Origin of the sequence: Micromonospora sp. CV4 (genome assembly GCF_003667455.1) — a bacterium.
Lineage (GTDB): Bacteria > Actinomycetota > Actinomycetes > Mycobacteriales > Micromonosporaceae > Micromonospora.
Map to the genome: position 1 here is coordinate 1 of NZ_RCVI01000295.1, position 45,177 is coordinate 45,177.

Below are 45,177 nucleotides of genomic sequence, written 5' to 3' on the forward strand. Positions count from 1 at the left end.
GGCGGTGGGGGCACCACCCGAGGGATGGTCCCCGGGTCGACCCCGTTCGAGCCCGCGTCCGTCCGGTCCTGGTCACGCCCGGGAGCCGTGGGCAGCCAGCCGGCGGTGGCCGTCGGGCCGACGTTGGGCGTGGCGGGTGGCGGGAGCGGCGGCTGGCTGGTCGCCGGCACCGGGATCACCACCGGACCGACCGACGGGGTCGGGATGAACGGGGTGCTGCTGTCCGGAAGCGCGGTGCTGCCCGGAGTGGCGGAGCCCGCGCTGATGGCGGCGAGGATGGGCATCGACGCGGTGCCGGCCAGCAGTGCGACGGTGAGCAGGTAACCGCGGGAGGGGCCGCCCGCGCCAGGAGCGCGGTGCGCGCCGACCACCCGGCGGTAGCCGCCGACCGAGCGGTGCCGGCCGAGCGCGGGTGTGCCGGGACCGTCACCTGGCTCGTGCACCGCACACACCCCTTGTCGTCAGCTGTCGGAGGACACGGCAGAACGTCGCCGGCTGGAGAACCCCGGCAAATCACTCGATCGGCGCGATCCTGCGGTAAACAGCCTCGCCCAGTCACCCTCCGTCAGCCAACCTCCACTGCGTGTCGACACGCGGAGATGGCCCGAACGGTGACGAACCATCGCCGGTAGGTCTGGTGGGCGCGGTCGGGCACGATGGCGACAAAGAGTCGCAAACAGGGGACGGTCGGAATGCGGGGCGGGCGTACTGTGGGCGCGCTCACCTGCTCTGCGAATATGGAGCACGACGGCAACGCAGCCGTGACCTCCGCGCACCCTCGCGGCAGGCGCGGTTGAGCGCCGGCGCTCCCGAACCGGGTTCGGCCAGAATCCGGCTCACGCCGCGCGGCAACCCCCACCGGGGCTAGGCGCGGCCGCCAGGAACCGGTCCGGCAGCAGCCGGGCAGGCGCACGAGTTGCGCGGCCGGGTGACCCCCCGGTGCCGACGCAGACACGACAGGGAGAGACGGATGGCAAAGGGCGACCCCGGGGGCACCACCCGCGGCAGGCGGGCAGCACCCCGCTCCAGGAAGAGGGCGGCCGGCGATCCCGAGCTGGTGCAGCTGCTCACCCCCGAAGGCGAGCGGATCGACAGCGTCACCGGGCCGGACGGCATCGAGTATCGCGTCGACTTCACCGACGAGGAGTACCGCGGGCTCTACCGCGACCTCGTGCTGGTCCGCAAGCTCGACGCCGAGGCGACCGCGCTCCAGCGGCAGGGCGAGCTGGGCATCTGGGCCAGCCTGCTCGGGCAGGAGGCGGCGCAGGTCGGCTCCGGTCGGGCGCTGCGCACCCAGGACATGGCCTTCCCGACCTACCGGGAGCACGGCGTCCTCTACTGCCGCGGCATCGACCCGATCATGCCGCTCGGCCTGTTCCGCGGCGTCGACCAGGGCGGCTGGGACCCGAACGAGTTCAAGTTCAACATGTACACGATCGTGATCGGGGCGCAGACCCTGCACGCGACCGGCTACGCCATGGGCATCACCATGGACGGCAAGACCGGCACCGACGACGGCGAGGCGGTGATCGCCTACTTCGGCGACGGCGCCACCAGCCAGGGTGACGTCAACGAGGCGTTCGTCTGGGCCGGCGTGTTCAACGCCCCGATGGTCTTCTTCTGCCAGAACAACCAGTACGCGATCTCCGAGCCGCTGGAGCGGCAGACCCGCATCCCGCTCTATCAGCGGGCCGCCGGCTTCGGCTTCCCCGGCATCCGGGTGGACGGCAACGACGTGCTGGCCACGTACGCGGTCACCCGCACCGCGCTGGACAACGCCCGGCACGGGCAGGGCCCGAGCCTGATCGAGGCGTACACCTACCGGATGGGCGCGCACACCACCTCCGACGACCCGACCCGCTACCGGATCGCCAGCGAGGTCGAGGCGTGGCAGGCCAAGGACCCGATCGCCCGGGTCAAGGCATTCCTGGAGAAGCAGCAGATCGCCGACGCGGACTTCTTCGCCGAGGTCGACGAGCAGGCCCGCCGTGAGTCGGTGCACCTGCGCGAGCGGGTGCTCGCCATGCCCAACCCCGAGCCGGTGACGATGTTCGACCACGTCTACCCGAACGGGTCTCCGCTGCTCGACGAGCAGCGCGCGCAGTTCAGCCGCTACATGGAGTCGTTCGAGGGGAGCGCCCACTGATGGCCACGGAGACGCTCACCCTCGGCAAGGCCCTCAACACCGGTCTGCGCCGCGCCCTGGAGAACGACCCCAAGGTCATCATCATGGGCGAGGACGTCGGCAAGCTCGGCGGCGTGTTCCGGATCACCGACGGGCTCCAGAAGGACTTCGGCGACCAGCGGGTCATCGACACGCCGCTGGCCGAGTCCGGCATCATCGGCACCGCGGTCGGTTTGGCCATCCGCGGCTTCCGGCCGGTCTGCGAGATCCAGTTCGACGGCTTCGTCTACCCCGCGTACGACCAGATCGTGTCGCAGGTGGCGAAGATGCACTACCGCTCGCGCGGCAAGCTCAGCATCCCGATGGTGATCCGGATTCCGTTCGGTGGCGGCATCGGCGCTGTCGAGCACCACTCCGAGTCGCCGGAGGCGTACTTCGCGCACACCGCCGGCCTCAAGGTGGTGTCCTGCGCCAACCCGCAGGACGCGTACGTGATGATCCAGCAGGCCATCGCCTCGGACGACCCGATCGTCTTCCTGGAGCCCAAGCGGCGCTACTGGGAGAAGGGGCAGGTCGACCTGGAAGCGCCGCTGTCCGACGCGTACCCGCTGCACTCGGCCCGCGTGGTCCGGCCCGGCACCGACGTGACCCTGCTGGCGTACGGGCCGATGGTCCGGACGTGCCTGGACGCGGCGACCGCCGCCGCCGAGGACGGCCGGGAGCTGGAGGTCATCGACCTGCGCTCGCTCTCCCCGCTGGACCTGGCCGCGGCCTACGAGTCGGTGAAGCGCACCGGCCGCGCGGTGGTGGTGCACGAGGCGCCGTCCAACATCGGCCTCGGCGCCGAGCTGGCCGCGCGGATCACCGAGGAGTGCTTCTACTCCCTGGAGTCGCCGGTGCTGCGCGTGACCGGCTTCGACACCCCCTACCCGGCCGCCCGGGTGGAGGAGGAGTACCTGCCCGACCTGGACCGGGTGCTCGACGCCGTCGACCGCACCTTCGGCTGGTGAGCGGCATGTCCCGGATCAAGGAGTTCAACCTTCCCGACCTGGGTGAGGGGTTGACCGAGGGCGAGATCCTGTCCTGGCTGGTGAAGGTCGGCGACACCATCGAGCTGAACCAGCCGATCGTCGAGGTGGAGACGGCGAAGGCGGCCGTGGAGATCCCGGCGAAGTGGGCCGGCCAGGTGCAGGCGATCTTCCACCCGGAGGGCACCACGGTCGAGGTCGGTACGCCGATCATCGCGATCGACACCGACCCGGGCGCCGGCCCGCTGGACGTGCCGTCGACCACGGCCACGCCCGGCGGTGACCTGCCCACCCCGTCGGCGGCCTCGCTGGCCGCCGTCGAGGTGGCGCCGGCCGAGGGCATGGTCGAGCCGGGCCTGATCGGCGGCCCCGCCCCGGGTGGGCGAACCGCGGTGCTGGTCGGCTACGGCCCGCGTACCACCGCTGCGAAGCGCCGGCCGCGCAAGGGTGGCGTCCCGGCGCAGGCCGCGGCGACGCCAGCTCCGGCGCCGGTCGCGCCGGCTCCGCAGCCGGTGGCCGAGGCGACTCCGGTCGCTGCGGCGACCGGTGGGCTGGTGCTGGCCAAGCCGCCGGTGCGCAAGCTCGCCAAGGACCTCGGGGTCGACCTGGGCACGCTGACCGGTTCGGGTCCACTGGGCTCGATCACGCGGGAGGACGTGCAGCAGGCGGCGAACGGCGCCGTGGTGGCGGCCGAGCCGATCAGGGCGACGTCGGTGGCGACGAGCGCCGCCAGCTTCGGCGCGGACCGCGAGCAGCGCATCCCGGTCAAGGGGGTACGCAAGCTCACCGCCGAGAACATGTCCCGCTCGGCGTTCACCGCCCCGCACGTCACGGAGTTCCTGACCGTCGACGTGACCCGGGCGATGAAGGCGCTGGACCGGCTGCGCGGCCGGCGGGAGTGGCGCGACGTCCGGGTTTCACCGCTGCTGCTGGTGGCGAAGGCCGTGCTCCTGGCGGTCAAGCGGCACCCGATGGTCAACTCGACCTGGGCCGGCGACGAGATCGTGGTCAAGGAGTACGTCAACCTCGGCATCGCGGCGGCCACCGAGCGCGGCCTCATCGTGCCGAACGTCAAGGACGCCGGCCGGCTCTCGCTGCGTGAGCTGGCGGACGCGCTGAACGACCTGGTCCAGACGGCGAAGTCGGGCCGCACCTCGCCGGCGGACATGTCCGGCGGCACCCTGACCATCACCAACGTGGGGGTGTTCGGGGTGGACACCGGGACGCCGATCCTGCCGCCGGGCGAGTCGGCGATCCTGGCCTTCGGCGCGGTGCGGGAGATGCCCTGGGTGCACAAGGGCAAGGTCAAGCCGCGTCAGGTCACCACGCTGGGGTTGAGCTTCGACCACCGGATCATCGACGGTGAGCTGGGCTCGAAGTTCCTGCGCGACATCGGCGACTTCCTCGCCGACCCGGAGGCGGCGCTGCTCGCCTGGACCTGACCGTCCGAACGCCAGCCACGGCCGGTGTGCCACGGGTTAACGCCCGGCACACCGGCCGTGTCCGTTGGACGACGAAACCGTCGGCGAACAGGCTCCCTGACCTTTGATTGTTAGGCAGGTGTCTCAGCTCACCTAATAATCGATGGAAGTTGGCCGGGTTCTGCGGTTGAATAGATGCATCAGGGGCCAACAACCGAATAGCCAGGAGGACCCACCAAATGAGCATGATCGAGCGAATCCGCAGCCACCGCGATGCCACCCGCCGCGCCCGTGCCATCGAGCACGCGCTGCGCTCGGCGAACTCGCCGGCAGTCCGCGAGGAACTCCTCATCATCGCCCAGCGTCACATGGGCTGACGCTCCACGACATTCCTCACCTCCTCCAGATCGATGGCCCGCCCGGCCGACCGGGCGGGCCATCGGCGTCTCCACGCCCCACGGCACCGGGATTCCGCCGTGCCGCAGCGCCCGGTACGGTGAGCTTCGGTCTACGCCCGTCGGACGGGCACCGGCGAAGCCGATAGAAGCTGCTCGACACCAACCGGCAACGGGGAGTGACGACCGGTGCTCCTTGGACGCCCCGTGTGGCCACCGGATACCGTGCGGGGAGCCGGCACGGCGGTACGCCGGTGACGCCGGCAGCCATGCCGAGGAGACCGATCGGCACCGGCGGCCGACATGTGATGGAGGAGGCGCACCGATGACGTCCGAGGGCCCGCACCGCCCCGGCCAGGAGCCGGACGAGGTGTCACCGGGCGCCGGCGGACCGGCGCCGTACGGCGACCGCCCGGCGCAGCCGGACAACGGCTACAACGGCACCGGCCCCGACCTGGGCTGGGCACCCCCGCCGCCGGCGCGGCCGAACCCGTCGGCCCCGGCATGGGCCGCCCAGTCGGAGCAGCAGCAGCCGAACCCCGCCTGGGGTGCCGCCGCCGCGCCGCAGCCCACCGAGCCGACACAGCCCGCCTGGGCCACCGGCGGTGGCGCGAACGAACCTCCGCAGCAGCCCGGCGCCTGGACCGGCGCCGGTGGCGCACCCGAGCACACGCAGCCCGCCCCGTGGGCCGCCCAGCAGGGCTGGCCGCCAGCGGAGCAGGGCGCACCCGGGTGGACCCCCGGGGCCGGCGAGCAACCCGACTGGGTCCCGGCTCAGCCGGCGGCCCGGGGTGCCGCGCAGGTGCCGCCCGCCACCGCCGCCTGGCCGGCACAGGACGACCCGGCCCGCTCCGGCGGCTGGAACGCCGACGCCCAGCAGAACGACCCCGCGCGCTCCGGCGGCTGGGGCGGAGCGGCGCAGGATGACCCGCCCGCCGGTGACTGGCGCGGCGCCGAGTCGCAGCAGTCCGAGCCGGCGCAGGCCACCGGCTGGTCCGGCAACGGCTCCGGTCAGCAGGACGACCCGGCCGGCTCCGCCGGTTGGGCCAACGGCACCGCCGGCCGGGACGACCAGCCGGTGTGGACGCCGGCCGAGCAGTCCCCCCAGACCTGGGGTCAGGCCGCCGAGTCGACCGAGCAGCCGGCCCCCGGGTGGGGCCAGGCCGATCCGGCCGCGGCCCGCGGCGCGGCTCAGGTGCCGGCGCCGAACTGGCCCGGCCAGGACGACCCGTCCCGCTCCGGCGGCTGGGCCGGACAGCAGCAGCAGCCGGCACAGCCCGGCGGGTGGGGCGACGGCGCCGACGTGAAGCAGGACGAGGCCGCGCAGCCCGCCGCCTGGGGTGGCGCCGAGGGCCGTCCGCAGCAGCCCGACTGGGTGCTCGCTCAGCAGGACCAGCCGGCCGAGCGGCCCGAAACGGCGGAATGGACCCCGGAGGCGACCGGCAACCCGGCCCGGGCCAGCGCCAGCGTGCCCGGCAACGACGGGACGCCCGCCTGGGCCGCCGCCCCCGACAACGCCGCCCAGGCCAACGCCGCGCAGGGCAACGCCGCCGCGCCGGAGGCCCAGCCGTGGGCGCCCGGCGAGGTGTGGGGCCGCGCGGAGGCGGAGGCCTCCCAGTCCCGCGGTGACTGGGAAGCGGGCCGGAGCGACGAGTCGCCGGTCTACCAGCCCGCTCCCGCGCCGGGCATCTCGCCCGCCAACGCGGTGCCACTGCCCCCGCAGGAGCAGCGCGTGCCGGGTGCCAGCCTGGCTGCCGCCCCGCCCGCCAACTACGTGCCGCCGGCCCAGTACGCCCCGGCCACCGAGCAGCCCGCGTACGCCGAGCGGGAGAGCCCGGACGCCGCCGCGCAGTACGAGGCGGAGCCGACGGGTTGGGGTCGGGCCGAGGAGGCTCCGGCGGCTGGTGCCGTGGTGCCGTCCCCGCGTACCTCTCCGGAGGCCGGCGCGGGCCGCGCGGTCGTACCGGCGGCGGAGGCCGACTCGGCGGCGGGCCGGGCGTCGGCGAGCGCCTCGGTGCCGCTGGCCAGCCGGGTGATGCCCCCCACCGACCAGGCCGCACGACCGGCCGGCGCGCCCGCGCCGCAGCCTCGGGTGTACGGCCGCCCGTCCCGTCCCGAGCCGGAGAACGAGCCGGAGCAGGCGGCCCCGGAGGCGTTCCAGGCCGAGCCGGGTCCCGAGCGCCAGGGCGCCCCGGACTGGCAGAACGGCCCGGAACGACAGGCCGCACTCGACTGGCCGAACGGCCCGGAACGACAGGCCGCACCCGACTGGCAGAACGGCCCGGAACGACAGGCCGCACCCGACTGGCAGAACGGCCCGGAACGGCAGAGCGCACCGGAGTGGCCGAACAGCCCCGACCGGCAGGGCGGGCCGGACCGGCAGGGCGGCCCCGCCTGGGGTGGTGAGCCCCCGGCCGAGCCGCGCTTCGACGACCGGGACCGGCCGGCGGCGCCGAACGCGTTCGGTGCGGCGGCGTCCGCGCCCCCGGCGTTCCCGCCGGGTGTGCCGTCGTTCGTCGACACGCCGGGCAGCAACCGGCCGGTGAACGGGGTCCGGCCGCAGGCCGGCGCCGAGCGCCCGGCCGACCCGTTCAGCGCCCCCGGGTCACCGGTCGCCGGCTCCGCCGCGGTGAACAGCACGCCGGGCTTCGGCGGCCCGGGCTTCGGCGGCGAGCCCGCACCGGGCGGCGGCTTCCCGCCGGCCTTCCCGTCGGTGCCCCAGCAGCCCGCACCCTGGGGCCAGGAACCCACCGAGTCCGACCAGGGCCGGTTCGAGGCGTTCAAGCCGGACGCCGACGAGCCGAAGGCGGAGCCACCGACGCCGAAGGTGCGCAACGGCCGGGTGCTGGCGGCGGTGCTAATCGCCGCGGTGCTCATCCTGGCGGTGCCGCTCGGCCTGCTGATGCTGCTGGGCAAGTTCGGCGGGGACGACACGCCGGCCTTCGACCCGGCGGTCGGCACCTGCGTCAAGCAGTCCGGCCAGGGCGCCTCGGCGGTGGACTGTGGCGCGGAGGGCGCGTTCACCATCGTTTCCAAGGTGGATGCGAACGACAAGTGCGCCGACCCGGCCCAGCCGCACGTGGTGCTGCCCGGTGACGGCATCAACCGGGTGCTCTGCCTCAAGCCGGCCACCAAGTAGCGCGAACCGACGGCGGGGCCACGGGCGACCGTGGGCCCGCCGTCGTCGTCCTCCCATCCCGGATCCCGGTGGCTCGCCCCCTCCGGCCGGCGGCGGGCCGGTGATCAGGCACGATGGGGACATGAGCGCACGAGTACGGGCCCCCGAGCTGCGCGGTCGGGGATGGCTGAACACCGGTGGACGCGATCTGAAGCTCGCCGACCTGCGCGGCAAGATTGTCCTGGCGGATTTCTGGACCTTCTGCTGCATCAACTGTCTGCACGTGCTCGACGAGCTGCGCCCGTTGGAGGAGAAGTACGGCGACGTGCTCGTCGTGATCGGTGTGCACTCGCCGAAGTTCGAGCATGAGAAGGACGCCGACGCGCTGGCCGCCGCCGTGGAGCGGTACGGGGTGCACCACCCCGTGCTCGACGATCCCGAGATGGACATGTGGCAGCAGTACGCGGCCCGGGCCTGGCCGACCCTGTCGGTGATCGACCCCGAGGGGTACGTGGTGGCCACCATGGCGGGCGAGGGGCACGCCGAAGGGCTGGCCCGGTTGATCGACGAGCTCATCGCCACCCACGAGGCCAAGGGCACCCTGCACCGGGGCGACGGCCCGTACGTCCCGCCGCCGGCACCGGAAACCGCGCTGCGTTTCCCCGGCAAGGCGGTGCTGCTGCCGGACGGCAATCTGCTGGTCTCCGATTCGGCCCGGCACTCCCTGGTCGAGTTGGCCCCGGACGGTGAGACGCCGGTGCGCCGGATCGGCTCGGGTGAGCGGGGCCGGGCCGACGGGCCGGCCGGCGCGGCGGCCTTCTCGGAGCCGCAGGGGCTCTGCGTGCTGCCGCGGCAGGTCGCCGAGGTGGCGGGCTACGACGTGGTGGTCGCCGACACGGTCAATCACCTGCTGCGCGGCGTACGCCTGGCGTCCGGCGAGGTGGTCACGGTGGCTGGCAGCGGCCGGCAGTGGCGCGCCTCGGTCGACGACCACGCGCACGACGCGCTCGCCGTGGACTTCTCCTCGCCGTGGGACCTGGCCTGGTACGACGACAAGCTGATCATCGCGATGGCCGGCATCCACCAGCTCTGGTGGTTCGATCCGATCAAGCGGACCGCCGGCATGTACGCCGGCACCACGGTCGAGGCGCTGCGCGACGGCCCGCTCGCCGAGGCGTGGATGGCGCAGCCGTCCGGGCTCTCCGTCTCCGCCGACGGCACCCGGCTCTGGATCGCCGACAGCGAGACCAGCGCCGTCCGGTACGTCGAGAACGGTGTGCTGGGCACCGCCGTCGGGCAGGGCCTGTTCGACTTCGGTCACGTGGACGGGCCGGCGGAGTCGGCGCTGCTCCAGCACCCGCTGGGCGTGTGCGCGCTGCCGGACGGCTCGGTGCTGATCGCCGACACCTACAACGGCGCGGTGCGGCGCTTCGACCCGTCGACCAACGAGGTGTCCACGGTCGCCGACGGGCTGGCCGAGCCGAGTGATCTGGTGCTCACCCCGGCCGGTGAGGTGCTGGTCGTGGAGTCGGCCGCGCACCGGCTGACCCGGTTGGCCCCGGGTTCACTGTCGGCGGCCGGCGCCAGCACGGTGGACGGCCCCCGGCACCGTACCGAGCGCAAGCCGACCGACGTGGCGGCCGGTGAGGTCACCCTCGACATCGTCTTCACGCCCGCGCCGGGACAGAAGCTGGACGAGACGTTCGGGCCGTCGACCCGGCTGGTGGTCTCCGCGTCCCCGCCGGAGCTGCTGGTGGAGGGCGCCGGCACGGGCACCGAGCTGTCCCGCCGGCTGGTGCTCAACGGCGAGGTCACCGGTGGGGTGCTCCAGGTGACCGCCCAGGCGGCGACCTGCGACGCGGACGTCGAGCACGCGGCCTGCCACCTGACCCGACAGGACTGGGGCGTCCCGGTCCGGGTGGTCGACGGCGCCGCGACCCGCCTTCCGCTGGTGCTGCGCGGCCTCGACGCCTAGCTGAGAGGGAGGGCCCCCGAGGGCCCTCCCTCTCACGCGAACGGGGCCAGTGGGACGTCGGCGTCGATCAGCGTGGCGCGGACCAGCTCCGTGGCGGAGACCGCGCCGGGTGTGTCGCCGTGCACGCAGATCGAGTCCGCCGGGCAGGGGATGACGGTGCCGTCCACCGCCACCACGGTCCGTTCGGTGGCGATCCGTACCGCCCGGGTGGCCACCTCGTCCGGGTCGGTGATCAGCGCGCCGGGGGTGCCGCGGGGCACCAGCGCCCCGTTGGGCAGGTAGCCGCGGTCGGCGAAGGCCTCGGCGACAACCGGCAGGCCGGCGCCGACGGCGAGCTGGGCGAGGGTCGAGCCGGGCATGCAGAGCACGGGCAGCTCGGGGTCGTGGCCGGTCACCGCGGCGACGACCGCGGCCGCCTGGGACTCGTCGTTGGCGGCCGCGTGGTAGAGCGCCCCGTGCGGCTTGAGGTAGCGGACCCGGGTGTTGAACAGCTGACAGAACGCGTTGAGGGCCCCGAGCTGGTAGGTCACCTCGTCGCGCAGCTCGGCGAAGTCGTACGCGATGTGCCGCCGGCCGAAGCCGGCCAGGTCGCGGTAGCCAACCTGCGCGCCCACCGCCACCCCGCGCCGCGCCGCGCTCTCGCAGACCCGCCGCATGGTGGACGGGTCGCCGCCGTGGAAGCCGCAGGCGACGTTGGCGGACGTGACCAGGTGCAGCAGCGCCTCGTCGTCGCCGAGTCGCCAGATGCCGAATCCCTCGCCCAGGTCAGCGTTGAGGTCCATGGAATCTGACGGTAGTACCTGGCCGGGCCTGCGCGAGCGGGGTCACGTCGCTGACCACCCCGATGACCGGGTATCCGCCGGTGGTCGGGTGGTCGGCGAGGAAGATCAGGGGTTGCCCGTCCGCCGGCACCTGCACCGCGCCGAGCACGATGCCCTCGCTGGGCAGTTCGCCGGCGACCGCGCGGGGCAGCGGCGCGCCGGCGAGCCGCGCGCCGACCCGGTTGCTCACCGGGCTGACGGTGTACGCGGTGCCGAACAGGCGGTCGAACGCGGCCGGGGTGAACCAGCCGTCGCGGGGGCCACGGTGCAGGATCAGGCGCAGTTCCGGCGAGGGTACGGGGGCGACGGTCACGTCCACCGGGGCGGGCTCGCCGAACGGCGCACCGAGCGGCAGCCGGTCACCGTCCCGCAGCGGGGACGGGCCCAGCCCGGAGAGCGTGTCGGTGGCCCTGCTGCCGAGCACGGCCGGCACGTCGATCCCGCCCGCGACGGCCAGCCAGCTCCGTACGCCCCGGCGCGCCGGGCCGATCCGCAGCACCGTTCCGGCCGGCACGGTGAGCGGGCGCCCGGTGTCGCCTGGACGATCGCCGGCACGGATCGGCACCTCGGCTCCGGTGACCGCCACGGTGGTGGCCCGGGTCAGGCGCAGCGTGCAGCCGGTCAGGGTGAGCTCCAGGCCGGCGGCCTGCTCCGGGTTGCCGACCAGCCGGTTGGCCAGCGCCAGGGCGGCCGGGTCGAGCGCACCTGACCGGGGTACGCCGAGGTGCGCCCAGCCGGGTCGGCCCAGGTCCTGCACGGTGGTGAGCGCGCCGGCGCGGAGCACCTCGATCTCGCCAGGACGGGTCACGCCGCCGCCATCCGGACCCGGGTGCCCGGGCCGAGCCGGGCGGGCGGGTCGGCGTCCACGTCGAAGAGGACCAGCTCGGTCCGGCCGACCAGCAGCCACCCGCCGGGGGAGGCGCTCGGGTAGATGCCGGCGTACGGGCCGGCCAGGGCGACCGAGCCGGCCGGTACGCGAGGTCGGGGGGTGGCCAACCGGGGCAGCGCCAACGCGACGGGCAGACCGGTCAGGTAGGGGAACCCGGGGGCGAAGCCGCAGAAGGCGACCCGGAACGGGGTGCTGGTCAACCGGCGCGGTACGGCCGCCACGTCGACCCCCCAGTGCTGGGCGACCGTCGACAGGTCGGGCCCGTCGAAGTCCACCGGGACGATGACCTCGCCGGGTTCCCGCTCGCTCGTCCGGTCCGCCGCGCCGTCGGCGTCGTTGGCGGCGGCGGCGACCGCTGGTGCCCAACGGGACAGCAGGTCGGCGGTGGCGGCCGGGTCGGGCAGGCCGTCGAGCAGGACGGTGCTGGCGGCCGGCACGATCTCGACGGCGGTCAGCTCGCCCCGGTCGCGGCGGCGCCACAGCTCGGCCCGCCACGCGTCGACCAGGGCGGCCTGGGCCGCGTCGGCGGGCTCGGAGCAGTCGAGCAGCAGGGCGTGCGCCCCGGCGGGTCGGATCCGCATCCGCTCATCTTCGCCGATGTCGTGCCGGCGGAGGTGTTCACGGGGACGGTGCCGGGCGTCACCAGCGCGACTACTTGCAAGTAACCTACGGTGCCGTAACCTGATGTCGTGACCACCTCCGCTCCGCTTCGACTGAAGCCGGTCGACATCGGTAAGCCCCGGATGCGCGGCTGGCTGCACACGTACGCCTTCTTCGTCGCCCTGGTCTCCGGCATCGTGCTGTGCTCGATCGCCGCCACCCGGCCGGGGTGGGCGCCCCTGGTCAGCTGCGTCATCTACAGCCTGACCGTCTGTGGGCTCTTCGGCACCAGCGCGCTGTACCACCGTCGCGTGTGGTCGGAGCGCGGCTATCAGGTGATGCGCCGGATGGACCACTCGATGATCTTCATCTTCATCGCCGGCACGTACACACCGTTCTGCGCGCTGCTGCTCGCGCCGCGACCGGCCACCGTGATGCTGGCCCTGGTCTGGGGTGGCGCGCTGGCCGGCGTGGCGCTCAAGATGGTCTGGCCGCACGCCCCACGCTGGGTTTCCGCGCCGCTCTACCTGGCGCTCGGCTGGGTGTCGGTCGCCATGCTGCCGGAGATCCTGCACGGCGGTGGCGTCGCGGCACTGGTGCTGCTGAGCGTCGGGGGTGCGATCTACAGCGTCGGCGCCGTCTTCTACGCGTTGCGCCGGCCCAATCCGTGGCCGACCGTCTTCGGCCACCACGAGTTCTTCCACGCCTGCACCCTGCTGGCCGCGCTCTGCCACCACATCGCGATCTACTTCGCCCTGTTCGCCTGACCCCCACCGGCACGGTACGAGTCGGTGCAGGGCGCGAGCGAGCCACCGGTGGGCGGACGCGAGCCGGGGCCCCGCGACGCTGCGGGACCCCGGAGTGCGCGAGCGGGAGTCAGACCGGACGGCCCGGCCGGCGCACCTCGCGGTACTCCCGCATGACCCGGTCGTCCTGGACCGGCACCACACGATCGGTCACCACGCGGTCCTCCCGGACCGGTGCGGCCACCACCGTGCGGCGGCGGCTGTTCCAGAAGTAGAGGGTGACGAGCAGGCCGGCGACACCGGCCAGCATCAGCACCCAGCCGACCACGGCCAGGTTCAGCCAGCCCAGGTCGGCCTCCACGGCGAATGCGAAGATCGCGCCCAACGCGATCAGGAAGATGCTGCCACCAATGCCCATGTCTCGCTCCTCGGCTCTAACCTGGCGTACGTCCCGCCGCGGCCGTCGGTAGGGGTGCGGCACCCATCGACTTACCCCGGCACGGAGATCGCCAATCGGGCAAGCTGGGGGCATGACGGACGCCCATCCCGAGACACGGAATCTGGTGCTGCTCCGGCACGCGAAGGCCGAGCAGGGCGGCGAGGGCACGGACGACGCCCACCGGCCGCTCTGCGCGCGGGGGCACGCCGACGCGGCCGCGGCCGGTGCCTGGCTGGCCCACCACGGGCTGCTGCCCGACGTGGTGCTCTGCTCGACGGCGCTGCGCACCCGGCAGACCTGGCACGGCGTGGCGATGGGGATGACCGGTTCGCCGCCGGAGGGCGGCCCGGCCGGACCCCGCCCGACCGTCCGCTACGAGCCCGGCGCGTACGACGCCCATCCGGAGGAGTTGCTGGCGCTGGTCCGCACCATCGACGCGACCGCACGGACGGCGTTGGTGATCGCCCACAATCCGGGCATCTCGCTGCTCTCCGCGCTTCTCGACCCGGAGGGGGCGGACGCGGAGGGGTTACGGACCACCGAACTGGCGGTGCACCGCGGCACGCTCAGCTGGACGGAGCTGGCCCCGACTCGGGCGCCGATCACCGCACGGCACGTCGCACGCGGCTGAGCCACCCGCCGATGGTCGACGGGTGGCCCGGGCGTACGCGGCTCAGGAGGGTGGCGCGGTCGGCGGCGGCGGGTCGGGCGGCGGCGGCATCATCGCCGTCGGATGCGAGAGCCGGTTCTCCTCGACGATGAGGGTCCGGGCCCGCTTACGCCGGTCCTGCCAGAACCAGAGCGTGGTCAGCAGCACGGCCAGCCCGGCCAGGATGAACACCCAGCCGACCGCGCGCAGGTCTATCCACCAGACGTTGGCTCGAATCGCGAAGGTCAGGATGGCGCCGATCGCGATGAGAAAGATGCCGCTTCCTACACCCATGTGCGCTGCACTCCCCCGTGCGGTGGCTCTGGGCGTTCCCTGTCGTGACCACGCGACGGTTACCCGCCCCGCCGCCGGCCTACCGGGGTCGGGCAACCGAATAGCAGGAGTGGTGCGGGCAGCGCGACGGCCGGCGGGGCAGTTGCCCCGCCGGCCGTCGGTGTCGGATGGCGCTCGGAACCTTCAGGCGTGCCGTGGCACGCTCAGAAGGCCTCCTCCGGCAGGTCCATGATGTCGAGGTCCGCGCCCTCGATGATGCGCCGGTCCGCGCCGATGCGCGGCAGCACCTCGCGGGCGAAGAACCGGGCGGCGGCCACCTTGCCGGTGTAGAACGCCTTGTCGGTGGCGGAGACCTCACCGGCGAGCGCCGTCAGCGCCACGTCGGCCTGCTTCTGGAGCAGCCAGCCGACCACCAGGTCGCCGATGGCCAGCAGGAACCGCCGGCTGCTGAGCCCGACCTTGTACAGGGCGCGGGTGTCGCCGCCCTGGGCCTCGCCCAGCCAGCCGGTCAGCACGCCGAGCATGTTCTGGATCTCGGCGAGCGCTTTGCCGAGCGCCTGCCGCTCCTCCTTGAGCTGGCCGTTGCCCGCCTCGGAGGAGATGAACTCCTGGATCTCGCCGGCGACTGCCATCAGCGCCTTGCCGTTGTCCCGGACGATCTTGCGGAAGATCAGGTCCAGGCTCTGGATGGCGGTGGTGCCCTCGTACAGGGTGTCGATCTTGGCGTCCCGGACGTACTGCTCCAGCGGGTAGTCCTGGAGGAAGCCGGAGCCGCCGAAGGTCTGCAGCGCCTCGTGCCCGAGCAGCTCGTACGCCCGCTCCGAACCGACGCCCTTGACCAGCGGCAGCAGCAGGTCGTTGACCCGCTTGGCCAGCTTGGTGGCCTTCTCGTCGCCGGCCGCCTCGGCGATGGCGACCCGGTCCTGCCAGGTGGCGGTGTAGAGAACCAGGGCGCGCAGGCCCTCGGAGTACGACTTCTGCAGCAGCAGCGAGCGGCGCACGTCCGGGTGGTGCGTGATGGTGACGCGCGGCGCGGTCTTGTCGGTCTGCTGGATCAGGTCGGCGCCCTGCACCCGGTTCTTCGCGTACTCCAGGGCGTTGAGGTAGCCGGTGGAGAGGGTGGCGATCGCCTTGGTGCCGACCATCATCCGGGCGTACTCAATGATCATGAACATCTGGCGGATGCCGTCGTGCTTGTCGCCCAGCAGCCAGCCCTTGGCCGGGACGCCGTGCTCGCCGAAGGTCACCTCGCAGGTGTTGGAGACCTTCAGGCCCATCTTGTGCTCGACGTTCGTGGCGTAGACGCCGTTGCGCTCGCCCAGCTCGCCCGTCTCCTCGTCGAAGTGGTACTTCGGCACGACGAAGAGCGAGAGACCCTTGGTGCCCGGGCCACCGACGCCCTCGACGCCCACCGGGCGGGCGAGCACGTAGTGGACGATGTTGTCGGTCAGGTCGTGCTCGCCCGAGGTGATGAAGCGCTTCACGCCCTCGATGTGCCACGTGCCGTCCGGCTGCTGGACGGCGCGGGTGCGGCCGGCGCCCACGTCCGAGCCGGCGTCCGGCTCGGTGAGGACCATCGTCGAGCCCCACTGCTTGTCGATGAAGAGCTTGGCCCACTTCTTCTGCCGCTCGGTGCCCTCGACGTGCAGCACGTGCGCGAAGGACGGGCCGGAGGCGTACATCCAGACCGGGGCGTTCGAGCCGAGCACCAGCTCGGCGAGGGCCCACCAGAGGGCGCGCGGCGCGTTGGTGCCGCCCAGCTCGGGCGGCAGGTCCAGCCGCCAGAACTCGGAGTCCATGAACGCCTGGTACGACTTCTTGAACGACTCCGGCAGCGGCGCGGTGTGCGTGGCCGGGTCGAAGACCGGCGGATTGCGATCACTGTCCGTGTAGCTGGCGGCCAGATCCTCGCGGGCGAGGCGGTCGACCTCGGCCAGGAAGCTGCGGGCGGTGTCGGTGTCGAGTTCCGAGTACGGCTCCTGGCCGAACGCCCGGTCCGCCCCGAAGACCTCGAACAGGTTGAACTCGAGGTCCCGGAGGTTGCTCTTGTAGTGGGTCATGCTCACTGGCCCCGCTTCCGGACAGGTGTTACCGATCAGTAACCCCGACTCTATTACTCGCGGGTAGCCACCGACAAGCCGATCACCCAAGTGACGGCCATTACACACTTGCGGTACCGCACCGCTGCGGGCCGACCGGTCAGCTCTCGGCGGCGCCGACTTCCCAACTCGGCACTGCCGCCGCCGCGCCGGTCCGCGTGCCGGCGTACTCCATCAGGACCAGGGCGATGTCGTCGTCGAGCCGGCCGTGCACCCACTCGACCAGGGCCGTCTCCAGCGAGGCCAGCCCGTCGGCGACCGTGCCGTGCCCGAGCAGCCGCCAGGCCCGGTCCGCCGTGGGGAAGAACTCGCCGTCCCGCCGAGCCTCACCGAGACCGTCGGTGAACAGCAGCAGCCGGTCGCCGGGCTCCAGACGTTCCACCCGGGGACGGACCACCGGCATGAACCCGAGCGGAGGCGCCGGCGCGGGCGGCTCCAGCGGGATCACCGCGCCCCGCCGCAACAGCAGCGGCGGCGGATGCCCGCAGTTGACGATCGTGAGCGTGCCGCCACGCTCCTCCACCAGTGCCGCGGTCACGAAGTCCTCGTCACCGACGTTGCGGGCGACCGCGCGGTCCAGGTCGGCCACCACGGCGCGCAGGTCGGCCCGCTCGTAGGCCACGTGCCGGTACGAGCCGAGGACGATGCTGGCCAGCCGGACCGCGTCCAGCCCCTTGCCGCGCACGTCACCGATGATCATGCGAACCCCGTACGGCGTGTCGATCGCCTCGTACAGGTCCCCACCGATCTCGGCCGTCGCCGTGGAGGAGATGTAGCGGCCGGCCACCGACAGCGTGCCGACCTGTGGACCGAGCGAACGCAGCACCGCCTGCTGGGCCACCGAGGCGAGCTTGGTCAACTCGGCGATCTTCACCGCCTGCCGCTGCCGTACCCACGTCACCGCCACCGCCAGCGCGGTGGCGAGCGCGACCGCGACCACGTTGACCGAGGTGACCAGCGACATCTCCGGCTCGATCACGGCGAAGCCGGCCCCGATCAGGGTCGCCGCGACGCCCACCCCCAGCACCACCTGCCACGCCGCCACCGCGGCGGCCAGGAACGGGGCCGCGGCCAGCAGAGCGACGTAGTGCGCGGGGCGGCCGTCCGCCACCTCCACCGCCGAGACGATCGCGAGCAGGACGAAGGCCGCGCCGAGGCCGGCGCGGGATCCGGGGCTCAGCGGGCGACGGCCCGACTGGAGGAGTCGCGTGGGTACGAGGGACAGCATGCCTGATCCGCGTGAGCGGGTGAATGAACCTGGCCCGTCGTCCGAGGAGGTTCTGTCCGGCTGGCGTGGGTGTCCGGCCGGAACGGCATCGCCCGCTCCGCTCAGCCGAGCACCTCGTACCGGACGGTGAGCGCGCCCACGTCGACCGAGGCGATGGTGGCGAACGCGGCGCGGGAGAGATCCAGGCAGCGGCCGTCGATGAACGGGCCACGGTCGTTGATCCGTACCACGACCGACTTGCCACTGGCCGGGTTGGTGACCCGGACCTTGGTGTTGAACGGCAGGGTCTTGTGCGCCGCGGTCAGCTCGTTCGGGTTGAACGACTCGCCGTTGGCGGTGAGCTGCCCGTCGGAGTAGAAGGAGGCGCCGCACGAGCCGCTCTCCAGCACCTTCGCCGCCGGCGTCTTCTTCTTCGCGGTCGGGCTCGGCTTCGGCGCCGCCGTGCGGGTCTTGTTCCGCGAGGCTGCCTGTGGCGACCGGCTGGCCGACGGACTGGCCGTCGCGCTCGGCGAGGCGCTGACACTCGGCGCGGCGGCCGGGGAACTGGCGGCGGGGCTGCTGGCGGCGATGGTCGGGGCGAGCTCGATGGTGGCCTGCTCCGGCTGCGCGGACCCCGAGGTCAGCTGCACGGCGCCCACGGTTCCCCCGACGGCGAGGGCGACGGCGGCCGCCGCGGTGGCCGCGATGCCCGCCGGGGAGGAGAAGATGCGGGTACGGGAGTGCCTACCTGCCACCGGCCCGGTCCTTTCGTCGACTGAACAAACCGGGTCGGACCGTAACGAGAGAAGCACTTCCGAAGTCAACGTGATCATTGTGGTATGCCCGTATTTGCACTGGTACGTGTAGCCGATCATCCGAGCCGGTATGGGCCGGCCGGCCCGGGTGCCCGCACGCCGGCCGCGCGTGCCGCAGGATGGACCGATGCCCGCCGAGCTGACCGAACGCCTCGCCACCCTGTTCCGGTGGATCGACCCCGGGCCGGGCACCAGCCACCTGGTCAGCGACATCTCCGGTTGGTGGCGGGATCCGACGGTGCTGGCCGAGCTGGGCCCGGCCCTCGTGGCGCCCTACCGATCCGCCCGGCCGACCGTGGTGCTCGCCCCCGCGGTCACCGGGCTGCTGCTCGGGCCGCTGGCCGCCACCGCCCTCGGAGTCGGCTTCGTGGCCGCGCACAAGCCCGGCGACGGGCGCTTGCCGGCCGGGCCGCTCACCTGGGCGCAGAGCCCGCCGGACTACCGGGGTCGGCAGGTCGACCTGGCCGTGCGGGACCGGCACCTCGGCCCCGGCGACCGGGTCCTGATCGTGGACGACTGGGTACGCACCGGAGCGCAGATCCACGCCCTCTACGACATCTGCGCGGCCCGGGGCGCCGAGGTGCTGGGCAGCGCCGTGGTGGCCGTCGACTGTCCGCCCGACGTCGCGACCCGACTCCGGATCACCGGCCTGATCAGCGGCGCGGATCTGCCTGCTTGACCTGAACCTCGGTTCATCTTCGACGATCGACGTATGAGCGACGGGATCCTCGACGAGGCGTACGAACGGCTGCACCGCACCGGCCCCGAATACGACGGCTGGCTGACCAACCACGGGCCGATGGCCGTCGAGGCGCTGGCCCGGCACGGCCACCAGCAGCGGGTGCACCGCTGGCTCGACGACTACCTCGGTCGCCTCGACGACCTGCCCCGTGGGCTGCGCCCGATCGACGACTGGCGGACGGCGCTGGGCGATCCGAAGCGGGCCGGTGACTGGTTGGCGTACTTCGACCGGGAGCTGCGCGAACGCCCTTGGCGGGAGGTCCTCGGCACCTGGTGGCCCCGGCTGTTGCCCGGCATCGCCGCCGGCGCCACCCACGGCGTGATCCGGGTCGGGCACGCCGTGCGCGCACTGGACCCGGGCGGCGCGAACCCGCAACGGGTCGCCGAGCTGGGCCAGGCCCTCGGCTACTGGGCCGCCCGCTGGCAGCCGGTCCCCGGGGCCGACCGACTGCTCGACCCGGCCGCCCCGGTCGGCCCCACCGCCGCCGAGGCGGGAGGGCCGGGCACCGACGGGATGGACGTGGACGCCGCCCTGGCCGGGCTGCCCCGGATCGACGACCAGTCCGGGGGCATCCTGGCCCGGCTGGTTCGGCTGCCGGGCGTACCGCGATGGGAGCCGGCGCTCGCGGCGCTGCGCCCCGCGCGGACCCCGGCCGAGGCGGAGCGGGGTCTGACCGCGCTGGTGCACCGCGCCGGCCTCGACTACCTGCGCTTCGGGCACGCGGCGCCGGTCATGCTGGTGCACGCGGTCACCGCGCCGACCGCGGTGCTGCGTACCCTGCCGGCACTCGATCGGGCGCTCTGGGCGCCGAGCCTCGCCGCGGCCTGGGCCGCGACGGCGGCCGTGACCTCGGTGTACGCCCCGACCGCCGGGACGCCGCCGCCGACCGTGCCGGCCGCGGCCCCGGCGGAGGTCTTCGCCCGGGCGGCCCGTCACGGTGACGAGCACGTGGTCAAACTGGCCGACGCGGTGCTCGACGCGCACGCGGCCACCGGCGACGAGCGGCTGCTCGCCGCCGCCGGCTACGCCGGTCAGCTGATCTGACCGGGCCGGGAAATTGCGGCGGCGGTACGGGTCGCGCTGGCCTAGCCTCGGCAGGATGTGGCCTCGGATCGGTGAACTGCGCACCCTCGCCCTCGGCACACCCGGCGAGCTGCGGGCGACCCTGAACACCCTGGTGCTGGCCGGCGTGAAGACCGCCACGGCCGGCCGGCTCGCCGAGTACGCGGAGGAGGGCGAAGAGCTGGAACGGGTCGGCGAACGGCTGGCGCTCGTCGACGACGACGACGCGCTGGCCGGCGTCGTGGAGATCACCGGCGTCGAGGTGGTCCGTTTCGCCGACGTGCCCTGGGATTTCGCCCGCGCCGAGGGTGAGGGCGACCGCTCGATCGAGGAATGGCGGGCCGGACACTCGGCCTACTGGGCCCGGCTCGGCACCCCGGTCGACGACGACACCCCGATCGTCTGCCTCCGCCTACGGCTCGTCTCCGGCGGCGAGGGCGGCGTGGCCAGCGGCGACCTCGGCACCTGACCCGATCGTCCCTGGCGGCGCGGTCTCAGCCGCTGGCGCTGTCGCCCCTTTCGCTGGCGCTGTGGCCCCGCCGCTGGCGCTCGCGGCTCAGCCGCGCAGCTCCGGCAGCAGTCGGGTCGCCACGTCCGCCAGGACGGCCTCGTCGCCGGCGTACCAACTGCTGGCGCGCGGCCAGTGCGTCACCACATCGGTGAAACCGAGGTCGGCGGCCCGGCCGACCTGATCGGCGAAGAACTGCGCGCTGTTGAGCGAGAAGACCGGCGCCGCGTCCAGCGACAGATAGCGGTCCAGGGTGGCCGGATCGCGGTCGGCCTCCTCCAGCGTCCGGTCCATCCGCGCGGACAGCGCCGACACGGTGTCCCACCAGCCCTGCACGTCGTCGGCCTCGGTGCCGGTGGTCACCCAACCCTGGCCGAACCGGGCCACCAGCCGCATCGACCGCGGCCCGTTGGCGGCGACCACGAACGGCACCCGGGGCTGCTGCACGCAGCCCGGATTGTTGCGGGCGTCCACCGCGGCGAACCAGTCACCACGCCAGGTGGTGCCGTCCTCCCGCAGGATCAGGTCCAGCAGCTCGGTGAACTCGGCGAACCGGTCGACCCGCTGACGCGGCGGCAGCGTCTCGCCGCCCAGCACCGCCGAGTCGAAGCCGATACCGCCCGCGCCCAGGCCGAGCAGCAGCCGGCCGTCGGAGACGTCGTCCACGGTGGTGATCTGCCGGGCGAACGCGGCCGGGTGCCGGAAATTCGGCGACGCGACCAGCGTGCCCAGCCGGATCCGGGAGGTGACCGTGGCGGCGGCGGTCAGCGTGGTCATCGAGTCGAACCACGGACCGTCCACCAGGTCCCGCCAACCGAGGTGGTCGTACGTCCAGGCGTGGTCGAAGCCCCACTCGTCGGCCTGCCGCCAGCGACGCTGCGACTCACCCCAGCGCTGGTCCGGGAGGATCACGATGCCAATCCGCATGATCGCCAGCCTAGCCGGGGGCACCACGGACACCCGGCTTTCGCTACCGTTCTCCAATGGACCTACGGTCGAGTCGGGCCGACACGGTACGAGCATTCGGCACCCTGTCGCTGGGGGCCGGCTTCCTGACCTCGCTGCTCACCATGCCGTCCAGCTCCGACGGGCTCAAGCCGCAGATCCTTGCCGCCTTCCTCATCCTGACCGGAATCGGTCTGCGGATCGAGGCGGCGATCATCGACCGTAAGTCGTAGTTCCGGCGATGCTGGCGGCCCCTACCCTCCGTTCATGGTCGTCGAACGAGCCGTCGCCCGGGCACCGCTGGGTCGCCGGCCGCGCATGCTCTTCGCGGTGGCGATCGTGCTCGCGGTGCTCGTTCCTTCCCTGGTCGTTCGCGAACTGGTCGAGGCACGGTTCGGCCGCGGACCGCTGGCCGACGTCGGCGCGATCGCGGTGCCCGTCGTGGTGACCGCCTGGCTGGCGCCGCGCGCCTCCTACCGCCGGCGCGACGCCCTGCTGTGGCTGGTCGGCCCGGGCATCTACATCTTCGCGGTGATCGCCTGGCGGCTGGCCCTGGCGCCGTACCGCGACTGGAGGCCCCGCCCGGAGGAGCTGCCCCGCATGCGCTGGCTGCGCGGCCCCGAGCACGCTGGGATGTGGTACCTGCCCACGAATGACCGGCAACCGGACGGCGGTCCCGCGCACTAGCCTGACCCGGTGCCGACGATCGAGCAGCTCGAGCGGGAGGTGTGGCCGGATCCGGGCCCGGATGCCACCTTCCTCGTCACTCGTTGCACCGAACTCCGTCGTAAGCCGCTGGCCGACTTCACGGCCGAGGACCTCCGCATCATGCTCGGGCAGGCGATCGGCGTGCCGGCTCTGCTGCCTCTCGCGGTGGGCATTCTGCGCGACGATCCCCTGGTCGAGGGCGACCACCACCCGGGAGACCTGCTCCTGCAGGTGCTGCGGCTGCCCCACTCGGCGTGGTCGGGCCTGGCGGCGGAGCGGGAGCACCTCAAGGCTGTGCTGGCCCACCTCCTCGCCGGTCCCGCCCTCTCCGACCCCGATCTCCCGCCTCGTGAGGTGAAGCGGTTTCGCGAGGCCATCGAGCAGTTTCTCGCTAGACCGGCGTGACGTAGGTCACACGCTAGCCCGGTAGGGAGCGAGCGGTCGGCTCCGACTCATCGGTGAGCGGCACCCGAGCCGGGGGTCGCCCGAGGAGAGGAACGACGCGAGATGACGAAGGTGACCGCACAGCTGTCGGTGTCGGCGGACGGGTTCTACGCCGGCCCGCGATTCGCCGGTGAGGGCGACTGGATGGACTCGGCCGAGAGCGCCGGCTTCTTCCGGGTCACCCGCTGGGCGACCGAGGCGATGGCGTGGCGCGAGCGACAGGGCTTCGCCGGCGGTGAGCAGGACACCAACTCCGAGGTGATCGCCGAGTCCTTCGGCTCGGCCGGCGCGTACGTGATGGGGCGGCGGATGGCCGACGGAGGTGAGGTCCCCTGGGGCGAGGTGCCGCCGTTCCGCGCGCCGGTCTTCGTCGTCACGCACCGCCCCCGCGAGCGACTGCTCCGCGGCGGTGGCACCAGCTTCACCTACGTCACCGACGGCGTGGCGAGTGCCGTCGAGCAGGCGCGCGCCGCGGCCGGCGGCAAGGACGTCGCGGTGGCCGGCGGCGGCAGCCTCGTGCGGCAGGTCCTCAAGGCCGGCCTGCTCGACGAGTTGGAGCTGCACGTCGTACCGGTCGTGCTCGGCACCGGCCTCCGCCTGTTCGACGCGGACCTCGACCTTGGCGAGAAGGAGGCGACCGAGCTGACGCCCACCCGCGTCCTCCACACGCCGCAGGTCACCCACATCCGGTACGCGGTGGGCGGTCGCGCCCCACTCGTGCTCGACGACCGGGGCCGCGGCGGCGGCCCGACGGTGACCACGAACTGAACCGCGCCGACCGGATACGGACCATCGACCCGAGAGGGGATCCCATGCCGCAACTGTTGCGGGTGCAGTGCTTCAACGTTTCGCGCGACGGGTTCGGCACCGGAGAGGGACAGAGCCTGGAACGGCCCTTCGGCCACGCGGACCCCACTCCGCTGTTCTCCTGGCGGGCCGCCACCGCCAGCTTCGTCTATCGCACCGAGCCCGGCGGCACGCGCGGTCTGGACGACTACCTGACCCGCGACGCCGAGTGCAACATCGGCGCGGAGATCATGGGTCGCAACAAGTTCGGCCCCCAGCGTGGCCCCTGGGAGAACCATGACTGGCTGGGCTGGTGGGGGGACAACCCGCCGTTCCACACGCCGGTCTTCGTGCTCACCCACCACGAACGCCCGTCGTTCACCCTGGCCGACACCACGTTCCACTTCCTCGATGCCAGCCCGGCCGAGGCACTGGCCCAGGCGAAGCAGGCAGCCAACGGTCGGGACGTACGCCTCGGTGGTGGTGTCGCCACCATCCGCGAGTTCCTCGATGCCGATCTGGTCGACACCATGCACATCGCCGTCGCGCCCGTCGACCTCGACCGGGGTGAGCGGTTGTGGGCCAGCCCTCGCGATCTTCTCGACCGCTTCCACCTGGAGTCGGTGCCCAGCCCCAGCGGAGTCACCCATCTCCTGTTCTGGCGACGATGACCGCCGACACGATCACTGCAGGCTGACCCGGGCCGACCGCTCACCCAGCCGGCAGCCAGACCGCCCACAGATCTTGGACAGTTTCCGTTCTGGCGGCGGGCTCAACCGGTGGTTGCAACACCGAGGAGCTGGGTCATCTTTTCACCTGGGGTGGCCCAGCCCAGGGTCATGCGGGGGCGATCGTTGAGTTCGTCGGCGACGTGGTCGAGGTCAGCCTGGTCGATGGTGGTGAAGTCGAAATGGCCTTTGGGGAAGTACTGGCGTAGCAGCCCGTTGGTGTTCTCGTTGCTGCCGCGTTGCCAGGGGCTGTGCGGGTCGCAGAAGTAGACCGGGCAGTCGGTGGCGATGGTGAAGTCACGGTGGCGGGCCATCTCGACGCCCTGGTCCCAGGTCAACGAGGCCCGTAACCGCTGCGGGAGCCAGCTCATCGCGGCGGCCAACTGGGACACGACGTGTTCGGACACCTTGCCCTCGGGCAGCCCGACCAGGATCACGAACCGGGTGGCGCGTTCTACCAAAGTGGCGATCGCGGAACCACCGCGTCCACCTCGACGTACCCCTTCGAGCAGGTCGCCCTCCCAGTGCCCGGGCACCGCCCGGTCAGCGACCTCAGCCGGCCGGTCAGCGATGCGCAGAGCGACCCACGGCCGGGCCGAGCGCACCGCCCCGCCTGGCGCCGCCCGGCGACGGCGAGCGGCCCGACCCGAGCGCAACGCCACCTGCCGAGCCAACTCCGCGCGCAGGTTACCCCGCGCCTGCAGGTAGATAGCCTGGTAAATCGTCTCGTGCGACACCCACATCTCCGGCGTGTCCGGGAACTGCACCCGCAGCCGGGCGCCGATCTGCTGCGGCGAACGACGTCGCCGCAGCATATCCAGCACCGTCTCACGCAACGGCCCGTCAACAGCCAACCGCGGTACCCGCCCGGACCGGTTGTGCCGCAGAAACGACGCCCACTGCGCCATCAACGGCTGATACCGCTGCCCGTAACGCTCGAACCGACCCACCTCCCGCGAGATCGTCGACACCGACCGCTGCAACCTTCGCGCGATCGACCGCAACGACTCACCCGCAGCCCGACCCAACCCAATCTGCTCCCGCTCCAGCGGACTCAACCTCGACGCCATAACCACCCCAACGACAATCACGAAAGGGTGTTGCAACCACCAGTTGAGCCCAAGGGCGTAACGGAAACTGTCCAAGATCTCTGCGCGTTTGACGGCGCTAGGACAGGCGCGACAGCACCAGCAGGCGGTTGCCGTCGGGGTCCATGACCCGGGCGGACCGCTCACCCCACGGCTGGTCGACCGGTTCTTCGGTGACCGTCGCACCCCCCGAGCGCAGCGCGTTCACGGCGGCGTCGCAGTCATCGGCGTAAACGCACAGCTCCCAACGATGCGAGTGGGCCGGTTCGCCGGCCTTCGGGTCGGCGGCCAGGCCCAGCTCGCTGTTGCCCAGGCGGAGGGCGACGAACTCCGGCTCGCCGTCGTCCGGGAACCGGTAGATCTGCTCGAAGCCGACGACATCCCGGTAGAACGCGATCAGTCTCGGCAGGTCGGGCGTAGTCACGATCGGAAACGCTTCGGTGAACACGGGACCACCTCCAGGCCGGACACTAGCCGGCAAATGACTCATCGGCATCGACCTCGGCCGAGTGCGGAGGTGCCCTGCATCGGCTCAGTGTCGACCGACCCGCTTGTGCTTCGAACGGCTCGTGAACGCGCGGCCGTCCCTGCTCGGAGCGCCGGACCGCCGTGGCCGCACGCGGGCGGGGAACCACTTGCGGAACGGGATGCGGGAGAGCGTGAGAAGGATCCCCGCGACCAGGACCACGAATCCGGCCGCGCCCAAGACGCCCTGGATGCGGCCCCGATGTCCGCTCAGCTCGTCGAAGTCGGTGACGAAGTCACTCGGATCGGCGCGGTTCACCCAGATCGACACCTCATCGCCGACCGGCAGGCACACCTCGACGCAGCCGATCTCCTGCTCGTACGTCCTGCCGGCCACGTCGTACCGGAGATGCATTGTGGTGGAGGTGCCACCGCGCTTCGCCACCCGGTCGTAGATGATCCCCCGCGCCGGTACACCGGTGGCCCGCAACTCGGTCTCCCAGTCCTCAAGCGCGGACTGGGTGCGCATCGGCAACCAGAACAACGCACCACCGATCACCATCAGCAGCACGCAGCCGACGGTCACCCAGACCGGGCGCCTCAGGATCATGATCAGGCGACGCACCGGCTCATCGTGCCGACGCGACGCAACCCCGGCCGAGCCCGCCGGACTCGAACCCCGCCCTGCATTCAAGGAATCTGTGACAGCGCCAGGCTGCAGGCGATGAGGAGCGCCGCCGCCGCGATCGGCCACGGCCACCAGCGGCCGGTGCGGAAAATTCGGACCAGCGTGAGCACGAGGCAGACCGCGCCCGGCAGCCCGGCCGCAGCGGCCACGATCCAGAAGGTCCGCTGCTCCGGACGCCAGCAGGCTCCCCACCCGTCGATGGCAGGATCGCACGGGTTGGGACCCGGGCCGCCGAGCGCCGGTGACCACCAGATCAGGTTGAATGCCATCCCCAGCAGGAACGGAAAACCGACGATCGCGAGGGGGATCGCCGCCCCGAGGCGCAGCGCGCGGGTGCGGGCACGGATCGATACCGGCTCAGTGCCCTCCGGCCGGTCGTCCACCGTGGTCATCTCGACATCATGGTCGCCCGCGGGCCGCTCGTCGTCACCCGACCGTCCGGCGGAGGATGGCCGATCGACAGTCACCGACCTTTGGAAGCTCGAAGGCCCCGGCTCGGATTCGGCATCCTGACCAGGGCCTTCGCGTTGGAGCGGGTGACGGGAATCGAACCCGCACTGTCAGCTTGGGAAGCTGATGTTCTGCCATTGAACTACACCCGCAAGCGGCACCACTGTACCTGAGTCACCCAGCCGGTGCACCCAGGTACCCCGTGGTCCGCAGCTTGCCCGCGTACCACCGGTGCCGGCCCCGTCACGACGGAGCCGGCACCGGCGTCTTTCCCCAGGACCGGATCGTGGGCCGCGGTCAGGCGGCCGAGCGCTGGACGTCACGGCTGCGGCGGGCCGGGCGGGTCTGCGGCACGGAAGACGGCCCGGCCGCGGCGGGCGGAGCGTGCGGGTCAAGCCAGACCTGGACGGCCGGACGGCCGGGCGCGCCACCCGGAATGCCCATGCCGTGCTGCTCGCGGCGAGCCAGCATCGCCACGTCGACGGTGAACTCGAACAGCCGCCAGTCGACCTGCGGGGCCGCCCGCGCGCTCTGCGCCAGCCGGGCCACCCGGGCCGGATCGGTGACCGGCCAGGCGCGCCCCGCCACGTACGCCTCGTCGTCGCTCTCCTCCGGCGGGAACGAGTGCAGCGCGTAGCGGCCGTCCCGTTCGAGGTCGCGACGCTTCGGCGAGTCGAGGATGAAGCAGAAGAGACCCTCGTCGGTGATGACCGGGGAGACCGGATGGACCCGCGGCCCGCCGTCGGCGCGGACCGTGGCCAGGTAGCCGAAGCCCGGCCCGTACTGCTGGAGGAGAACGCGGATCCCGTCGGCGAGTCGGGGCTCGTCGGCGGCGAATTCGGACCAGGAAGCCATGCCGGCATTCTATCGAACAAATGTACGACCAGCGACCTCGACGCGCTGGTCACCGGCACCGAATCTGGCTGTTGCCGGCAACGCCGCTATGGTGGTCCGATGCTGCTCTCCGACCGCGACCTGGTCTCCGAGATCAAGGCCGGCACGCTGGGCCTGGAGCCGTTCGAGCCCACCCTGGTCCAACCGTCCAGCATCGACGTACGACTCGACCGGCTGTTCCGGGTCTTCAACAACCATCTCTACACCCACATCGACCCGGCCATGCAGCAGGACGACCTCACCTCGGTCGTCGAGGTGCCCGACGGCGAGCCGTTCGTGCTGCACCCGGGGGAGTTCGTGCTCGCCTCGACGCTGGAGGTGATCTCGCTCGGTGACCAGCTCGCCGGCCGCCTCGAAGGCAAGTCGAGCCTGGGCCGCCTCGGCCTGCTCACGCACTCCACGGCCGGCTTCATCGACCCGGGCTTCTCCGGGCACGTGACGCTGGAGCTGTCGAACGTGGCGAACCTGCCGATCACCCTCTGGCCGGGCATGAAGATCGGGCAGCTCTGCATCTTCCGGCTCTCCTCGCCGGCCGAGCACCCGTACGGCTCGGTGGTCTACGGCTCGCGCTACCAGGGTCAGCGCGGCCCGACCCCGAGCCGCGCCTGGCAGCACTGGCGCACCTGGCCGACCCGCTGAGGCCGTAACGACGAGGGCCCGCCGCGACAGATCGCGACGGGCCCATCGGTCACCGGGGATCAGCCCGGGCGGCCGTAGCTGTGGATCGGGCCGTCGTCGACCTTCTTCATCTTGACCGGTTGGCCGGCCTGCGAGGCGTGCACGACCCAGCCACCGCCGACGTACATGCCGACGTGGTGGATGTCGCTGTAGTAGAAGACCAGGTCACCGGCACGCAGGTCGGCCCTGCTGACGTCCTTGGTGACCCGGCTCTGCTGTGCGGCGTTGTGCGGCAGGGACACCCCGGCCTTGGCCCAGGCGGCCAGCATCAGGCCGGAACAGTCGTACGAGTTCGGGCCCTCGGCGCCCCAGACGTAGGGCTTGCCGATCTGCGCGCAGGCGAACTTGACCGCCACACCGGCACCGCCGCCGGGGTAGCTCGCCGGGCAGGGCGCTGGACGCAGCGGGCCGCCGCCACCGTTGCCGTAGACCTTGAGGCGCAGCTTCTGCAGCCGGTCGATCTCGTCGTTGATCTGCTTCTTCTTGGCCGCCAGCTGGGCCTCGGTGCGGGTCAGCTGGGCCACCATCTCGTCCAGTGGCGCCTTCTGCCGGGCCAACTCGTCGCGCAGGTCGGCCACCTGCCGTACGTCCTGCTGCTGGTCGTGCGCGAACCGGTCGAGCATCTCCAGCTGCCCGACCACCTCGCTGGGCGAGCTGCTGCCCAGCACGGCGTTGACGGTGGAGACGTTCTCACCCTTGTACGCGCGGACGGCCAGGGAGCTGACCTTGTCCATCGCGGCGTCGACCTGGCGCTCCAGCGGGGCGATCCGGGCGGCCAGCGCGTTGGCCTGCCTGCGCTTCCCGGCCAGGTCGGTACGGGTGGCGTTGTGTCGTTCGATGATCGGTTCGAGCTTGTTCCAGTCGGCGTCGATCTGGCGCTCGATCTCGGCGACGGACGGGTCGGCGTGGGCCGCCGTGGCGCTGCCGGTCAGGACGACGGCGACGCCGACCAGGGCGGCGAGGGCGGTGGTGAAGCGGGACCAGCGTGGGCGCGGCACGATCGACGTCGGGCCGGCTGACGCCGGCCGCTCGGACGACGGCCGCGGGGCTTGGTGAGCCACCGGGTTCCGTACTCCTTCTTCCTGACCGCCTACCGGGTTAGCTGACGGGTTCGGGCGGGAAGGTGGGCGCCCTACCGCAGTGACTGCGGATTCACCCCAGGAAACCTGGGTCCCCGGTTCGCTGAGAAGCGACTCGGCGGTGTCGGTCCGTTACCGCCCGGGTGGGCGGAGCTGCTGTCGGCCCGACGAATGACCAGAGTAGAGACGGCCGTTACCGATCCGCAACCGGTGGGGCCGTGACACTCCGTACCGATTGCGGGGGACGACGACCGACGACGAAAGTTTTCTTCTACATACTCCGCTGGATGGAAAGGTATTGACGCGGGCTCCGGGCGGGGCGAAGGTGGCCTCATCTTCACCCGCCAGATCTAGGGGGTTCGATGTACCGTCCAACCCTGTCCACCGGCCGGCGCGCGCTGCTCGCCGCCGCCGTGGTCGCGGCCGCGACCGCGGTACCGCTACCCGCCAGCCCCGCCGTGGCCGCGCCCGCGGCCGACCGTCAGCAGCAGTACGTCGCCGCGGCCACCGAGTACGGCGTGCCGGCCGACGTGCTGCTCGGCGTCTCCTATCTGGAGTCACGCTGGGACACCAACGCCGGTACGCCGAGCACCAGCGGCGGCTACGGCCCGATGCACCTGACCGACGCCCGGCACGTGGCCGCCCTGCCGGGGCGCGGCCACCACGATGCCGGCACCGAGGACCCGCGCGGCGACGACTCGCGGCCGGCACGGGTGGTGGCGCCCCGCCCGGCCGAGGATCCCGCGCCGCCCGCCGCCGCGTTGCAGACCGTGGACGCCGCCGCCGCCCTGACCGGTGCCGCGCCCGAGTCGCTGCGTACCGACGCGAGCGTCAACATCCTTGGCGGCGCCGCGCTGCTGGCCGCCTACCAGCGGGAGCTCGGCGCGCCGGTGGGCGCCGACACCGACCCGGCGGCCTGGTACGGCGCGGTGGCCCGCTACGCGGGCGCGGACAGCGCGGACGCCGCGGCGGCCTTCGCCGACGAGGTGTTCACCACCATCGGCGCCGGCGAGTCCCGGGTGACCGACGACGGCCAGCGGATCACGCTGCCGGCCCGGGCGATCCAACCTCAGCGTTCGTGGCTGGACCGGCTGGGACTGCGCCGGCTCGCCCGTCCGGACGGGCTGGAGTGCCCCAGCACCATCTCCTGCGAGTGGATCCCGGCGCCGTACGAGGCGTTCGGCGCCGGGGACTACGGCAACCACGACCTCTCCGACCGGCCCGGCCGGCAGAAGATCGAGTACATCGTCATCCACGACACCGAGGCGAGCTGGGCGACCACGCTGCAACTCGTCCAGGACCCGACCTACGTGAGCTGGCACTACTCGCTGCGCTCGGTGGACGGGCACATCGCCCAGCACGTGAAGACCAAGGACGTCGCTTGGCACGCCGGCAACTGGTACGTCAACGCCAAGTCGATCGGGCTGGAACACGAGGGCTTCGCCGCGCAGGGCACCTGGTACACCGAGGCGATGTACCGGACCTCCGCCAAACTGGTCCGGCACCTCGCCCTGCGGCTGGGTATCCCGCTGGACCGTCAGCACATCATCGGTCACGACAACGTGCCCGGCACCGTCGCCTCGACCGTGCGCGGAATGCACTGGGACCCGGGCCCGTACTGGGACTGGACGCACTACTTCACGCTGCTGCACGCGCCACGGCTGGACACCGGCATCCCGGCCACCGGCCTGGTCCGGATCGACCCCGACTACGACACCAACCAGCCGGCGTTCACCGGCTGCGTCACGGCCGGAGTGCCGTGCGCGCCGCGCGGCTCATCGGCGGTGGTGCTGCGCAGCGCGCCGTCCGCGGACGCGCCACTGGTCAACGACATCGCACTGCGCCCCGACGGCACCCCGAACACGATGGCCGTGTCGGACCACGGCGCCCGGGCGTCCGCCGGCCAGACGTACGCCCTCGCCGGCCGTCAGGGTGACTGGACGGCGATCTGGTACCTCGGGCAGAAGGCGTGGTTCCACAACCCGGCGTCGGCGCCGACCGCCAGCTGGACCGTCGGCGTGGTGGCCACCCCGAAGCCCGGACGGGCCACCATCCCCGTGTACGGACGGGCGTACCCCGAGGAGGCCGCGTACCCGGCCGGGGTGCCCTACCAACCGATCTCGCCGCTCCAGTACACGCTGGCGGCCGGCCAGCGGTACGCCGTCGGCGCGGTGCTGCCGGGCGAGTACTACCGGGCCACCACGTTCGACGGCTCGTCACCGGGTGACTGGACGGTCATCCGCGGCCAGAACCGGTACGCGCAGATCCAGTTCGGCCACCGGATCATGTACGTCGACCTCGCCGACGTGCAGCTCCTGCCGTCTCCGGTGGGCGCACCGCGCTGAAACCGCTGAAACGGCACGAGGGCCCCCGGTCGTTCGACCGGGGGCCCTCGTCGTGCCTGCTGGATCAGCCGGGTCTGCGGAACCCGGCGACCGGCATGTTGTTGATGCTGGCCACCTGCACCGGTTTGCCGGCGCGTGGCGCGTGCACCATCTTGTCGTTGCCCAGATACAGGCCGACATGGTGCAGATCGCTGAAGAAGAAGACCAGGTCACCGGGGCGGGCGTCGGCCCGCGAGATGGCCTTGCCCTCGTGCCACTGGTCACCCGTGTGGTGGGTCAGGTAGATCCCGGCCGCCTTGTACGCGTACTGGGTCAGGCCCGAGCAGTCGAACGAGTTCGGGCCGGTGGCGCCCCAGACGTACGGGTCGCCGACCTGCTGGCAGGCGGTCTTGATCGCCTTCTGGGCGGCCGCGTTGGCCACCCCGTTGATGGTCGGGCAGCCCTCGGTCTTGATCGTCGTCTTCGGCAGGGACGCCTCGAGCCGCTTGATCTCGCCGTCGATCTGCTTCTTCTTCGCCGCCAGCTCGTTCTGCTGCTTGGTCTGGGTGGCGATCAGCGTGTCCAGCTTCTGCTTCTGACCGTCGTACTTGGCCCGTACGGCCAGCACGCCCTCGACCTCCTTGCGCTCCCGCGCGGCGAGCCGGTCGAGGACGGTGAGCTGCTCGGTGAGCGTGTCCGGCTTCGCGCTGACCAGCAGAGCGCCGATGTCGTGCGAGGGGCCCGACATGTAGTAGCGGGAGGCGAGGTCACTGACCCGGGTCAGCGCCAGCTCGCTCTGCAGCGCCAGCGGCTCGATCTTCTTCTGCAGCTCGGACGACTTCTTCCGGTTGGTCTTCAGCTGCGACCGCACCTTGTTGTACTGCTCGATGGTGGGCTCCAACTGCTCCCACTGCTTGTCGATCTGCGCCTCGATCTCGTCGACCGTGGGCGCGGCCTGCACGGGCGCGGAGAGCACGCCGGCGCCGACCGCGGCGGCGGCGACCAGGACGAGTAGACGGTGGGCGACCCGGCGCAGACCGCCCGGCCGAGCGGGCGGCCCCGGGGCGTGACGATGAGGGGGCATGGTTGCCACCGGCACCGACTCCTTTGCAACCGACCGCCGGGCGCCTCGCGTGAGGGAAGGGCCGAGGCAGACGACCCACAGCGGTCGGTGCCCCACATTAGGGAAGCGCAGCACCGGAATCAAGGCGAGAGGCGTCACCGTCACTGTCACGCAACCGCTTGCACACCAAGGGTATTGGTCCATCAACCAACGATCGCGGTCAATACGTCGTCGAGCGTGACCACACCCAGCGGGCGACGGCCGTCGCTGACCAGCACCATGTGCCTCCGCTCGCGGCGCATGGCCAGCAGCAGGTCGGCCAGCGTACGCTCCGGCGGCACCACCGCCAGTGGCCGGTAGATCTCCGCCGGCACCGGTGCCCGGCGCGCCTGTCCGGCGTACCCGAGCACGTCCTTGACGTGCACGAAACCGAGCACCCGCCGGGTGGACCGCTGCACCACCGGGAACCGGGACCGGCCGGTCCGGGTCGCCAGCACCTCCAGCGACGCGGGCGAGACGTCCTCGGCCACCGTCACCACCGTCGACCACGGCTGCCACGCGTCCGCCGCCGTACGGGTGTGCAGGGCCAGGGCGCCGGTGATCCGGGCGTGCTGCTCCGCGTCGAGCAACCCCTCGGTGCGCGCCTGCGAGACCAACCCGGCCAACTCCTCGGCGGTGAACACCGTCTTCACCGCCTCGGACGCCTCGATCCGCCAGAACGCGAGGACCCGCCGGGCCGCCCACTTCATCGCCAGCAGCAGCGGCTTGGTGGCCACGCAGAATGCCAGCATGGCCGGCCCGAGCCAGAGCGCGGAGAGTTCCGGACCGGCCAGCGTGATGTTCTTCGGCACCATCTCGCCGACCACCGTGTGCAGGAAGACCACCACGCCCAACGCCAGCACGAACGCCACCGGGTGCACCGCCCGCTCGGGCAGACCGGCCGCGTGGAACGGCGACTCCAGCAGGTGGGCCAGCGCGGGCTCGGCGATCGCGCCGAGACCCAGGGAGCAGACCGTGATGCCGAGCTGCGCCCCCGCGATCATCAGGGGAATCTGGTTCATCGCCGACAGCGCCCAGCGGGCCCGCTTCGAGCCGGCGGCCAGCGGCTCGATCACCGTCCGCCGGGACGCGATGAGCGCGAACTCGCTGCCCACGAAGAACCCGTTGCCGAGCAGCAGCAGGACGGTCACCAGCAGCTCAGGCATCGTCGTCCGGCTCCGCCGGGCGAAGCACCCGGACCTGCTCGATCCGGTGCCGCTCCACCTCGACCACGGTGAACTCCCAGCCACCCGCCTCGACCGTCTCGCCGGCCAGCGGGATGTGCCCGAGCCGGGCCATCAGATACCCGGCGAGCGTCTCGTACGGCCCCTCGGGCAGCCGGAAGCCGGTCTGCTCGGCCAGCTCGTCGGAGCGCAGCACCCCGTCGACCAGCACCGTGCGCTCCCCGCCCGGCACGGTCAGCTCGACCGGACCGGCGTCGTCCACACTGGCCGGATCGAACTCGTCGGCGATCTCCCCGACCAGCTCCTCGACGAGGTCCTCGATGGTGACCACGCCGTCCGTGCCGCCGTACTCGTCGACCACGATCGCGAGGTCGGCGCCGGCGGCCTTCAGCGCGGCCAGTACGCCGTCCAGGTCCAGGCTCTCCGGCACGTACACCGGCTCGCGGGCCACCGAGCCGACCATGGTCGACGCCCGGGCGGCCAGCGGCACGCCGAGCGCGTCCGGCACGCCCGCCACCCCGGTGACCAGGTCCACGGTCTCCTCGTACACCGGGAACCGGGTCCGCCCGGTCTCCCGGGACAGCTCGAGCAACTCGGCCACCGTGGCCGTGGCCCGCAGCGCGACCACGTCCACGCGCGGGGTCATCGCCTCGGCCGCCCGCTTGTCACCGAAGCGGATGGTGCGGCGCAGCAGCATCGCGGTGTCCGAGGGCAGTGCGCCCGCCCGGGCGGAGATGGCCGCCAGCAGTCCCAGTTCCTCCGGCGAGCGGGCGCTCCGGAGCTCCTCCTGCGGCTCCACCCCGAGCGCCCGGACGAGCCGGTTCGCCGAGCCGTTCAGACCCCGGATCACCCAGCCGAAGGTGCGGGAGAAGGTGTGCATGGGACCGGCGGTGGCCAGCGCTGCCGGCATCGGCCGGGCCAGCGCCGCGTTCTTGGGCACCAACTCGCCGAAGAGCATCGAGATCAGGGTGGCCAGGGCCAGGGCCAGGAACGGGGTGAACCGCTCCGCGCCGTCCCCCGCCACCGGACGCAGCAGCGGAGTGAAGATCCGGGCCAGGGCCGGCTCGGCCAGGTAGCCCGTCAGCAGCGCGGTGATGGTGATACCGAGCTGCGCCCCGGAGAGCTGGAAGGACAGCTCGCGCAGCGCGGTGCGTACCGTCAGGGCGGCCTGGTCGCCGGCGGCGGCCCGGCGGTCGATCTCCGCCCGATCGACCGTGACCAGGGCGAACTCGGCCGCGACGAAGAACGCGTTGCCGGCGGTCAGCGCAGCGAAGCCGACCAGGGGCAGCAGCGTGGCCAGGAGAATCCCGTCGATGTTCGCCTCACCTCGGCGCGATTGTGCCACGGCGGATGCCCGGCCACCGGCCTGCCGGTAACGGAGGCGTTCCACGGTGTTCGACGCTGGCCGCGGTGCCGCCAAGGCGCCCTGCCACGACGACGGCGGTGGCACCCCGTGGGTGCCACCGCCGTCCGGTGTTTATGCGGTACGCGGGCTCAGCCGGCGACCGGCGCGGCCGCCTTGTCACCCTGCGGCTGCTCCGGCTTGACCGAGCGGAGCAGCACGCTGGCCACGTCGATCACCTCGACCTGCTCGCCCGCGCCCTTGCCGTTCACCCCGTCGCTGAGCATCGTCGAGCAGAACGGGCAGCCGACGGCGACCGTCTTCGCCCCGGTGGCCATGGCCTCCTCGACCCGGTCCACGTTGATCCGCTTGCCGATCTTCTCCTCCATCCACATCCGGGCGCCGCCGGCGCCGCAGCAGAAGGAGCGCTCGCTGTTGCGCGGCATCTCGGTGATCTCGCCCTCGATGGCGTCCCCGAGCACCTCGCGGGGAGCGGCGAAGACCCGGTTGTGCCGGCCCAGGTAGCAGGGGTCGTGGTAGGTGACCCCACCGTCGACGGGCTGCACCGGGGTGAGCTTGCCGGTGGACACGAGGTGGGCCAGCAGCTGGGTGTGGTGGACCACCTCGAACTCGCCGCCGAGCTGGCCGTACTCGTTGCCCAGGGTGTTGAAGCAGTGCGGGCAGGTAGCGACGATCTTGCGCTTGGCCTTCTCCCGACCCTCGAACGCCTCGTTGAGCGTCTCCACGTTCTGCTGGGCGAGCATCTGGAAGACGAACTCGTTGCCGATCCGCCGCGCCGGGTCACCGGAGCAGGTCTCGCCCTCACCCAGGATGGCGAACTTGACGCCCGCCTCGTTGAGCAGCGTCGCCACCGCGCGGGTGGTCTTCTTGGCCCGGTCCTCGAACGCGCCGGCGCAGCCGACCCAGAACAGGTACTCGAAGTCGTCCACCTCGCCGACCCGGGGCACCTCGAAGTCGAGGCCCTTGGTCCAGTCCTCGCGGGTGTTCTGCGGTGCGCCCCACGGGTTGCCCTTGTTCTCCAGGTTGCGCAGCATCACGCCGGCCTCGGAGGGGAAGCTCGACTCGATCAGCACCTGGTAGCGGCGCATGTCGACGATGTGGTCCACGTGCTCGATGTCCACCGGGCACTGCTCGACACACGCGCCGCAGGTGGTGCAGGACCAGAGCACGTCCGGGTCGATGACACCGACTTCCTCGGCGGTGCCGATCAGCGGGCGGTCGGCCTCGGCCAGCGCCAGCACGTCGACGTGCGCGAGCTGCGCCGCCGTGGCCTTCTCCTCACCGGTCAGGTCCTTGCCGCCGCCGGCGAGCAGGTAGGGCGCCTTGGCGTACGCGTGGTCGCGCAGGCTCAGCACGAGGAGCTTGGGCGAGAGCGGCTTGCCGGTGTTCCAGGCCGGGCACTGCGACTGGCAGCGACCGCACTCGGTGCAGGTGCTGAAGTCCAGCAGACCCTTCCAGCTGAACTGCTCGACCTGGGCGACGCCGAACTGGTCCTTCTCCGGGTCGGCCTCCTCGAAGTCGAGCGGCTTGCCCTGGCTCGTCATCGGGCGCAGCGCGCCGAGGCCGGAGCCGGCCGGCTTGGCGGGCTCCCGCTTGAAGAAGATGTTGGGGAAGGCCAGGAAGCGGTGCCAGGCGACGCCCATGGTGACGTTCAGCGAGATGACGATCAGCCACGTCATCGAGATGACAATCTTGATGAGGGCGGCGACGCTCGCTCCGTCGTGCCAGTCGGGCAGGACCGCGCCGACCGCGTGGCTGACCGGGGTGGCCCAGAGCGGGTACTCGAAGTGGTCGGTGGCGACCTTGAAGCCCCGGATCACGAATCCGAAGATCAGGACCAGCAGCACGACCCACTCGACGAAGTAGCCCTGCCACATGGTCGAGCCGGTGAACCGGGACCGGCCGCCCGGGCGGTTCGGCCGGTTGCGCAGCCGGATCGCCATCAGCACCAGGATGCCGACCAGACCCAGGACGCCGATGATCTCGGTGGCCAGCCCGAAGACCACCCAGTGCCCGATGATCGGCAGACCACCGGTCGGCGTGACCACCTCGAAGTACGCCTCGAGCACCAGCAGCGACAGCACGATGAAGCCGACCATCACGAACCAGTGGGCGGCGCCCACCACACCCCACTTGAGCATCCGGGTGTGGCCGGCGGTCTCCACCAGCATGGTCTTCGTACGGCTGACCTTGTCTGTGAACCGCTCCGGCGCGGGCTGCCCGAGCCGGATGACTGCCACCATCTTGAGGACCGCGCGTGCCGCAAGCCACACCGCCACGGCGGTGATGGCGGCCGCGAGGATCGTGGTGACGATCTGGACGCTGCCCATCGAGTTGGCCTCCCCGGTCTGCTGCCTGTCGAGCGGCTCGGCGACCTGGGGCCGGGTCAGGACGGAGCCAGCGTCGCGCCGCTGCCGCACCTGCGACCGGACCGGTCGATGACCTCGCTCCGCTCGGTCATGCAGTGCAGCCTACGCGCAAGGTTACCCAGCAGTAACGTGAGTCATCTCGCAGCGGGCCACGCCGCCCTGCGGACACCATAGGGTGCCCCGCCCGGTCCTGCCGGGCAGGGGCTCCGTGGGGTGACGTGCATCCTCCGGCGCGGCGCCGTGCCGGGCCGGCTCAGCGCCAGCGGGAGAGCAGCCCGAGCGAGGCGACCATCGCGCCGAAGCCCACCGCGAGGTTCCAGTAACCCCACGCCATGACCGGGTACTCCTGCTCGGAGAGGTAGTAGACGACCAGCCACCCGATGCCGGCGACGATCAATGCCACCGCGGTGATCGGCAACCACACCGGGCTAGGCTTGCGCGACGATGCCGCCGTCGTCGGACGGACGTCCGTCGGCGGGGTGTACACCTTCTTCTTGCGGACCTGTGACTTGGGCACGACGCTCTCCAGAGGGGGTGACGACCTCGTCCGGCCTGACAACCGGGCGCGGGGGCGACGGTCCATGGCCAATAATGTTCGAAAGCTAGCGTAGTCCGGAACGCCCGCCCGGACCACGAATGGGGTCAGGCCGGTGCGCGGAGTGACCGAAAAAGGCGGGACTGTTCGTATCACCGGCCCAGCCGGGGCGGACCAATCCCCGAAACGCGGAAGGAACGCTCGGTGGAGTACACATCCGGCGCCGCCTCCTGGCAGAAGGTCCTTCGACGGGCCGGTGCCGGGCTGCTGCCCCGGCGACCGCGTCAACGCCGGCCAGGCTGGTCGATCGGAGTGCCCCTGATCGCCGCCGCGGCGGGGCTGCTCTTCACCACCACAGCGACCACCGCCGGCGGCACCTCGCTGCGCGAGGACCGCCGTCCCCAGCTCAACCAGCTCATCGAGGACCGCCGCGAGCAGGTGGCGGCGAGCGAGCGCCGGGCCGCCACGCTGCGCGGCGAGGTCGAGGAGCGGACCGACGCGCTGGCCCACTCGGACAGCCCGATCAAGGCCCAGCAGGACCGCGCCCAGGGCAGCCTCCAGGCCGCCGGGTTCACCGCGCTGAGCGGCACCGGGGTGACGGTGGAGCTGAACGACGCGCCTCGACGCAGCGACCAGACGCCCACGGACGCCAGCAACGACGACCTGGTGGTGCACCAGGGAGACGTACAGGCGGTGGTCAACGCGCTCTGGGCCGGCGGGGCGGAGGCCATGTCAATCATGAACGTCCGCGTGCTGGCAACCAGCGCGGTACGCTGCGTCGGTAACACCCTGCTGCTCCACGGGCGGGTGTACTCCCCACCGTTCAAGATCGTAGCAATCGGCGATCCCGCTGCCCTCCAGCAGGCCCTCGCCAGCTCTGAGGGAGTCCGGTTGTTCAAGGACGCAGTCGACGACTACCAGCTCGGATACAAGGAGTCCGTGTCCGCGGTGACAGTCCCGGCATTCGAGGACTCGACCGCCCTGCGCTCGGCGACGGTGCCCCGGTGAGCGGCCCGGACGACCGGCGCGACGGGCGACACCGGGACCAGGCCGACGAGCCGACGGCGTTCCTGCCCAAGGTCGACCGGCCCGAGCCCAGACGTGACCGGCCGGGGCCGGCCGGCAACTGGCCCGACCCCGTGCTGCCCGCTCGACCCGACCCGCAGCGGACCCCGGGCGCCGGAGCGCCTCCACCCTGGCCCGGCGCCGCACCAGCCGGGATGGGCCCGCACGGCGGCCCCGGCCGACCGGCCGCACCCGACCAGGGACCGGCCCGGTCGACCGCCCCCGGCAACGCCTCCGTCCGGCCGCCGACTCCGCCCAACGCCGCAGCCACCCGCCCACCGGCCAGCGGCGGCACGCCGGGTCTGCCCGGTGCCACCCCGGGTGCGCCCGGTGGAACCCCGACCCGGCCGGCCACGCCCGGCCCTTCGACCCGCCCGGCGACGCCGGGCGCCCCAACCGCCGGCGTCGACGCGCCCACCGCCTTCATCCCCAAGGTCGGCGCCGGGCCCGCACGGGCCACCGGCTCCCCGGCCGCTCCGGCCGGCCCCGACCGTCCCGCCGACCCGAGCGCGACCGCACTGATCCCGGCCGTGCCCACCAGGCCGTCGTCCCGGCCACCGGCCGTCGACGCCACAGCCCTGATGGGGGCCGTCCCCCGCACGGCGGCCACCGACGAACCGGCCGGCGCCGAGAGCGGCCCCGCCGAGCCGCCGCGGCCCCGACGCGGCGAGCGGGTGGTCCAGCTCCGGCCGCACCAGACCGGCGAGGGCTACAAGAGCGTCTACTCGGAGCTCACCCGCCCCTCGCTCGCCTCCCGGCTGCGCACCGGTGTCCGGGTCACCGGCGAGGTCCTGATCACCTTCGGGCTGGTGGTGCTGCTCTTCGCCGGCTACGAGGTCTGGGGCAAGTCGGCCATCGTCGACGCCCACCAGAACGACCTCAGCCAGCAGCTCGCCCAGGCCTGGGGCCCGACCGACGACCCCACGGTCGCCCCGTCGGCCACCCCGAGCGTCAAACCGTCGCCGCCGGTACGCGGCAAGCCGATCGCGGGCCTCTACATCCCCAAGCTCGACAAGAACTGGGTCGTGGTCGAGGGCGTCACCCAGGCCGACATCCGGTACGCCCCGGGCCACTACCCGACCAGCGCGCTGCCCGGACAGGTCGGCAACTTCTCCGTCGCCGGCCACCGCAACCGGGCCACGTTCTGGCGGCTGGACGAGCTGGACGACGGCGACGCGATCGTGGTCGAGAGCAAGACCGACTGGTACGTCTACCGGGTGTCGCGGTCCCGAATCGTCAAGCCTACGCAGGTCGAGGTGGTGGCGCCGGTCCCCGGCGAGCCGGACAAGAAGCCGACCAAGCGGATGCTCACCCTGACCACCTGCAACCCGAAGTTCGACAACTATCAGCGCCTGATCATCCACGCCGAGCTGGACCGGACCCAACCCAAGTCGGCGGGCCGCCCGGCGGAGCTGGGAGGCTGACCCGATGTACGCGTTCATCTGGCGCAAACTGCCGTTCGGCCTGGTCGGCAAGCTGACCGGTTCGGTGCTGCTCGCCGCCGCCGCGGTGGCCCTGCTCTGGTACGTGGCCTTCCCGTGGGCCGAGCCGCTGCTGCCCTTCGACGACGTGCAGGTCACCCAGGACTCCGGCGTCCCCGGAGATCCGGGCAACGGGGACGCGGTGACCGGGGAGACCCCGGCCGGCGACGAACACGAGCTGCCCTACGACACCGACCGGAACAACTCCGCGCCGCCCTCCCCGGACAGGTGACCATGCGCGTCCTGGTGATCGACAACTACGACTCGTTCGTCTTCAACCTGGTGCAGTATCTGGGGCAGCTCGGGGTGGACTGCGAGGTCCGCCGCAACGACGAGATCGACGTCGCCGACGTGGGCAAGGTGGGCGCGGCCGGCATCCTGCTCTCGCCGGGGCCGGGCAGTCCCGACCGCGCCGGCATCTGCCTGGAGGTCATCCGGGCGTACGCGGGCGAGCTGCCCATCTTCGGCGTCTGCCTCGGCCACCAGGCGATCGGCGAGGCGTTCGGGGCCACCGTCGCCCGCGCGCCCGAACTGCTGCACGGCAAGACCTCCGAGGTGCGGCACCACTCGGTCGGCGTGCTCACCGGTCTGCCCGACCCGTTCACCGCCACCCGCTACCACTCACTGGCCGTTGTCCCCGAGACGCTCCCCGACGAGCTGGAGGTCACCGGCTGGACCGGCTCCGGCGTGGTGATGGCGATGCGACACCGCACGCTGCCGATCGAGGGCGTGCAGTTCCACCCGGAGTCGGTGCTCACCGAGGGCGGCCACCTGATGCTCGCCAACTGGCTGGCGGCCTGCGGCCACCCGGAGGCGCTGGAGCGGGCCCCGGAGCTGGCCGCCGAGGTCGACGCCCGTCGCCGCGCCGCCTTCGCCACCGCCTGACCCCGGTCAGCGAGAGCCGGCCTCCACTGGCACCGGGTCAGCCGCGCAGCGCGTCCCGCACCGCCGGATTCTCGGGCGAGCGGACCGCGGGCGGGCGACCCAGGACCGCGTCCCAGGCCGCCTTGCCGCTGGCGAAGTAGTCCCGGACCGACTTCTCGACCAGCAACGCAGGGCCACAACCGGTGCAGCGGGCGGTGACTCCGTCGACATCCAGGCCGAGATGTCGGCACAGCGTCACGGCGCGGGACACGTGGTAGGACTGGGTCACGATCAGGGCCCGTTCGATCCCGTACACCTCGCGCGCCCGCGCACAACTGTCGTAGGTGTCCAGGCCGTGCGGGTCGGCCACCACGCGACGCGGATCGATACCGAGGTCGGTCAGGTACGACGTCATCACCGCCGGCTCGTCACCCGACGTGCCACCGCCGTCACCCGACACCAGGACCACCCGGGCCCGCCCGCTGTTCACCAACTCGGCGGCGGTCTCCAGGCGGCCGGCCAGCCGCTCCCCGGGTCGACGTCGATCAGCAGCCACGGCGGTGCCGAGGACGATCACGACGTCGACGGCCGGTGCGTCGGCCTCGGCGTGGACGTGGCCGCGAGCGGAGATCGTCGTCCACAGCCACGGAAGGCTGGCGACAAGCAGCGCGACGGCCAGGCCCAGAGCGGCTGCCCGGGTCCGGCGCCGCCGCCACCACCTCGCCCGGCTCGGCGGGTCGGTCACCGAGGGTCCGGCGGTTGTCACGCCGACGGTCCCCGGAACCGAGCCATCGGGCCTAGTCCTCGTTGGGCCGGGTCGGCGGGAGTGGGAACGGCAGTCCGCCGCCGCCTCCGGTGCCGGGGGTTGTCGGCGTGGCGGTCGGCGTCGCCGTGGGTGTCGCCGTCGCGGTCGGCGTCGGGTCGACCTTCTCCGGGATGCTGATCTCAATGGTCACCGTCTTGCCCCGCGCCAACTCGGTGCCGGGATCCGGGTTCTGCGACTGGACGCGGCCGGCCCGGTCGGCCGGCACCTCATCGCCGTCGCGGAACTTGACCTCGTAACCCGCGTCGCGAAGTTCCTCGGCGGCCTCGTCCCGAGTGGAGTTGAGAACGTTGGGCACCTTGCTGACGTTGCCCCGGGACACCTCGAGTGTCACCTCGCTGCCCTGCGGGACGGTGGTGCCCGACGGTGGGATGACCTTGAGAACGATCCCCTCCTGCGCCTGGTTGTCCACCTTACGTTCGTCGACCACCAGCCCCAGACCCTCAAGCTGAGCCTTGATGTTCTCGAACTGAGAGTTGACCAGGTTACCGGGGATCTTCACGTCGGGCTTGCCGCCGCAGACCTGGACAGTCACCGTGCCGGCCTGCTCGAGCCGGGCGCCCGGCTGCGGGTTCTGGTTGACCACCGTGCCTTCTTTGCAGGTGGCGTTCAGGACCGCCTCGCCCGCCTGCGGCTGGAGGCCGGCATTGCGGATCTCGGCGAACGCGGCGTCCTGGGTCTTGCCGGTGAGGGTGGGGACCGACTTCAAGTCCTTGTCCGGCTGCTGATTCCAGAGCAGGGCGGCGACCAGGGCGATCACCGCCAGCACGCCGACCGCGCTGAAGGTCGCGATGAGCCAGGAGGACGCCTTGCGCTGGCGCGGGTCGCCGACCCGGGCCGGGATCTGGCGGGTCTGCGGCCCACCGGCGGCGGGCGGATAGCCGCCCCCGCCGCCGGCCGGTGCCATCGCCACCGTCTCCGCCTCGCGCATCACCGGGGTGGCCAGCACGGGACGGCCAGCGGCGGCGCGGAGCAGGTCGGCACGCATCTCGCCGGCGCTCTGGTAGCGGTTGAGCGGGTTCTTGGACAGCGCCTTGAGCACGATCGCGTCGACCGCGGGGTTGACGTCCGGGTTGATGTCGCTCGGCGTCGGCGGCGTCTCCCGCACGTGCTGGTACGCGACGCTGACCGGGCTGTCGCCGACGAACGGCGGGTGCCCGCAGACCAGTTCGAAGAGCACGCAGCCGGCCGCGTACACGTCGGAGCGGGCGTCCACGGCCTCACCGCGCGCCTGCTCCGGGGAGAGGTACTGGGCCGTGCCGATCACCGCGCTGGTCTGCGTCATGGTGGTCGCGCCGCTGGCCAGCGCCCGGGCGATGCCGAAGTCCATCACCTTGACCTGGCCGGTCTGGGTGAGCATCACGTTGCCGGGCTTGATGTCCCGGTGGATGATGCCGTGCCGGTGGCTGAACTCCAGCGCCGCGCACATGTCGGCGCAGATCTCCAGGGCCCGGCGGGGCTGCAACCGGCCCTCGGCGCCGAGCACCTCCTTCAGGGTCCGCCCGTTGACGAACTCCATGACGATGAACGGCAACGTCTCACCGGTCGGCGCGGTCTCCTCGCCGGTGTCGTAGACCGCCACGATCGCCGGGTGGTTGAGCGAGGCGGCGTTCTGCGCCTCCCGACGGAACCGCATCTGGAACGTGGCGTCCCGGGCGAGGTCGGTGCGGAGCATCTTGATCGCGACGTCCCGACCGAGCCGGAGGTCGCGACCGCGGTGCACCTCGGCCATGCCGCCGTAGCCGAGCAGCTCGCCGACCTGGTACCTGCCACCGAGCAGGCGGGCCTGCGCTGTCATCGCGTCTGTCGTCCTTCACTCGTCGTCGTCCCGCCGTCGTCCGGCTGGAGCCGTATCCCAAGACGGTACGACGTCCGGGTCGCATCGTCGCGTCCGTCGAGCCGCAGCACGTCGGACGTCACGGTGTGTGGAGCCAGCGCACCGGGTTCACCGGCTTGCGACTGCTTCCGCAGGTTGTAGGAAATCACGCCGGAGCAGAGCAGGACCAGCACGGCCAGCAAGATGGCGAGGAGCACCATTCCGGGCCGGGACCGGCGGGGATCGGGTGACGGCAGAGCCGGGCCGGCCTGCCGGGCGTACGCCGGCTGATGCTCCTGACGGACGGGTGCCGCCGGCACCGCGGCGGCGCCCCGGGGGTAACCGGCGGGGGCGACGGGTGGGCG

44 protein-coding genes, 1 tRNA gene, 2 pseudogenes and 1 riboswitch are annotated in these 45,177 nt (G+C 72.3%); of the genes and pseudogenes, 22 read left to right on the plus strand and 25 right to left on the minus strand.

What is annotated here, in order from left to right:
• Nucleotides 1–443, minus strand: a pseudogene (locus EAD98_RS20180) (hypothetical protein); the annotation flags it as partial.
• A gap of 527 nt (nt 444–970) precedes the next feature.
• Between EAD98_RS20180 and pdhA the strand changes: the two are divergent.
• The 6 genes from pdhA to EAD98_RS20205 all read left to right on the plus strand — a co-directional run bounded on the left by pdhA (nt 971) and on the right by EAD98_RS20205 (nt 10,062).
• Nucleotides 971–2,146 carry a pyruvate dehydrogenase (acetyl-transferring) E1 component subunit alpha gene (gene pdhA / locus EAD98_RS20185; RefSeq protein WP_121655612.1) on the plus strand — a complete coding sequence of 392 codons (1,176 nt, stop codon included), beginning with the start codon at nt 971–973 and terminating at the stop codon, nt 2,144–2,146.
• Nucleotides 2,146–3,135 (plus strand): alpha-ketoacid dehydrogenase subunit beta, encoded by a 990-nt coding sequence (locus EAD98_RS20190; RefSeq protein ID WP_121655613.1) that lies wholly within the window; start codon nt 2,146–2,148, stop codon nt 3,133–3,135. The genes pdhA and EAD98_RS20190 overlap by 1 nt, the downstream gene beginning before the upstream one ends.
• Complete coding sequence (locus EAD98_RS20195) at nt 3,132–4,595, plus strand: dihydrolipoamide acetyltransferase family protein (RefSeq protein ID WP_199723473.1); 1,464 nt, start codon at nt 3,132–3,134, stop codon at nt 4,593–4,595. The genes EAD98_RS20190 and EAD98_RS20195 overlap by 4 nt, the downstream gene beginning before the upstream one ends.
• A gap of 218 nt (nt 4,596–4,813) precedes the next feature.
• Entirely contained in the window at nt 4,814–4,951 is a 138-nt protein-coding gene (locus EAD98_RS31290; RefSeq protein ID WP_199723474.1) for a hypothetical protein, read from the plus strand.
• A 343-nt stretch (nt 4,952–5,294) separates the two neighbouring features.
• Complete coding sequence (locus tag EAD98_RS20200) at nt 5,295–8,108, plus strand: hypothetical protein (RefSeq protein WP_199723475.1); 2,814 nt, start codon at nt 5,295–5,297, stop codon at nt 8,106–8,108.
• Between the two features lie 121 nt (nt 8,109–8,229).
• Nucleotides 8,230–10,062: an NHL domain-containing thioredoxin family protein gene (locus EAD98_RS20205; protein WP_121655615.1), complete on the plus strand. Its 1,833-nt coding sequence runs from the start codon at nt 8,230–8,232 to the stop codon at nt 10,060–10,062.
• A gap of 32 nt (nt 10,063–10,094) precedes the next feature.
• On the opposite strand, the gene EAD98_RS20210 is transcribed toward EAD98_RS20205, so the two are convergent.
• From EAD98_RS20210 to EAD98_RS20220, 3 genes are read right to left on the minus strand one after another with little or no spacing between them, the layout of a single operon-like run.
• Nucleotides 10,095–10,844, minus strand: coding sequence for a LamB/YcsF family protein (locus EAD98_RS20210; protein ID WP_121655616.1), 750 nt, complete (start codon nt 10,842–10,844; stop codon nt 10,095–10,097).
• Nucleotides 10,828–11,691, minus strand: a complete 864-nt coding sequence (locus EAD98_RS20215) for a biotin-dependent carboxyltransferase family protein (RefSeq protein WP_121655617.1) — start codon at nt 11,689–11,691, stop codon at nt 10,828–10,830. Before EAD98_RS20215 ends, EAD98_RS20210 begins: the two co-directional genes overlap by 17 nt.
• Entirely contained in the window at nt 11,688–12,353 is a 666-nt protein-coding gene (locus EAD98_RS20220) for an allophanate hydrolase subunit 1 (protein WP_121655618.1), read from the minus strand. The genes EAD98_RS20215 and EAD98_RS20220 overlap by 4 nt, the downstream gene beginning before the upstream one ends.
• A gap of 108 nt (nt 12,354–12,461) precedes the next feature.
• On the opposite strand from EAD98_RS20220, the gene EAD98_RS20225 reads away from it, so the two are divergent.
• A complete protein-coding gene (locus EAD98_RS20225) occupies nt 12,462–13,139 on the plus strand; it encodes a hemolysin III family protein (RefSeq protein WP_121655619.1) in 678 nt (225 codons plus the stop codon).
• A gap of 109 nt (nt 13,140–13,248) precedes the next feature.
• Here the strand turns inward: EAD98_RS20225 and EAD98_RS20230 are convergent, their stop codons facing one another.
• On the minus strand, nt 13,249–13,536 hold the full coding sequence (locus EAD98_RS20230) for a DUF6458 family protein (RefSeq protein ID WP_121655620.1): 288 nt from the start codon (nt 13,534–13,536) through the stop codon (nt 13,249–13,251).
• Nucleotides 13,537–13,648: 112 nt separating this feature from the next.
• On the opposite strand from EAD98_RS20230, the gene EAD98_RS20235 reads away from it, so the two are divergent.
• The gene (locus EAD98_RS20235) at nt 13,649–14,188 is read left to right on the plus strand and encodes a histidine phosphatase family protein (protein ID WP_121655621.1); all 540 of its coding nucleotides are present in this window, start codon (nt 13,649–13,651) and stop codon (nt 14,186–14,188) included.
• 42 nt (nt 14,189–14,230) lie between these two features.
• Here EAD98_RS20235 and EAD98_RS20240 read toward each other — a convergent pair whose 3' ends face one another.
• From EAD98_RS20240 to EAD98_RS20255, 4 genes are all read right to left on the minus strand, one after another.
• On the minus strand, nt 14,231–14,500 hold the full coding sequence (locus tag EAD98_RS20240) for a DUF6458 family protein (protein WP_074315731.1): 270 nt from the start codon (nt 14,498–14,500) through the stop codon (nt 14,231–14,233).
• A 203-nt stretch (nt 14,501–14,703) separates the two neighbouring features.
• Complete coding sequence (locus EAD98_RS20245) at nt 14,704–16,560, minus strand: acyl-CoA dehydrogenase (protein WP_121655622.1); 1,857 nt, start codon at nt 16,558–16,560, stop codon at nt 14,704–14,706.
• 139 nt (nt 16,561–16,699) lie between these two features.
• The gene (locus EAD98_RS20250) at nt 16,700–17,827 is read right to left on the minus strand and encodes a PP2C family protein-serine/threonine phosphatase (protein WP_121655623.1); all 1,128 of its coding nucleotides are present in this window, start codon (nt 17,825–17,827) and stop codon (nt 16,700–16,702) included.
• Between the two features lie 101 nt (nt 17,828–17,928).
• Nucleotides 17,929–18,561: a septal ring lytic transglycosylase RlpA family protein gene (locus EAD98_RS20255; protein ID WP_199723476.1), complete on the minus strand. Its 633-nt coding sequence runs from the start codon at nt 18,559–18,561 to the stop codon at nt 17,929–17,931.
• Between the two features lie 187 nt (nt 18,562–18,748).
• Between EAD98_RS20255 and EAD98_RS20260 the strand changes: the two genes are divergently transcribed.
• From EAD98_RS20260 to EAD98_RS20270, 3 genes are read left to right on the plus strand one after another with little or no spacing between them, the layout of a single operon-like run.
• Complete coding sequence (locus EAD98_RS20260) at nt 18,749–19,300, plus strand: phosphoribosyltransferase family protein (RefSeq protein WP_121655625.1); 552 nt, start codon at nt 18,749–18,751, stop codon at nt 19,298–19,300.
• Between the two features lie 33 nt (nt 19,301–19,333).
• Nucleotides 19,334–20,407, plus strand: a complete 1,074-nt coding sequence (locus tag EAD98_RS20265; protein WP_121655626.1) for a questin oxidase family protein — start codon at nt 19,334–19,336, stop codon at nt 20,405–20,407.
• 55 nt (nt 20,408–20,462) lie between these two features.
• Nucleotides 20,463–20,894, plus strand: coding sequence for an ASCH domain-containing protein (locus EAD98_RS20270; protein ID WP_121655627.1), 432 nt, complete (start codon nt 20,463–20,465; stop codon nt 20,892–20,894).
• An 87-nt stretch (nt 20,895–20,981) separates the two neighbouring features.
• On the opposite strand, the gene EAD98_RS20275 is transcribed toward EAD98_RS20270, so the two are convergent.
• Entirely contained in the window at nt 20,982–21,860 is an 879-nt protein-coding gene (locus EAD98_RS20275) for an LLM class flavin-dependent oxidoreductase (protein ID WP_121655628.1), read from the minus strand.
• 56 nt (nt 21,861–21,916) lie between these two features.
• On the opposite strand from EAD98_RS20275, the gene EAD98_RS20280 reads away from it, so the two are divergent.
• The 5 genes from EAD98_RS20280 to EAD98_RS20300 all read left to right on the plus strand — a co-directional run bounded on the left by EAD98_RS20280 (nt 21,917) and on the right by EAD98_RS20300 (nt 24,487).
• A complete protein-coding gene (locus EAD98_RS20280; protein WP_121655629.1) occupies nt 21,917–22,111 on the plus strand; it encodes a hypothetical protein in 195 nt (64 codons plus the stop codon).
• A 34-nt stretch (nt 22,112–22,145) separates the two neighbouring features.
• Nucleotides 22,146–22,565, plus strand: a complete 420-nt coding sequence (locus EAD98_RS20285) for a hypothetical protein (RefSeq protein ID WP_121655630.1) — start codon at nt 22,146–22,148, stop codon at nt 22,563–22,565.
• A 9-nt stretch (nt 22,566–22,574) separates the two neighbouring features.
• Nucleotides 22,575–22,991, plus strand: a complete 417-nt coding sequence (locus EAD98_RS20290; RefSeq protein ID WP_158609827.1) for a contact-dependent growth inhibition system immunity protein — start codon at nt 22,575–22,577, stop codon at nt 22,989–22,991.
• Between the two features lie 102 nt (nt 22,992–23,093).
• Nucleotides 23,094–23,798 (plus strand): dihydrofolate reductase family protein, encoded by a 705-nt coding sequence (locus EAD98_RS20295; RefSeq protein WP_121655631.1) that lies wholly within the window; start codon nt 23,094–23,096, stop codon nt 23,796–23,798.
• 44 nt (nt 23,799–23,842) lie between these two features.
• On the plus strand, nt 23,843–24,487 hold the full coding sequence (locus EAD98_RS20300; protein ID WP_121655632.1) for a dihydrofolate reductase family protein: 645 nt from the start codon (nt 23,843–23,845) through the stop codon (nt 24,485–24,487).
• A 101-nt stretch (nt 24,488–24,588) separates the two neighbouring features.
• Here the strand turns inward: EAD98_RS20300 and EAD98_RS20305 are convergent, their stop codons facing one another.
• The 6 genes from EAD98_RS20305 to EAD98_RS20330 all read right to left on the minus strand — a co-directional run bounded on the left by EAD98_RS20305 (nt 24,589) and on the right by EAD98_RS20330 (nt 28,090).
• Nucleotides 24,589–25,689, minus strand: coding sequence for an IS30 family transposase (locus EAD98_RS20305; RefSeq protein ID WP_147457451.1), 1,101 nt, complete (start codon nt 25,687–25,689; stop codon nt 24,589–24,591).
• Between the two features lie 22 nt (nt 25,690–25,711).
• Nucleotides 25,712–26,080: a glyoxalase/bleomycin resistance/extradiol dioxygenase family protein gene (locus tag EAD98_RS20310; RefSeq protein ID WP_121655634.1), complete on the minus strand. Its 369-nt coding sequence runs from the start codon at nt 26,078–26,080 to the stop codon at nt 25,712–25,714.
• Between the two features lie 84 nt (nt 26,081–26,164).
• Nucleotides 26,165–26,722 carry a DUF3592 domain-containing protein gene (locus EAD98_RS20315; RefSeq protein ID WP_233583902.1) on the minus strand — a complete coding sequence of 186 codons (558 nt, stop codon included), beginning with the start codon at nt 26,720–26,722 and terminating at the stop codon, nt 26,165–26,167.
• 65 nt (nt 26,723–26,787) lie between these two features.
• The gene (locus EAD98_RS20320; protein ID WP_121655635.1) at nt 26,788–27,177 is read right to left on the minus strand and encodes a hypothetical protein; all 390 of its coding nucleotides are present in this window, start codon (nt 27,175–27,177) and stop codon (nt 26,788–26,790) included.
• Nucleotides 27,178–27,313: 136 nt separating this feature from the next.
• Nucleotides 27,314–27,387, minus strand: a tRNA-Gly gene (locus tag EAD98_RS20325).
• A gap of 145 nt (nt 27,388–27,532) precedes the next feature.
• Nucleotides 27,533–28,090, minus strand: a complete 558-nt coding sequence (locus EAD98_RS20330; RefSeq protein ID WP_121655636.1) for a pyridoxamine 5'-phosphate oxidase family protein — start codon at nt 28,088–28,090, stop codon at nt 27,533–27,535.
• A gap of 99 nt (nt 28,091–28,189) precedes the next feature.
• On the opposite strand from EAD98_RS20330, the gene dcd reads away from it, so the two are divergent.
• A complete protein-coding gene (dcd, locus tag EAD98_RS20335; RefSeq protein ID WP_089018323.1) occupies nt 28,190–28,768 on the plus strand; it encodes a dCTP deaminase in 579 nt (192 codons plus the stop codon).
• Between the two features lie 59 nt (nt 28,769–28,827).
• Here dcd and EAD98_RS20340 read toward each other — a convergent pair whose 3' ends face one another.
• Nucleotides 28,828–29,805: an NlpC/P60 family protein gene (locus EAD98_RS20340; RefSeq protein ID WP_233583903.1), complete on the minus strand. Its 978-nt coding sequence runs from the start codon at nt 29,803–29,805 to the stop codon at nt 28,828–28,830.
• A 75-nt stretch (nt 29,806–29,880) separates the two neighbouring features.
• Nucleotides 29,881–30,017: riboswitch (cyclic di-AMP (ydaO/yuaA leader) on the minus strand.
• A gap of 231 nt (nt 30,018–30,248) precedes the next feature.
• Here EAD98_RS20340 and EAD98_RS20345 point away from each other — a divergent pair.
• Entirely contained in the window at nt 30,249–32,231 is a 1,983-nt protein-coding gene (locus EAD98_RS20345; RefSeq protein ID WP_121655638.1) for an N-acetylmuramoyl-L-alanine amidase, read from the plus strand.
• A 64-nt stretch (nt 32,232–32,295) separates the two neighbouring features.
• Here EAD98_RS20345 and EAD98_RS20350 read toward each other — a convergent pair whose 3' ends face one another.
• The 5 genes from EAD98_RS20350 to EAD98_RS20370 all read right to left on the minus strand — a co-directional run bounded on the left by EAD98_RS20350 (nt 32,296) and on the right by EAD98_RS20370 (nt 38,745).
• Nucleotides 32,296–33,294 (minus strand): NlpC/P60 family protein, encoded by a 999-nt coding sequence (locus tag EAD98_RS20350; protein ID WP_121655639.1) that lies wholly within the window; start codon nt 33,292–33,294, stop codon nt 32,296–32,298.
• 182 nt (nt 33,295–33,476) lie between these two features.
• Nucleotides 33,477–34,478, minus strand: a complete 1,002-nt coding sequence (locus EAD98_RS20355) for a hemolysin family protein (protein ID WP_121655640.1) — start codon at nt 34,476–34,478, stop codon at nt 33,477–33,479.
• On the minus strand, nt 34,471–35,784 hold the full coding sequence (locus EAD98_RS20360) for a hemolysin family protein (protein WP_121655649.1): 1,314 nt from the start codon (nt 35,782–35,784) through the stop codon (nt 34,471–34,473). Before EAD98_RS20360 ends, EAD98_RS20355 begins: the two co-directional genes overlap by 8 nt.
• Nucleotides 35,785–35,990: 206 nt before the next feature.
• Nucleotides 35,991–38,189 (minus strand): (Fe-S)-binding protein, encoded by a 2,199-nt coding sequence (locus EAD98_RS20365; RefSeq protein ID WP_121655650.1) that lies wholly within the window; start codon nt 38,187–38,189, stop codon nt 35,991–35,993.
• A 292-nt stretch (nt 38,190–38,481) separates the two neighbouring features.
• Nucleotides 38,482–38,745: a cell division protein CrgA gene (locus EAD98_RS20370; protein WP_121655641.1), complete on the minus strand. Its 264-nt coding sequence runs from the start codon at nt 38,743–38,745 to the stop codon at nt 38,482–38,484.
• Between the two features lie 222 nt (nt 38,746–38,967).
• Here EAD98_RS20370 and EAD98_RS20375 point away from each other — a divergent pair, with 222 nt between their 5' ends.
• From EAD98_RS20375 to EAD98_RS20390, 4 genes are read left to right on the plus strand one after another with little or no spacing between them, the layout of a single operon-like run.
• Nucleotides 38,968–39,771, plus strand: coding sequence for a DUF881 domain-containing protein (locus tag EAD98_RS20375; protein ID WP_121655642.1), 804 nt, complete (start codon nt 38,968–38,970; stop codon nt 39,769–39,771).
• Complete coding sequence (locus EAD98_RS20380) at nt 39,768–41,252, plus strand: class E sortase (RefSeq protein WP_121655643.1); 1,485 nt, start codon at nt 39,768–39,770, stop codon at nt 41,250–41,252. Before EAD98_RS20375 ends, EAD98_RS20380 begins: the two co-directional genes overlap by 4 nt.
• 4 nt (nt 41,253–41,256) lie before the next feature.
• On the plus strand, nt 41,257–41,541 hold the full coding sequence (locus EAD98_RS20385) for a hypothetical protein (RefSeq protein WP_121655644.1): 285 nt from the start codon (nt 41,257–41,259) through the stop codon (nt 41,539–41,541).
• Nucleotides 41,542–41,543: 2 nt separating this feature from the next.
• Complete coding sequence (locus EAD98_RS20390) at nt 41,544–42,194, plus strand: aminodeoxychorismate/anthranilate synthase component II (protein ID WP_121655651.1); 651 nt, start codon at nt 41,544–41,546, stop codon at nt 42,192–42,194.
• Between the two features lie 37 nt (nt 42,195–42,231).
• Here the strand turns inward: EAD98_RS20390 and EAD98_RS20395 are convergent, their stop codons facing one another.
• From EAD98_RS20395 to EAD98_RS31635, 3 genes and pseudogenes are all read right to left on the minus strand, one after another.
• Nucleotides 42,232–42,939, minus strand: a complete 708-nt coding sequence (locus tag EAD98_RS20395; protein ID WP_199723477.1) for a vancomycin high temperature exclusion protein — start codon at nt 42,937–42,939, stop codon at nt 42,232–42,234.
• 31 nt (nt 42,940–42,970) lie between these two features.
• Nucleotides 42,971–44,794, minus strand: a complete 1,824-nt coding sequence (pknB, locus tag EAD98_RS20400; protein WP_121655646.1) for a Stk1 family PASTA domain-containing Ser/Thr kinase — start codon at nt 44,792–44,794, stop codon at nt 42,971–42,973.
• Nucleotides 44,791–45,177: pseudogene (locus EAD98_RS31635) on the minus strand (serine/threonine protein kinase); the annotation flags it as partial. The gene pknB and the pseudogene EAD98_RS31635, both read right to left, overlap by 4 nt.

What these genes read in the sequence shown, in the direction of transcription:
- EAD98_RS20285 (WP_121655630.1), top strand. Translation starts at nt 22,146, where the DNA reads ATGGTCGTCGAACGAGCCGTCGCCCGGGCACCGCTGGGTCGCCGGCCG.
- EAD98_RS20220 (WP_121655618.1), bottom strand. Translation starts at nt 12,353, where the DNA reads ATGCGGATCCGACCCGCCGGGGCGCACGCCCTGCTGCTCGACTGCTCC.
- EAD98_RS20210 (WP_121655616.1), bottom strand. Translation starts at nt 10,844, where the DNA reads ATGGACCTCAACGCTGACCTGGGCGAGGGATTCGGCATCTGGCGACTC.
- EAD98_RS20300 (WP_121655632.1), top strand. Translation starts at nt 23,843, where the DNA reads ATGCCGCAACTGTTGCGGGTGCAGTGCTTCAACGTTTCGCGCGACGGG.
- EAD98_RS20350 (WP_121655639.1), bottom strand. Translation starts at nt 33,294, where the DNA reads ATGCCCCCTCATCGTCACGCCCCGGGGCCGCCCGCTCGGCCGGGCGGT.
- EAD98_RS31290 (WP_199723474.1), top strand. Translation starts at nt 4,814, where the DNA reads ATGAGCATGATCGAGCGAATCCGCAGCCACCGCGATGCCACCCGCCGC.
- EAD98_RS20355 (WP_121655640.1), bottom strand. Translation starts at nt 34,478, where the DNA reads ATGCCTGAGCTGCTGGTGACCGTCCTGCTGCTGCTCGGCAACGGGTTC.
- EAD98_RS20240 (WP_074315731.1), bottom strand. Translation starts at nt 14,500, where the DNA reads ATGGGTGTAGGAAGCGGCATCTTTCTCATCGCGATCGGCGCCATCCTG.
- EAD98_RS20270 (WP_121655627.1), top strand. Translation starts at nt 20,463, where the DNA reads ATGTGGCCTCGGATCGGTGAACTGCGCACCCTCGCCCTCGGCACACCC.
- EAD98_RS20275 (WP_121655628.1), bottom strand. Translation starts at nt 21,860, where the DNA reads ATGCGGATTGGCATCGTGATCCTCCCGGACCAGCGCTGGGGTGAGTCG.
- EAD98_RS20295 (WP_121655631.1), top strand. Translation starts at nt 23,094, where the DNA reads ATGACGAAGGTGACCGCACAGCTGTCGGTGTCGGCGGACGGGTTCTAC.
- EAD98_RS20265 (WP_121655626.1), top strand. Translation starts at nt 19,334, where the DNA reads ATGAGCGACGGGATCCTCGACGAGGCGTACGAACGGCTGCACCGCACC.
- EAD98_RS20320 (WP_121655635.1), bottom strand. Translation starts at nt 27,177, where the DNA reads ATGACCACGGTGGACGACCGGCCGGAGGGCACTGAGCCGGTATCGATC.
- EAD98_RS20200 (WP_199723475.1), top strand. Translation starts at nt 5,295, where the DNA reads ATGACGTCCGAGGGCCCGCACCGCCCCGGCCAGGAGCCGGACGAGGTG.
- EAD98_RS20365 (WP_121655650.1), bottom strand. Translation starts at nt 38,189, where the DNA reads ATGGGCAGCGTCCAGATCGTCACCACGATCCTCGCGGCCGCCATCACC.
- EAD98_RS20190 (WP_121655613.1), top strand. Translation starts at nt 2,146, where the DNA reads ATGGCCACGGAGACGCTCACCCTCGGCAAGGCCCTCAACACCGGTCTG.
- pknB (WP_121655646.1), bottom strand. Translation starts at nt 44,794, where the DNA reads ATGACAGCGCAGGCCCGCCTGCTCGGTGGCAGGTACCAGGTCGGCGAG.
- EAD98_RS20390 (WP_121655651.1), top strand. Translation starts at nt 41,544, where the DNA reads ATGCGCGTCCTGGTGATCGACAACTACGACTCGTTCGTCTTCAACCTG.
- pdhA (WP_121655612.1), top strand. Translation starts at nt 971, where the DNA reads ATGGCAAAGGGCGACCCCGGGGGCACCACCCGCGGCAGGCGGGCAGCA.
- EAD98_RS20330 (WP_121655636.1), bottom strand. Translation starts at nt 28,090, where the DNA reads ATGGCTTCCTGGTCCGAATTCGCCGCCGACGAGCCCCGACTCGCCGAC.
- EAD98_RS20345 (WP_121655638.1), top strand. Translation starts at nt 30,249, where the DNA reads ATGTACCGTCCAACCCTGTCCACCGGCCGGCGCGCGCTGCTCGCCGCC.
- dcd (WP_089018323.1), top strand. Translation starts at nt 28,190, where the DNA reads ATGCTGCTCTCCGACCGCGACCTGGTCTCCGAGATCAAGGCCGGCACG.
- EAD98_RS20250 (WP_121655623.1), bottom strand. Translation starts at nt 17,827, where the DNA reads ATGCTGTCCCTCGTACCCACGCGACTCCTCCAGTCGGGCCGTCGCCCG.
- EAD98_RS20260 (WP_121655625.1), top strand. Translation starts at nt 18,749, where the DNA reads ATGCCCGCCGAGCTGACCGAACGCCTCGCCACCCTGTTCCGGTGGATC.
- EAD98_RS20205 (WP_121655615.1), top strand. Translation starts at nt 8,230, where the DNA reads ATGAGCGCACGAGTACGGGCCCCCGAGCTGCGCGGTCGGGGATGGCTG.
- EAD98_RS20230 (WP_121655620.1), bottom strand. Translation starts at nt 13,536, where the DNA reads ATGGGCATTGGTGGCAGCATCTTCCTGATCGCGTTGGGCGCGATCTTC.
- EAD98_RS20280 (WP_121655629.1), top strand. Translation starts at nt 21,917, where the DNA reads ATGGACCTACGGTCGAGTCGGGCCGACACGGTACGAGCATTCGGCACC.
- EAD98_RS20385 (WP_121655644.1), top strand. Translation starts at nt 41,257, where the DNA reads ATGTACGCGTTCATCTGGCGCAAACTGCCGTTCGGCCTGGTCGGCAAG.
- EAD98_RS20235 (WP_121655621.1), top strand. Translation starts at nt 13,649, where the DNA reads ATGACGGACGCCCATCCCGAGACACGGAATCTGGTGCTGCTCCGGCAC.
- EAD98_RS20245 (WP_121655622.1), bottom strand. Translation starts at nt 16,560, where the DNA reads ATGACCCACTACAAGAGCAACCTCCGGGACCTCGAGTTCAACCTGTTC.